The sequence below is a fragment of the Enterococcus gallinarum NBRC 100675 genome, assembly GCF_001544275.1.
In the GTDB taxonomy this organism is placed as follows: domain Bacteria; phylum Bacillota; class Bacilli; order Lactobacillales; family Enterococcaceae; genus Enterococcus_D; species Enterococcus_D gallinarum.
The window spans coordinates 1-57,671 of sequence record NZ_BCQE01000020.1 but is presented as its reverse complement, the minus strand read 5'-3'; the positions used below and the strand labels follow the sequence as shown (position 1 = coordinate 57,671).

Genomic DNA, 57,671 nt, shown 5'->3' with positions numbered 1-57,671 from the left:
CTGTCCTATTGGAGAATGAAGGTAATTGGTAATTGCTAAGATCTTTGCACCATTTTTTTTTGCAATTTCTACAGAATCAAAGGTATCTTTTGTTTTTCCGGATAATGAAAAAGCAATAATCACATCGTCTTCTTCCATCAAAGAAGCTACTTGAGCTTGAAAATGAGGATCCAGAACAGCTTTTGCTTGAACTCCTACTCGTAAGAACATACTTTCTAAATCAAGGCTTGTATTTCCACTAGAACCCACCCCAAATATATAAAGATTTTTTGCTTGACTGATGAGTTGGATTGCCTTATCTAGTTTTTTTTCATCTAGTAAATGTGCTGTAGAATAGAGCGCCTCAGTTAGATGAGTAGCAATTATATCGTAATATTTCTCGCTTGACGGATATTCTTTTTTTTTACTGAAATCTTCTTTTGCAATTTCGATCTTCAAATCAGAGAAACCAGAAAATCCTAATTTTTGGCAAAAACGAATAATCGTTGCATCCCCAACTGTGGTTTTTTCTTTGATATCGCTCATTGTACTATAAATAATTGCTTTCCCAGAATCTAAGATTAAATCAGCTACTTTTTTTTCAGATTTAGTCAATAAAGGATAATGCTCTTTAATTAAATAGATGTAATTCATATGAACTCCTTTACAGTAAAAAATTTTACTCCATTATACTCCAAAAAGATAAAAAAATCTCCAAATTTATCCATTTTTATACTTTACATCAATGAAAGCGCGTGCTATATTTTATTTGGAGTTATTATCCGAAAATTAATTTAAAGTGGAGTGTTTAGGAGAATGAAGAAACAAATATTTTTAGATGCAATTTCAGGTGGACTGATTGTTTCTTGTCAGGCATTACCTGGTGAACCATTTTATAAAGAAGAAGGAGGTCTTATGTCCTATTTTGCTCTAGCTGCTGAAAGAGCTGGTGCAGTTGGTATCCGAGCAAATTCTGTTCGAGATATTTTAGAGATTAAAGAAAAAGTTTCTCTACCTATGATTGGGATAATTAAGCGAGATTATCCTCCTGAAGAACCATTTATTACCGCAACGATGCGTGAGGTCGATGAATTAGTTGCTACTGGTGTAGAAGTTATTGCGCTAGATTGTACGCTGCGCAAACGCCATGATAATTTGTCTATCAACACTTTCATTACTCAGATCAAAGAAAAGTATCCTGAACAATTATTAATGGCAGACATCTCTACCTTTGAAGAAGGTAAAAATGCCTATGAAGCTGGCGTTGATTTTGTCGGAACCACGTTATGCGGATATACTAATGAAAGTAGAAAGCAAGAAGGGCCAGCGATTGACTTGATGAAACAGCTCGTTCAAGCAGAAATTTGTGTTATTGCAGAAGGAAAAATCCATACCCCAGAGCAGGCAAAAAAAATTAGGGAATTAGGTGTTTCTGGAATCGTAGTTGGTGGCGCGATCACTCGTCCACAAGAAATTGCAGAACGTTTCGTCAATGCATTGAAGGAGGAAGAGAAAAATGTTTAAAAAATTTTCACAACTAGGTCGGGCATTTATGTTGCCGATCGCTATTTTACCTGTTGCTGGTTTACTTTTAGGTCTTGGCGGTGCACTGACAAATGAAAGCGCCATAAATGCTTATCCCATATTAGCTCAACCGTGGCTTCATACGATTTTGAGTATCATGAGTTATGCTGGTAACGCCGTTTTTGCTAATTTAGCATTGATATTTGCGATTGGTATCGCAGTGGGGCTTGCAAATGGTGACAAAGGAACTGCTGGTTTAGCTGGTGGTGTTTCTTACTTAGTTTATACAGCAACAATTAGTGGTTTTCTTGAATTATTTTCTGTCAAAGATGCAACTCTTGATACTGGAGTTGTAGGTTCAATTGCCATTGGCGGAATTGTCGCATTTTTACACAATCGCTATAGAAAAATAGAATTACCGCAATTTTTAGGATTCTTTGGTGGTTCACGTTTTATTCCAATTATTTCTAGTTTGGCTGCAATTATTATTGGTTCCTTCTTTTATCTAATTTGGCCACCGATTCAGAATGGATTAGTTGTTGCTGGAGAGCATATTGCTCAAATGGGGAGTCTAGGAACATTTCTTTATGGATTTTTACTTCGTTTAACTGGTGCTGTTGGTCTTCATCATACAATTTATCCACTTTTCTGGTACACTTCGTTAGGGGGAACTGAGAGTGTAGCGGGAATTACAGTTTCTGGGGCACAAAATATTTTCTTTGCTCAATTAGCTGATCCGAATCACACAGGCTTATTTACTTATGGGACTCGTTTTTTTGCTGGAAGATTTGCCACGATGATGTTTGGCCTTCCTGCTGCTTGTTATGCGATGTATCGTGCAATTCCTAAAAAAAACCGTAAGAAAAATGGCGGTCTTTATTTCAGCGGTGCATTAACTTCGTTTTTAACAGGAATCACTGAGCCTGTAGAATATATGTTTCTGTTTGTGGCTCCATGGCTTTATGTCATCCATGCATTTTTAGACGGCCTATCTTTTTATTTTGCGGATATCCTGAATATTCGAGTAGGAAATTCTTTTTCAGGTGGACTAATTGATTTTCTATTATTTGGTGTACTTCAAGGAAATGACAAAACTAACTGGCTTAAATTGATTCCTTTTGGACTTGCTTGGGCTATTATTTACTTTATCGTTTTTACTTTCTTTTTAAAAAAATTCAAAGTAGCGATCCCTGGTATGATAGAAGAAAAAGAGGTAGTCTCTGAAATTACCTTGAATAAAAATACTTCTTTGCATGAAGAATCTTTAATGATTATAAAAGCACTTGGCTGTGAAGAGAATATTGAATCTGTTGAAGCCTGTGCAACTCGCTTGCGTGTTGCTGTGAAGAATGGACAAAATGTTGACAAACAAGCTATAAAACAATTAGGTGCTACTGCAGTTTTTGAGGTAAAAGGTGGGATTCAAGCAGTTTTTGGAGGAAAAGCTGATTTACTTAGTCAAGAAATCAATCAAATTTTGAAAAGAGATAATTAGGAGGAATTTATATGATTAAGTTTTTAAGAAAGAAAAAACAAGTGGAACTATTTTCTCCATGTTCGGGAAAAGTTATTCCTATATCAGAAGTAAATGATCCAGTTTTTTCACAAAAATTATTAGGGGAAGGTTTTGCTGTTATTCCAGAAGAGCAGACAATTTATGCTCCTTTAGCTGGTCAGGTCACAACTATCTTTCCAACAAAACATGCTATTAGTATAAAGAGTAATTCAGGAATTGATTATTTGATTCATATTGGGATAGATACAGTAGAATTAGAAGGAAAACCTTTTTCAATTCTTGTTGATGAAAATGAATATATAACACCTGAAAATCCACTAGTTAAGGTTGATTTTAAACAGCTTGAATTGGCTAAAAAAGACTCATCAGTAATCATTTGTTTTACTGAATCTAGTCAAATTGATAATCTCGATTTATATACAGGAAGAGTTTTACATGGTGTTCTTTGTGGGTATTTAAATTTATCATAATGATTAATAGTTAGATTAATAAGATCTAATTATTAGAAACTCATTGGTGAAGTTTTAGGGTTTAAAGAAGTAGTATATAAGTTGTAACTTTCTCAATGTATAATAATTTTGATTGACAAGAGATTAATGTGATAGTTTTGAAAAATGAAATATGATTGGAGTGAACCTCGTTTTATTAAGTTTTTGATTATATGATTTTAGTCAGCTCGCCCACGTGTAGAAACAAAAAGATATACGTTTCTATACGTGGGCGAAGCTGTTTTTACTTTTAATAGCGATAAAAGTTTAGTATATAATTTAGATGAAATTGTAAAATTTTACCCTAAAGTATAGGCCAAATGGATAATATGCAAGCATGCTTTGATTAAACAAAAAGACAATTGAAAAAAATTGAGAATATTTGATAGATTATTGAGTTAGAAATAGTTTAAGTAATAAGCATTGTATTAATTTTTTTATCTCTTGAAAAAGAGGTAGAGCGGTGAGAAATTCATAACTATATAAAAAGCTCTTTTTAAGGAGAGAGTACTGGTGAGCCGTCTAGTATGTTAAAATTTCTCCATTTCACATACTAGTTTCCACTAAATTAAATTAATTTTTTGCATAAGAGCTGAGTTTCAACTTTTCAATATTTAAAAATTTTTGAATTGAAAACGAAATTGCTCCACTAAGAACAGGATTCCACTCTATAGGACTGTTAATGATATGAATTTCTTTTGTATATTGATTATTCAAAAAATTTTTGATTATATTAATTATGTTCGGAATTTTTTTTGTTAAAGGACTGTTAAAAATCACTAACTCAGGAGCATAGAGCATAACTATATTGTTAATTCCTATCGATAAATAGTATGCATATAGTTCAATCATCTCTACAACCTTTTGATCCTTGTTGCTATAAAGATATTCCACTATATCCGAATTAATTTTATCTAGTTTTTTTTCTTTGGAAATCTCTTGGTAAATTACTTGAGTAGAGCAATATTTTTCTAAACAACCATAATTACCACATTCACATTTTCTGCCATTTGGAAATAGAATTGTATGTCCCAACTGACCAGCATATCCTTTATTACCAATGTCAAGTTTACCATTTTTTACTACTCCAACGCCTATTCCACTATGAAGACTAATTGATACTAAATTCTCGATATCAGAAGAAAAAGTATATTCACCTAATGCAGATAAGTTTGCCTCATTTTGTAAAAAAACAGGAAAGCTATACTCTTGATTTAATAATTTTACTAAATCAATTTCCTCAAGACCGTTATAAGTTGTACTAAGTACTTTATTATTTAGAACTTGTCCTTGAACAGCAATTGTCATACCGATTATTCCATGTCGCGTATAAGGAAGATTATCGGTGAGTTTTTTTATAATTTTACGAATTAACATTTGTATGTTGTCTTTACTAACATAAGTATCAGTAAGCTGTATTCTTGCAATTTCTTTTCCATCTAATGAAGCTACCATTCCATCAATGTAATTATATCCTAGATCAATTGCAATTGCTAAGCCCGAAGATACTCCATTAAAAGTTAACATAATGGGTTTTCGGCCACGATTTGTTGCTTCTCCAATTCTATTTTCAATTACAAGCGAGTCATCGATCAATTTATTGATAATAGAAGATACAGATGCTTTGTTTAAAGAGGTTATTTTACTCAATTCAGCTCTAGATATTTCTTTATGTCTAATTATTTGATTAAGTATTTTTGCCTCGTTTTGTTCTCTAATTGTATATTTACTTGAAATCATTAATTTCTCCTCAATTTAAAAATAAAATAGCCTATGCAAAAAAAATATAGCGTTTACAGTTGACATTTTAAATAGCTTATTTTATATTTTATTTATTAATTAGTTTAACGTACAAACAATTTTAGTTCAAGTAATTAAGTGTTTTTTGTTATTAGTTTTTTTTTTGATAATTAGTTTATCGAGAAAACAAATTAAAAAGCAGAATTCTAGTCAAAATACTTAAATTAAATTGATATGTATATGTATGCGATTACAATTGCTAGTGTTGTAATAAGAGTTAACTAATTAAGAAGAAAAGGAAAGTGGGATGAAAGAAGTGATAAACATTGAATCAAATTATTTTTCAAGAAAATTTGATGATGAATTACTGATTATTGAAGCATGGGGGGAAAATGCTATTAGAATACGTTCATTTGTAGACATGAACTATGAAGACCGACAAAACTCCTTAATTGATAAGCCTAATTCCCTAAATAAAGTGATAATAAATCAATATGAAAATAAAACAGAATTAATTAACGGGAAAATAAGAGCGGTACTAGATCATCGTGATCGTTTAACTTTTTATAATGAAAAAAACGATGTCTTACTAAAAGAATATATTAGATTAAGAGCTGTTAAACATGATGATGGTGGTGAAGATGCTGGTTCAGTTGAAGTTACAAAGGATTTTAATTCTACATTGAAATTAAAGTCAAGAGAATATCGGTCCAATATGGATGGTAAATTTCAAGTAACTACTAGATTTGAATCAGATCCAAAAGAAAAAATATTCGGAATGGGTCAATATCAACATTCTTATCTTGATTTGAAGAACACTGTTTTAGAATTAGCGCAAAGAAACTCACAGGTGTCAATTCCATTCTATATATCTAGTCTTGGATACGGTTTTTTATGGAATAATCCTGGTATTGGAGAAGTTTCTTTTGCTAAAAATATAACTCGATGGAAAATGTATTCTTCTGATTATATCGATTATGTAATAATTTCAGGAAATGAACCAAAGGAAATACTTAGAAACTATAGTAATCTAACTGGAAAAGTCCCTAAAATGCCAGATAGTTTATTAGGATTATGGCAGAGCAAATTACGATATAGATCACCAGAGGAAGTGATGGATGTAGTAGAAAAGTATCATAAACGTGGAATAAAGCTTTCAACTATCGCTATTGATTATTTTCACTGGCCAAAGCAAGGAGAATATTGTTTTGATGAGGAATACTGGCCTAATCCAGAAAAATTTTTAAAGACTTTGAAAACTGATTACGGAGTGGAACCAATAATCTCAATTTGGCCTACAGTACAAACTGATGCAGAAAATTATGAAAAATATTTAGAAAATGGTTATCTAGTAAAAGTTAATCGTGGAGTTCGATTAACCATGCAAATTCAAGGAAACACTATTTTTATTGATATGACAAATAGTGAAGCTCGGAAATATGTTTGGAGTCTAATTAAAAAGAATTATGTTGATAAAGGGATTAATTATTTCTGGTTAGATGTAGCTGAGCCGGGATATTCCGTTTATGACTTTGATAATTATCGTTATAAAAAGGGGACTGATTTATATAGTGGTAATTTATATCCAATCGATTATCTTTCAATGATTTATGAAGAATTAAGTAATGAACAGCCTGTAATTACTCTTGTTAGAGGAGGATGGGCTGGAGCACAAAGATTCGGTGCATTATTGTGGTCTGGAGATATTGATTCTAGTTTTGAAGCATTTAGAAATCAAGTTAATACTGGACTAAATGTAGGTTTAGCAGGGATTCCCTGGTGGACAACTGACATAGGTGGGTTTCATGGCGGAAATCCAGAAGATCCGGAGTTTAGAGAATTGCTAATTCGTTGGTTTCAATATGCTACTTTTTCACCAATTTTAAGAATGCACGGTGACCGATTACCCCATAGTAAACCCTTATCGGATCATGGTGGAGGTTCGATGGTTACTGGTGCACCAAATGAAATATGGTCATACGGTATAGAAGTTGAGCAGATATTAACTAAGTATATAAAAATACGTGAAGCGTTGAAACCGTATATCAGTACTTTGATGGATAAAGCTCATAGATTCGGAGATCCGATCATGAGGACGCTATTTTATGAATATCCTTCAGATAATAATACTTGGGCTGTAGAAGATACTTACTTATTTGGAGATACGTTCCTAATTGCACCGATTGTAAATTATAAGGAAACAGTAAGAGAAGTTTACTTACCAATAAATGAAAACTGGACCAATATATGGACAGGTGAAGAATATGATGGTGGACAAACGTTGGATGTTGAAGCAGATATTAGTATGATACCTGTTTTTATAAAGACAAATCAAAAAGATAAATTTTCAAAACTATTAAGTATAATTAAGGAGGAGATCTAATGGAGATAAGTGTTATTCAACTTGGTTTAATTGTGTTATATGGTTTTTTTATTAATTTTGAGAAGAATTCAACAATGTTCGGAACCTACCAACCTGTAACAGCGGGATTTGTAACTGGTTTAATACTTGGAGATATAAAAACTGGGCTTTTTATTGGGGGAACCTTACAATTATTGTCTTTAGGAATTAGTAATTTTGGAGGAGCTTCTATACCAGACTATCAAACTGCAAGTATTGTCGCAACTTTTATCACCATAACAACTGGTCAGGAATCTTCGGTAGGGATTTCTATTGGTATACCAGTAGCACTATTAATGGTTCAATTAGATATTATTAGAAATACAATTGGTATTTGGATGGTTCATAAAGCAGAAGCAGGTGTAAAGCGAGGAGATTATAGTATGATCTCCAAGATGCAAATGTTTGGAGTATTCTTAACGGCGGCAACAACGGGCATACCGGTTGCGTTGGCAGTAATTTTTGGACCATCTTTAATTAATACTATTCTTGCTCATACTCCTGAATGGTTAACAAATGGGTTAACAGTTGCTGGGGGATTATTACCAGCTGTTGGTATTGGTTTATTGCTTCGATACTTACCTGCAAAAGAATATTTCAGTTATCTTGTTATAGGTTTTGTAATGTCTGTTTACTTAAAAATGCCATTATTAGGAGTAGCATTAATAGGCGCTGCTATAGCTTTAATTATTTATAAAAAAAATAGTCAGAATGTAATTAATAATACCGTTGTTAATACAATAGGAGGTATGGATGAGGATGAATAGCTTGGAGACGACAAAACTTGGTGTTAATTCCAAAATTAAAAAGAGTGTATTATGGAGATGGTTTTTTACAAGCTCAGTTTCTTCAAATTATGAAAAGATGCAAGCTCTAGCATATTGTTACGCTGTATTACCATTCTTAAAAGTTACTTATAAAAATAAACCAGAAGCGTTACAAAAAGCAGTACTAAATCATTTACAATTTTTCAATACAAATCCTTGGGTTGCACCGTATATTTTAGGTATTAATATAGCTATGGAAGAAAATTCAGATGAAAATACTGAAGAAGCAGTGACATCGATTAAGACAGGACTTATGGGGCCAGTAGCTGGATTAGGTGATAGTCTATTTGTAGTTATTCCATGGACTATATTTGGGGCTATTGCAGCAAATATGGCAATTGATGGTAGTCCAGTAGGAATTATTTTATGGATTGCTGTAAGTGTAGCTTTAAAGATGATAAGTATACCATTATTTCGCATAGGCTATACTTCAGGTACGAAATTAATTACTACTATTGAAAAAAGTTTAAAACTTTTAACTGAATCGACTTCAATTTTAGGATTAATGGTTGTTGGAGCATTAATACCATCTGTTGTTAAAACAAATGTAGTCTTAGATTTTAAACAAGGTGATTTTTCTATGAGAGGGCAAGAAATACTAGATCAAATAATGCCAGGATTATTACCTGCACTCTTAGTTGGTTTAGTTTACTGGTCTTTGAAAAAAAATGTAAAACCTATTTATTTAATTCTTGGTGTGATGGTTCTGTCTATTGTTTTAGCTACTCTAGGCATTTTAAAATAAATGATAGGAGGAAATTTTTGTGGAAATGAAGGGTATAAAAAATATTAGAATTGACGATCGATTAATTCATGGTCAAGTAGCTACAATGTGGAGTAATAAATTAGGTGTGACTCGTTTGATGGTTGTAAATGATACTGTTGCAAATAATGATATACAAAAACAGGTGCTAAGGATGGCAGTCCCTGCAGGAATCAGTTCTTCAATTATAACTGAAGAGAAAGCGATTACCAATATCAAAAATGGAAAATATGAAGGGCAAAATGTGCTTTTAATAGTCAAATCCCCAGTAGACTTATTATCGTTTATCGAAAATGATTTACAGATAGATAGGATTAACGTTGGCAACATGTCTAATCGAAAAGGAACAACGGTTTTACGTCCTAATATTAGCGTTACTAATGAAGAAAGAAATGCCTTCGAGAAGCTATTAAATCTTGGTGTTGAAATTACTACAATTATGACACCAGACGATAAAAAAACTTACTTAAAAGATATTTTATAAGGGGAATAAGTGCGATGACTAATGAAATAATTTTAATGAGTCATGGTTTAATGGCTGAGGAAATATTAAATTCAGCTAAAATGATACTTGGAAACCAGATTAATTATCCGGTAGTTTCTATGGCACAAAATGACGGTATTGAAGGAACAATAAATAAATTGAATAAAATACTGGAAGAAACAAGTGACATACGAAATATTATTATATTAGTAGACCTAATGGGAGGAACACCTGCAAATGTAGCTATGATGAAAGCAAGTATGGATAAAAGAATTCAAGTAGTAACTGGAATGAATCTAGGGATGGTATTAGAATCATACTTTAAAATTAATGAAGAAAAACTTGCTGAGCATTTAATAGAAATAGGTAAAAGTAGTATTAAAATACCTGAGATACAGATGGATGGTGGAGAAGAGTAATTATAATGAAGGAAGAATAGTTCTGTTAATCTCAATTGAAAAAGTTTAAATCAAAACAAAAGGAAAGCTATTTTCGATATTAATATGATTCGTTTTCTACATAATATCAAAATTAGATACGAAGCCATAGTAAGAAATATGTTTTTTTCATTATAATCTTAAATAATTAATACTAGCGAAATAGAGGAATGTTAAAAGGGCTCTTTTTGGAATAGCACGGTATAGCTAGTGCTTGAACTGCTATAAAAACCAAATAGTTAAATAGTAAAGCAATAATGGTTCGAGTGTACTATTTGGAGGACAATCTAAGATTGAAGATGCTTTCAAGTATAAGTGGTATTTTCAATGAGACGGTTAGGAAATTAGTGCCAGAGTAGGTACTAATTCTAGATGTAACAATCTTAACAGCGGTGGGATATGATCTATATGCAAATATTATATAGTTGTGTTAAAGTTTTTTTGATATATATATGAATGTTGTCCAATCAAATTCTAGAAATGCTTTAGACTATAAAATTTATTATACGGGGAAAATGCAACTTTTTAGCTAATAAAGCTGAAGTTGCATTTTTAACTATCTGAAAAAAATCGAGTTGAATTTTATATTAATCTATTTTTGGCACTTCAATAAAAAATGAACCTTCATTTTTATTGACATTTTTTAAGTAAATTTGTAAAATCGTTTTTATAAAACGTAATAGTTACGTTTTATAAAAGCTAATTAGAGAGGAGATAGGGACATGTTTCTATTCAATAAAACAATGGTTTCCTTTTGTAGTATTAAGAATTTTAATAGCTAGAATATTAACATAAAAATTATTTTTTGAGCTTAATAAATAGAATTTAAGGAGAATGATATTATGAAATCAAAGATAATTCTTGGCGGTTTGCTACTATCTACAACAGCTTTCGTTTCACTACAATCCCCACAAATTACTAGTGCAGAAAGTTTAACAAATTCAGCAGAAATTATAGTACCGCTTAATTTAAAGGTGAAAGCACATTACACAAATGGATTACCACTTGAAGCGGGAAAAGAAGTACGGTTAAGAAATTTAACAGATGGATCAACGGAAGTACTTAAGAAACAGGTAGACGCTAACGGAGAGGTAACATTTACCGAACAAGATGGCATTAAAAAAGAAGTAAATTATGGCATCGAAACAGACGGAGTAAGAAATGGCTATACAGTAAGATACGATCTTGGTGGAGAAAAAGAGAAGGACATAACAGTGAATTTGCCAGGATCCGAGTTACCACTTAGTTTAAAGGTAAAAGCACATTATACAAATGGATTACCACTTGAAGCGGGAAAAGAAGTACGGTTAAGAAACTTAACAGATGGATCAACGGAAGTACTTAAGAAACAGGTAGACGCTAACGGAGAGGTAACATTTACCGAACAAGATGGCATCAAAAAAGAAGTAAATTATGGCATCGAAACAGATGGAGTAAGAAATGGCTATACAGTAAGATATGATCTTGGTGGAGAAAAAGAGAAAGACATAGCAGTCAAATTACCCGGAGTAACGAAAAATACAAATTCTAAACAAAGTTCGGATAGTAAAGCTAGCTTTAATCATCCTTCTACTTTTTTTAACAACAACAAAAGATCATCTAATCTAAATTATAATAATAGCAATAAAAAAAGGGAACTAATGAATCAAGAAAAAAATAAAGAAGGCAATCGAAATAAAAATACTATGGAGTTACCGAAAACTGGAGAAAAATATAATGGTCTTCCTGTGTATGTAGGGTTATTCACGGCGATTGCAAGTATTATAGGGCTGAAAAAAAATAAATTTTAATGTGGGAAGTATTATTATTTCTCTAATTCTATTTGAGCAATTTAAAATATGAAAATCAATAAAGAGAAAGTTTTAAGTTGTTAAGTAAATTAAATTTCGATTGGAAGCATAGTTGAATAAGCCTAACATGTTACGAAAGATAAATAACCTACTTTTCATTTCTAGAAGAGAATGTCTTGATGCTTATAAACAGATTTAGCTCCCTATCCACTTCAAGTCTAATTCTTTTGTATGCAAATAAAGTATTTTTAGGAGAGTGTTCTCATTAGAGAACACTCTTTTTTTGTTTTGAAAACTACTTACTATACGGGTAGTTTCAAATAGTTTTGTCATCCTAATCTTCAGCAACAGAAAAAAATCCAAATTTTAAAATTTAGGCTTGACTAAAATATATTTTCTGTATACCATATAATCGTGATAATCATTATCATTTAGAAGGAGAAAGTTATGTTAGAAGTGAAAAAGCTTAATGTTTGTTATAACGATTTTTTAGCATTGAACGAGATTTCTTTAAAAATACAAGAAGGTGCTCTAACAGGTATTATTGGTCCAAATGGTGCTGGAAAATCTACATTACTTAAAGCAATGTTAAATATTATCCCTCATCAGGGAGAGGTCTCCATTAATAATGAAGATATCAATAAAAAACTGGTAAAGATTGCATATGTAGAGCAAAAAGCTGATATTGATTTTACTTTTCCAATAAAAGTAAAAGAATGTGTATCTATGGGAACGTATGCCGGAATGAAAGTTTTTCAAAGAATTAAAAATGCAGAATGGCAAAGAGTTTCAAAGGCTTTGGAAAAGGTCGATATGGGAAAATATTCTAATCATCAAATAGGAGAATTATCTGGAGGACAATTTCAACGTGTACTTTTAGCAAGATGTCTTGCTCAAAATGCGGATTTCATATTTTTAGATGAACCATTTGTAGGGATAGACTTAATTAGTGAACGAATAATTATGGATACGTTAAAAGAATTGAAAAATCAGGGAAAAACAGTGCTAATTGTGCATCATGATTTAAGCAAGGTAAAGAAGTATTTTGATAATATTATTCTTTTGAATCGAAATGTAATTGCTCACGGAAGTGTAGAATCTGTATTTAATGAAGAGAATTTAAAAAAAGCCTATGGAGATACTATATTTATTGGAGAGAGGGAATAACATGCTTCAAAATTTTATTAATGGTCTGTATGACTTTCACTTTTTACAGAATGCTCTAATTACATCTGTAGTTATAGGGATTGTTTCTGGAACAGTAGGTTGTTTTATTATTTTAAGAGGAATGTCTCTTATGGGCGATGCTATTTCTCATGCTGTTTTGCCAGGAGTAGCAATTTCTTATATTTTAGGTATTAATTTTTTTATTGGTGCTATTGTATTTGGTCTATTAGCTTCTATCATTATTACTTTTATAAAAAGCAATAGTGTAATAAAAGGAGATACAGCAATTGGTATTACTTTCAGTTCTTTTTTAGCGCTAGGAGTTATCCTTATAGGAGTTGCAAATAGCTCAACGGATTTATTTCATATCTTATTTGGAAACATTTTAGCTGTACAAGATATTGATAAGTGGATTACGATTGGCGTTTCTGTTTTAGTGTTGGTTATAGATAGTAGTTCTATTTTTTAAAGAATTATTAATTACTTCTTTTGATCCATTAATGGCAAAAGCAATGGGGATGAACGTCAATTTTTATCATTATCTACTGATGGTTCTATTAACTTTAGTAGCAGTAACAGCTATGCAAAGTGTGGGGACTATATTAATTGTTGCAATGTTAATCACGCCAGCAGCTACAGCATATTTATATGCAAATAGCTTGAAAACTATGATATTTATTTCTGCAGCAGTCGGGGCAAGCTCATCATTGCTTGGATTGTTTATTGGTTATAATTTTAACATAGCCGCAGGATCAAGTATTGTTTTAACAGCGGCATCCTTATTTGTAATTAGTTTTCTAATCTCACCAAAACAAAAATTTTTAAGAAAGAAGGAGAGATCGTTATGATGAGAAAATGGAAAGTAGTAGTGGGAAGTCTGGGGATTTTGATTGCTCTTTTTATATTAGGAGCGTGTTCAACAAATAGTAAAGATAAAGTGGCTTCGAACGAAAAATTAAAAGTAGTAGTTACTAATTCGATTTTAGCAGATATTACTGAAAATATAGCAAAGGATAAAATTGATTTACACAGTATTGTACCTATTGGGAAAGATCCCCATGAATATGAGCCTTTGCCTGAAGATGTTCAAAAAACTTCAAAAGCAGACTTGATTTTTTATAATGGTGTTAACTTGGAAACTGGAGGAAATGCTTGGTTTACAAAATTAGTTAAAAATGCGAACAAAGAGGAAAACAAAGACTATTTTGCAGCAAGTGATGGCATAGATGTTATTTACTTAGAGGGTCAGAGTGAGAAAGGGAAGGAAGATCCTCATGCTTGGTTAAATTTAGAAAACGGTATTATTTACGCTAAAAACATTGAAAAACATTTAGCGGAAAAAGATCCTGATAATAAAAAAATCTATAAAGAAAATCTAGATAAGTATATTGAAAAATTGAATACACTAGACAAAGAAGCAAAATCTAAATTTGCTTCAATTCCGAATGATAAAAAAATGATTGTTACAAGTGAAGGATGCTTTAAGTATTTCTCGAAAGCGTATAATGTGCCTTCTGCTTACATTTGGGAAATCAACACTGAAGAAGAAGGAACGCCAGATCAAATTAAACACTTAGTTGAAAGACTACGCACAACAAAAGTTCCTTCCTTATTTGTAGAAAGCAGTGTGGACGATAGACCGATGAAAACAGTATCGAAAGATACCAATATTCCTATCTATTCAACGATTTTTACTGATTCAATTGCAGAGAAAGGACAAGATGGTGATAGTTACTACGCGATGATGAAATGGAACCTGGATAAAATTGCTGAAGGTCTTTCAAAATAAATTGGAGGAAAAAGAGTATGGTAAAAATTAAACCAACTACTATACTGATTTATTTATTAGCAATTCAGGAATTGACGAAAAGAAAAAAAAGTTAAAAAATAAAGATTTAGCAAAAATTCTAAGCATTACTCCAGCATCTGTTAGTGAGATGTTGGCTAAACTTAGATATGAAGGTTATTTAAACATAGGGTGTCAATTGACAAATAAAGGGAAAGACTTTATTGACAATTACAAAAAGAGCTTTATATAAAAGACTTTTTATTTAGAAAGGATAAGAAAATGACTATTGGAGTAATTATGATAGGACTTATCCTAATAGCTGGATATAATTTTTTTAAATCTTTCTTGGATTATTTTAGAAAAGGCGAATGATTTAGATGAGTATATTACTTCTTATAGGATTACTTTTTTTATCAGCTATTCTGTTGCTGCTCATTAGTTTAGGTTTAAGCAATGAGTTTAATAATAGACATTAATGTTTAAAAATTTATAGAATTAAAAATATCATATAAGGCGAATTTTCTCATATAGACTAGGTACTACGTGCCACTTACTGAAAGATAATAGAAAATGAACTAAGTTATTTTCAAAAGGATGTACTTCATCAAATTAAGATAGCTTTGTTTGTCTAAACAATCTATCTAAAAAAGATAAGTTCTATCGAGATGATAGGATAGGCTTATAATTAGCCTATAAATTTTTGGAATACAGCTACAATTCTTTTTCAAATTAGTTACTTAATGTTTATTTCTTATAATATAAGAATTGGTCACAATCTTACAAAATCATTAATAAACGAGTTAAACATAAAAGATTGAATAAAACTATAGTTTCTTTCATAATGCCGTTTTAAGTAGAGAAAAGCTACTTAAAACGGTATTTATGTTTTAATGGACTAATAAAAATGAACCATTATTTTTTGCACTTAAACTACAAGTTCTTTTAATTAATCTGATTATCTCTATGTATCGATAAAATCATTTTCAAATGGATATCTATTCATATGAGTTTTATTTCATGTTATTTATTGTTGACAAGAGAAATTTTTGTTGGTAAAGTGTCAATGTCAAAACGTAACGTTTACGATTTGTGACGTCTAAATCAAAACAGAAGGAGTATAAATGTATATGGCAAAAAAGTCTAAAATTGCTAAAGCAAAGAAACAAATGGCAATGATTGAAAAATATGCAGACAAACGTCAAGAATTAAAAGCCGTAGGAGATCACACCGCCCTTGCTAAATTGCCAAGAGATTCAAATCCAAATCGTCTGAGGCTTCGTGATCAGACGGATGGCCGTCCAAGAGGGTATATGCGGAAGTTTGGTATGTCCCGTATTAAGTTTAGAGAGCTTGCCCATCAAGGTTTGATTCCTGGAGTAAAAAAAGCAAGTTGGTAAGAGGAGGAAATATCATGGCAGTACCAGCAAGAAAAACATCTAAGGCGAAGAAACGGTTAAGAAGAACTCATCAAACTGTAGTAAAACCAGAAATTTCATTTGACGAAGCGAATGGTGATTATAGACGTAGCCATCATGTATCTTTAAAAGGGTACTATAATGGAAAGAAAGTAATTAAAGGAGCTTCAAAATAGTTTAATATATAACTTTTAGGAGGGAACCAAAATGGAAATTATTTACCCACCTTTAGTTGAAGAAGGATTAAAGTATTATCTTGAAACGACCCAGCAATCGCTAGATAAATGCACTTTTTATCGTTCGATGGTAGAGAGAGGAATTATTACTGAAACGGGTTTACCGACCCAACAGGCAATTGAAAATGGATTAGTCAAAGATTACTATGAGGACCAAGGCTTATCATTTGATGATTTTTTAAGAATCTATCCAATTTTTGAAGAGTATGACGAGGAGTTATTTCAATGTATCGATGGTTATTGGGAGATACCTGTTGATATGAAAGAAAATTTAGTTTCACAATTGGAATCTGGCGAGTTAACTTTTGAAGATACACAACAAATTCAAGCATATCTTGAAGATCGATAAGTATTGAAGGAGGAAGATTTATGCGTCAAAATATTATTTTGGAATGTGTCGAAACTGGAGAACGTCTGTATCTCACCAGCAAAAATAAACGGAATAACCCTGAACGGTTAGAATTAAAAAAGTATTCGCCAAAATTGCGCAGACGGGCAATTTTCAAAGAAGTGAAATAGCTAAGTGGTAAAAAGGTGACAAAATGGGCATACCAGTTACAATCGTTTCTGGGTTTTTAGGGGCTGGAAAAACAACGCTAATCAATCAAGCCTTGCAAGTCTCACCCTACCCCAGGGAAGAAATTATTATAATTGAAAATGAGTTTGGTGAAGTTGGGATTGATCACAAATTATTAGTTCATAGCGAGGAACGGGTGTTACAACTAAATAATGGATGTATGTGTTGCAGTCTTCGCAGTGATTTATTAGCAATATTGATTTCTTTACTGGAAACAATAGAAGAACATCAACAACCAATTTCACAAATCATCATTGAAACTACAGGTATAGCAGATCCCCAACCAATCATTCAAACACTTTTAACAGCGCCTCAACTAAGAGGAAGAGTATATATCGATAGTTTATTGACTGTTATTGATAGTGACAGTTTTGAATTTATTGAAAGAGAACCACAAGCCCTTAAGCAACTTGTCATGGCAGATCGCATTTTTGTGTCTAGAAAACAAAACTTGAATTTATCTGCACTAAAAAAATTACAGAGAGAAATCAAAAGTATTAACCCTTTATCCGATATTCGAATGTTCACACATAGTGAAACGATTCAAAAAAAGGATTTTTATAATTTGAAAAAATTTAATCATCCCTTAGTTTTTGAAAGTGATTCATCAGAAAATCACTATAATGGCAAACACTATCATCAACACCATCAAGTACATGAGTTTAAATCAATTCTCTTAACTTCAGATCAAGACATAAAAAAAGATTTTTTACTCCAATGGATTGACTGGTTGATTTTAACCAACCAAGGGAGCCTGTATCGTTTTAAAGGATTGATTGCTTTACAAGAGCAGGATTTTATAGTTGCCATGCAAGGGGTAAACGAACAGGTTAATTTTCAATACACCACTCGACAAAAAGACCAAACCACTATTATTCTAATCGGAAAAATGTTGGATGAAGAAAGGATCAAACAGAGTTTTGATAAATTACTGGCGGAAAGCAAATAATGATAAGTATTGATTGGGGGTAATTTCTAATGGAGAAAACGGATATATCTAGTGCATATCGACGACTTAAAAGCCCGAATATTAAAACTAGAAAAAGGGCATTAAAAATTATCAAAGAACATAAACGAAATAAAATGAAGAAATTAGCATAATTAAGGAAGGAAAAAGAATGAAGAAAATCAGTGTAGGACTTGTTGGGATAGCAGCTCTAGGATTATTGGGAGCTTGCTCCAGCACTAATGATGCAAAAGTATCGAATGATAAAGATGGAAAATTAGAAATTGTAACAACATTCTATCCAATGTATGATTTCACCAAAAACATCGTCGGCGATGAAGCGAACGTGGATTTAATGGTTCCAGCGGGATCAGAACCTCATGACTATGAGCCCTCAGCTAAGGATATGGCAAAAGCTCATGATGCTGATGTTTTTGTATATCATAACGAAAACATGGAATCATGGGTACCAAAAGCTAAAGAAAGTTGGAAGAAAGCTGGGCCTAATGTAGTAGAAGGAACAAAAGACATGATTTTATTGCCAGGTAGTGAAGAAGAAGATCATGATCACGGAGAAGAAGATCACCATCATGAACTAGATCCTCATACGTGGGTTTCACCCAAAATGGCAATTAAGGAAGTTTCAAATATCAAGGATCAGTTAGTTAAATTGTATCCGAAAAAAGCAAAAGTATTTGAGACAAATGCTGAAAAGTATTTGACTAAACTGAAACGGTTGGATGCTGACTATACCACTAGTCTTAAAGAAGCGAAACAAAAAAGTTTTGTGACACAACATGCAGCCTTTGGATATTTAGCTTTGGATTATGGATTGATACAAGTTCCTATTGCTGGACTAAGTCCTGAAGAAGAGCCATCTTCTGGTCGATTAGCTGAATTAAAAGAGTATGTTAAAAAAAATAAGATCAATTATATTTATTTTGAAAAGAATGCTAATGATAAAATCGCAAAAACTTTGGCCAATGAAGCTGGGATAAAATTGGAAGTATTGAATCCTCTTGAAAGTCTTACAAAAGAACAAATGGATAATGGTGAAGATTATGTTTCAGTAATGGAAGACAATCTAAAAGCGTTAGAGAAAACAACTATGGTTGCTGGTGAAGAGGTAGTTCCAGAAAAAGAAGCGAAGGATGAAAAGACAGTTGCTAATGGGTACTTTAAAGATGCCGATGTGAAGGATCGCGAATTGAGTGATTATACAGGCGAATGGCAATCTGTTTATCCGTTGTTAAAAGATGGAATTTTGGATGAAGTTTTCGATTACAAAGCAAAACTCAATAAAGACATGACAGCTGCCGAGTACAAAGATTATTATACTACTGGCTATAAGACAGATATTGATACTATCAACATTAAAGACAACACCATTGATTTTGTAGTCAACGGTGAACATCATCAATACACATACAAATATGTTGGATACAAAATTTTGAATTATGAAAAAGGAAACCGTGGTGTTCGTTTTAATTTTGAAACTGATGATGCAGGTGCTGGTCGCTTTAAATATATTCAATTTAGTGATCATGGAATTGCACCAAGTAAGGCAGAGCATTTCCATATTTTCTTTGGTGGAGAAAGTCAAGAAAAACTTTATAATGAAATGCATAATTGGCCTACTTTCTATCCAGCTTCATTATCTGAGCATGAGATTGCTCAAGAAATGATGGCCCATTAAAATCCAATCTTTGGAGAAAATACATGGTAAGAAAAGTATTATTGTCTATGGATTCCAAGAATATTGATGCTTATCGGCGTTATCGATTTGCAAAGCAAATGAGATTAAATGGGAGTACATTAGCTGATATTGCTGCAACTTTACATGTTAGTGTTGATACAGTTCGTAGAGTGTTAAAACAAGACCGGGATTGTTGTTTTATCAAGGTCAATACTGGAAGAAGTAGACGTTTAGCAAAACGATATAATAGTTTGATTAATTAGTTGTAACAGTAGAGCAGATTAATTTTCTTTTATTAGGATTTGATCTGCTCTTTATTATGTATAGGAATTAACATATTCGAAAAAATATTACAAAATTGTAATGCTATTATTTATAATTAATTATTTTACAATGCTAAAATTGATGATAATATTTTATTGTATCTGTTAATAAAAGTTTTTGTACTATTAATTGTGATTTTTAAATGATTGAAAAATAGAGAGGAGGAAGCAATACGTAGAAAAAATATTTTAAATTGGTGTAAGTACAAATATGTTATTTACAGTATTTTAGTTTCTCGTATTAAGTGTTACTACTATGGTGAATTCTTTAGAGACTTAATAAATAGTCTTCTTTGATAGATTGTTAAAGGGAACTTAACAAAGTAATAAGATGCATAATCAAATGCACAAAAAACAAAAAAAGAAGTTTCTTCGAATAGAAATTCTGAAATAACATCCTTTCGCCTAATAGTGAATAATTTAAATAAAGAGAAACTGGCTACACTATCAAAGCAAGTGATTCTGTTTAGCTAATTACTAATAATTAAAGTATTAAAATAGTATGTTTAATCAAATAGAACAAGATTGGATAATAGTTTATATTTTTAATCCTAGACCATTATTGGTATTTCAAAGACTACAACCATACTAATTAATCTATCGAATGGTACAATTTCAAAAACTAAAATCAAAACTAGTGATTCTAATGTTATCAAAACTGAGTTGAAAATTAAGTAGCCACAATATCTAAAGTGGTGAGGAATTAGCGATAATTACTACGCCGAAAGTAAAAGAATAATAGAAAAAACTTTCCTTAAAAATTATCTATGAATTCGTTTTCATTATAATTGCGCTGTTTTATTTTACTTTATGATGATAAATGGAGGGATAAAGTCATATGTCTGACAAAAATACCTATGCACGTCGTAGCCAACGTCACAAACAAGAACCTGATACCTGTGAAAATACAAATCAATTGAATGAAGCTGTAAAGCCCAAAACCGGAAACGAAAACAAACAACCAAAAATACCGAAGAAAAAATCTAATTATAGCAAGTATATATTCGCATTGTTTACCGCACTTATTCTAGTAATTGTCGCTACTGGCGGCTATATTGTTTATACATTAAAACAGCAAGAAGCAGAAGCTCAAGCCAAATATGAAACTGCTGCAAAAAATCTCATGGCTTCAATCCAAGAAGAGCAAGACCAAAGTGGAATTTCAACGAAAATAGATACTATAAATGACGGAGAAAATAAGTGCCTTGTTTACCGTCCAGTTGATGAAAATACTGTTCCTTTCAAAAATGCAAACCAGCTCTTAGACGAGCTTGCTCAAAAGCAACAAAAAAAGCATCGTGAAAAAGAAGTGCTCACAGTTGCCAGAATAAAAGCAACAGCAATATCTTCTAAAGTTAATCAATATAGAATTGAAGCAGATAGTTTTATCTGGGATCGCAGTAAGGAAAATTTCAAAAAGCCAGATAGTATTTCTGAGAAAGATATCTATATTTTCAAAAAAACTGGCAAAGAAATCACAAATAAGGATTTGATTCCAGATGAAGGAAGTCTCTTAGGTATTCAACAGGTGATTCAGCAATCCATACTTGATCAAGCCAAAGAACCTGAAAAAATCATTGATGCTGTATTAACAATGGATAGAATTTCTTATGATAGTAAAATGACTTATACACCTGATGAATTGACTATCGTCTTACCAAAAAATTCAACTGGAACTTCTAAAGTCACTCTAAAATACAAAGATATTGCTCCATTCATTGATACAGATCTGGTTTCGCAAGAAAGTATAAAAGATACATTACCTGCATTAGATGAAAATAAAAAGTACGTCGCTCTTACTTTTGACGATGGTCCAAATAATAGCTCAACACTTGATTTGTTGAATATACTAAAAACAGATAACGTGAAAGCTACTTTTTTCATGTTAGGACAGATGGTGGATCAAAATCCAGATGTTGCAAAACAAGTCCACGACGAGGGTCATGAGGTAGCATGTCACTCGTATTCTCATCCACAATTGAATACACTTTCGACAGATGAATTACAAAGTGAAATAAATAAAGCTAATAAAGCAATTTTCAAGGCTACAGGCGTCTTGCCTCGCAATATCCGTCCCCCTTATGGCGCTATTGACAAAAAAAGTGCTGAAACAATTGGCATGCCAATTATTCAATGGGATATTGACTCACAGGATTGGAAATCAAAAAATCCTAGAGCAATCAATAATGTTGTCAAACAGAATGTTTATAATGGTGCAATCATCTTAATCCACGATATCCATCCTGAATCAGTTAAAGCCATACCAAATATGATCTCCATGTTAAAAAATAAAGGGTACGAATTTGTGACGATCGATCAACTATTGTCAGGAAAACAAAAACCATTGCATCAATATTTTGGTATGAATGATGAGCGACTAGTAGACTAACTGTAATTAGATTGAGTGGTATTTGAAGAAATTATATTTGTAGTTTCCTTATTTGATGAAAAGTCATGTAAAACAAATTAATAAAGAGTATTAAGTATACTAACTGTTGTAAGTATACTTAATACTCTTTTAGTTATTAACTTTAGTCAGTCTCGTTCGCGTAGCGTACGAAACAAAAAAACACGCATTTCTGTGCGTGGACGAAATAGCTTTAGCGATAAAAAACTCCTTTCGATATACTAATAATGGCTACTAACCGCATATCAGATCGAAAGGAGTTTCTAATGTTTACCGACGATAAAAGTGTAGCACATACGAGATGGAATTGTAAGTATCATATTTTCTTTATCCAAAGTATCGACGAAAAGTGATTTATGGAAAGTTAAGAGTAGGTATTGGTCAGATATTAAGAAAATTGTGTGAGATGAAAGATATTGAAATCATTAAAGCTCATGTTATATTCATTTGTTAGTAAGAATAACGTCAAAAAATAGTATTTCCAGTTTTATGGGTTACTAAAAAGACGTCACTGATCAATTTAGAAAGGTAAATATATTCTGGTAATAAAGATAGACTGAACCCCGTAAAAACCTCATTGCAACGAATCAAGGAAAGACGCTTTTGCTTCTCCCTTGATTGGGCACATTCTTTGATTTTGATTTTTGATATTGATTATATCTTTTAATTCGCCATAGTTATTTATGCAATAAAGAACTAAATTTTCTAAGAATAGACTTTCTAGATTCTTTATTTTCAGCTTTTACTAAAATGAAGTCATCCTATCCATTTTATTCAAAACAAATTTTTTAATAAGAAAGATCTGTTCTTTTTCTTTGAAGGAAAAGAAAAAGAAAACGTGAAAAGAAACTTATGCAATCTATACTGCTAATAACCTCTATAAGATCGTTGTATATTGATATTATTATCATGTTTATTTTAGGAAGAATACTATGAGTTAAGTTTTTAATAAGAAATGTCGAGTTTATGAACCTTTTTTCAAAGTTGAAAAATTTCTTTATTTGATAATGGCGATCAGCATCTTTTAGAATGGATGCAATGGTTAAACTGATTGTTGAGTATATAATCACTTGTTTGTTTTTATTTATCTTTTCCCCACTATATGGTTAGTAGTCAGCCACTTTAGAAAGAGTTTTAGCTGTTTTTTACTTGAGGAACATCATTTTATTGGCAGTCTTATTTGACTTATTAAGTGAATTTATATTAAAAAAATTCGTTTTTACTCATAATAATCTCTACTAAGATTCCTCCTTTATTTGAGTATCATTCTCATTTGATTATAAATTAAATCCTTCCCTTTATTATTATCAACGAGAAAAAAGGTTAAATGAATACAAAAGAAATAGATCTTTTGTGACTAATAAAAAGTGAACGTTCATATTGAAAATATTATAAATTTAATTTAACATATAAATTGAGAAAGGGAATCTATTCTAACCTTTCTTATAAAATGAACGTTCGTTTTTAGGTTTTCTTTTTGATAACTTTTTATGTTAGGAGGATAAAGTATGTTTTATCAAAGAAGCGAGAAGAAGTTTAAGTACGCAATTAAAAAGAAAAAAGGAGGAGGTGGAGCGGCTTCTTTCATTATCGGTGCAATGTTTTTAGGAATAGGATTAATTTCTTGTCCTACAGTTTCTTTTGCTAGTGAAACAACGGAGATAAATCAATCAACTGAAATCCAATCTACTTTGAATAATTCTATTCTAAAAGAAAGTAATTCAGAAGAAAAACAAAATATTGATGTGTCGGAAGATAGTGCTATAAATAAAGATCTAGAACTAGCTTCGAAAGCAACCATTTCTGAATCAGAAAATTCATTTGGTGAAACTACTAACAATCAAGAAAATACAAATTTATCTGAAGATAGTATTGAAGTTCAGTCAGAGAGTATTATTCAAAAGGAAGTCTTGACTGATAATGATGCTATTCAACAATTAGAAGTACATCCTCATGAAGATAGCGATGATGCTGCTTTAGTTGAGAATCAGATGACAAGAGTTACAGAAGAAAGTATAAAAAGCAATACTTCACAAGTAGATAAAGATACGACAGTTTTATCTAATACAACAAGGGACTTAGTTAATTTAGAAGATACTGCTATAGAAAATGTTACTCCACAAAAAACGATCAAAAAAGATAGTATTTCTTTATTAGAGGAAAATAATTCATCATCAGCATCAAGAACTTTACGTAGAAGTGTTAGGAGTCTTGATGTTCAAACTGGAGAAAACTTTTTAGAAGATTGGGCACTACCAGACAATTCTAACATTTCTGGAAGTTTGATTACTCAGACTGGAATTACTTATGTGGGTGTAAAAACTGATGATCCCACTCAATTACATTTGAAAATGGCTTACAGAGCTGCAGCAACGCCTGCTTCAATTGATTGGATTTATCTTCGTGTGGATCCAGAGCTTACGAAATATATTGAAGAAATTAACATAAAAAATACCGTAAACATCGGTGCACAAGTTGGGTACCAACGATATTTTGAAAAAGTAGATACTAATACATTGAGCAATGTAAATACTTTTGGAACTCCGACAGGTGTAAGTGATGCTTATGCACAAGTAGATCAAAAAACTGGCGGAATCTATCGTGTGTTATTAGATAAATTTTTCATACGTATTCCGGGCACGAATCCTAAGAGTCGAGGCGCGCTATCTGGAAACTGGGGGGTATTTCCATCTGTTCCTCTCGAGGCTGAAAGATATGAAGCGAATATCTATATAAAATTATCGAAAGATGTCGCAGAGTTACAGCAAGAGCTTGGAAGGGATAAGTTTGGTGTTCAACTTCGTTTACAAGGTCAATCAAGTTCTGGTGTTGCAACTATTGCTAAAGAAAGTTTAAATAAGAATACTATTGTTGATCTTTCACAAGAGGAGCCAGATGAAAATAATTCAAATTGGTTAAACTCACCATCTGTCCATACAATTACTACCACTTATGAAGGAAAGCAAATGGGAAGCGATGGTCAGTTCAGTAGTATTCTCGAAGGAACTGATAAAAGTCTGATTAGAGTTCAGAATACGATCATGAATAACCTTTTATATGGAACGGCACTTGATTTAGGTCGACCTGTTTCATTTAATATTGAGATTGATCCACAAATATTAAATTTAGTTTCAGATGATGATTATATTACGATTTGGCAAGTATACAGAGAAAATAGTATCAACCATCATGACGGTGGATCAAATGCACCTGTCATGTTGAAAAAGAATATGTTTGTAGATAATAAAATAAAAATTGAAGTCAACAAGGATAAAGCTGGTCAGTATGAAAACGGAGTTTACTACGTTAATGCTGTTGAGAGCTTTATGAATACTTTGAGTTCTTCACCATTTGTTGGTGCAAACTTTATTGATATTCCTGTTATGCCTAAACCTCTAATTGAAGATGAAGATCAATTGATATCAGCAGAAATTAAAACATGGTTTACAGATAAAAAAAATGATCAAGAGAGAATAGTAAGAAACTCACTTGCTTCAAGTTACATTAATTTATTCCCTACTACCATTAATTTCTATGATTATTCAACCAAGGATACAGAACAATTATTGAAGTTACGTGAATCAACCTACTTAGTTTCTACGTTTGGTCAAGAAATTAATGGAATGGATATGGGGGAAACATACGAAATTAGTAATTATGAGTTTGTGACTGCCGATCCTGAAAGTTTAATAATCACACAAAAAGATGGAAATATCATTAATTTGTATTATAAGAAACTTTCTAGTGATGCTGAATTTTATGAACCAGAAGTAGAAAAAGAAGAAGTCAACTATGGAGAAACGATTGATCTGACGGATAATGTAACTAATCTGGAAGAGTTGCCGGAAGGCACGAAAGTGAACGATGCTACACCAGAAGGTGTCATTGATACAACCCAGCCAGGTGAGTATGAAGGAACGATAGAAGTTACGTATCCAGATGGAACAAAAGATACAGTGAAAGTTCCAGTGGAAGTAGTGGACAATCGAAATGATGCTGAAAAATATACTCCAGAAGTAGAAAAAGAAGAAGTCAACTACGGAGGAACGATTGATCTGACGGATAATGTAACTAACTTGGAAGAGTTGCCGGAAGGCACGAAAGTGAACGATGCTACACCAGAAGGTGTCATTGATACAACCCAGCCAGGTGAGTATGAAGGAACGATAGAAGTTACGTATCCAGATGGATCAAGTACAACGGTTAAGGTACCAGTAACAGTCAAAGATAAAGTAGATTGGGTAGAAATCAAACCAATTCCAACAATTGAACCAGAACAAATCATGCCAGAAGAAGTTCATAAAGGAGAAGGAGTTGACCTAACGGACAACATTCTCAATCTTCCAGAAGGAAGTAAAGTGGAAGTCGTTACCCCAGTGGACACTACACAAGTAGGTGAACATAAAGGAGAAGTGAAAGTCACCTTCCCAGATGGATCAAGTACAACGGTTAAGGTACCAGTAACAGTCAAAGATAAAGTAGATTGGGTAGAAATCAAACCAATTCCAACAATTGAACCAGAACAAATCATGCCAGAAGAAGTTCATAAAGGAGAAGGAGTTGACCTAACGGACAACATTCTCAATCTTCCAGAAGGAAGTAAAGTGGAAGTCGTCACCCCAGTGGACACTACACAAGTAGGGAAACAAGCTAAAAAAGCGAAAATGTTACCCAAAACAGGTGAAGAGGATACAAATATGATTACTATCTTTGGTGGTCTTCTATTGTTGGGAAGTTTAGGCCTAATTGATTATAAAAAGAGAGAGTCTAAAAAATCATCAAGTAGAATAGAAAGATCAAAATGATTACCCACTACCGAAAGAAGGATGATTATCAATATCAAATTTTAACTATAAAAGTAATTTGGCTTTTGCAAGGAATACTCAAAAACGATTAGTGATACTAATCGTTTTTTTTTTTTTTTTATGAGAATGAAATTCCACCTAAAAAGTATGATTATTTTTTTAGTTTTTTCGAAAAAAAGGCACTCTCTGATTGTTGTATTAGTGGAAAGGGGAAAAGGAGCATATTTATCGTGCAACAAAACTACAATGAGAAATCTATACAACACCAATTTGATGCCTACTGCAAAAAAGTATTACGAAACGAAGCTAAGTCTATTCGAAAACGAAACACTAGAATAAAAGATAATGAGGAACCACTGAATGATGTAAATGAAGGGAAGTATCCACAAACTAATTTTGATGAACAAGATGTCTATTTCTTATTTGGAATGGAGATATTAATTTCAGATCAGAAGTTATCAGCAGCAATTGATCAGTTATCGGATATAAGAAGGAAGATTATTCTACTTTATTATTTTGCCGATTTTAATGATGCTGAAATCGGTAGAATTCTCAATATGAGTACAAGTGGTATCTGGTATCAACGAACGAAGGCAGTTGAACAATTGAAAATGGGGTATGACCTATGGTAGATAAACCCAAAAAATGGCAGTATCCATTAGTTCCACTATCTATTATCCTATCTGCTCTAGAAGAAGATCCAATTTCGATCAAGATGATACTCAAACATTATCATAATTATATAGCTAAGTTATGTTTAACAAATGGATTTAATGAGGTGGGGCAATTTATTACCTATGTGGATGAATATATGCTAAGGCAATTAGAAGTTAAATTAATAGAAGCTATATTGAAATTTAAAGTTAACTAGCTAAAAACTCCCCTTTCTACTTTTTCTACCAAAAAGAGTCTTCTAATACTTTAGATTAGCGGATTCTTTTAGGTAGAAAACCTATTGTTCATTGAAAAATAAATATATTCTATCAGTACGTTAACACTTCAAGGAGCATATTTTAGTTACGCCATGATCTCTTATTATAAAGAAGGAGCGATAAATATTCTAAAATAATTTTTATAGTCAATAAAAAGCGATGATTTGAGGTTGGGATAATGATACTTCCGTAAGGCTCGCCGTAAACTTGGGGAGAGGTGAAATTCCTATGTGCTTTTGACAAAGGCAGCTGATAGATTAATCCTTAATAATAGAAGGGAAGAGATAATCATGTCAAAGAATAACAATAAAAATAATTCATCAGAGTTAGAAAATTGTTTATTTAATCCCAAAAAGCTAGAGGATTCTATCAATAAAGTAAAGAGAATAAATGACCTACCGTTAGTTTTAACAAATAAAGATCTAAAAGAACAATTTCAAATAAGTGATAGTACTTTAAATCGTCTTATAAAACTAGATAATTTTCCAAGATGCTGGTTTGGCATCAAAGGGCATTACCTTAGAGATGATATTTTGGAGTGGATAAAAAAAGGAAAGGAAGAATACTTTTGTGATCAGTTTCGTTTATTACGAGAATTGTAGAATTTATTTTTTCGTCTGTATATTGTATAATTATTTTATAAATAGAAAGATTTTCAAGAGTTTCCGATTGTTGGGTTCCTTCATAATTGGGGGTAAAAACAAATGGAAAATATGAGTCGTTTTAAAAAACATATTACTGCAACAGGAAAAATTACTTGGTACTTTCAGGCTTTTCGAACTACGAGACGAGGTTTTAATTCTAAGCGTGAGGCTCAGCTAGCTTATCTTGAAATGGAAAAACAACACAGAAATAAGCAAAAAAGAATTGCTAGTAATGATAAATTCAATGTGGTTAGTCAAAAGTGGTTTGAATATTATCGATCACTAAACGAACAAAAGAGGGCAACATATGATAAGCGAGAAGAACAGGTAAAAATACTTAATCGATGGATTGGTGATAAAAAATTAAGCAGTTTATCTTCAGAAGAACTACAAAAATTCCTTTTTATTTTAAAAGAAAAAGGAATTGACGGCATTGATGTTGGTTATGCTAAAAATAGTTTACAATCTCTTGTTCAAGTTCTAAATATGATTTTTAAATATTGTAAGAAAAAGAATTTGATAAATGAAAATCCAATGGAGTTTGTAAAAATGCCTAAGTATCAGTTAACAGTTGAAGATTTAAAAGAGTCTGTTAATAGTTTAGAAGATAAGTTTTTAACAGTAGATGAATTGCGAACTTTTTTAAATTATGGGATCATTTATGAAGAATTACCCATGTCTGTTCTTTTTCATGTTTTGTTTTATACTGGGTGTCGTGTGAGTGAAGCACTTGCTTTACAACCTCAAGATATAGATTTTGAACGAAATGAAATCTTATTTTATAAGCAGACGGCAGTAAAAGGAAAAAGCAAAGATTTTCGAATTGAAACTACAAAATCTGTTAGTTCTGCTAGAAGAGTACCTGTCACACCGTTAGTAATGGAGAAATTGCACGAATTAATTGATGTATTAAATAAAACAAAAAGAAATAGCAATTTTGTTGTAGACGAGACTTATTTATTTGTTTATCTTGATCCTGGTAAGCGTGGAGTTCCTTATCGTCGTGAATATGTAAATGACCACGTTAAGCGCTGTGTAGAGAGATGTGGAATCAACAAAAATTTCCATACTCATCTGGCTCGTCATACGATGGCTAGTTTAGTAGCTGAGTATTGCAGTTGGGATGTTTTAAAGGATCGTTTAGGTCATACAGATAGTACAACTTCAAAAATATATCGGCATTTAACATCAAACGAAAGAATAAAGCCTTTGCTTGCTTTTGATTCATTAGAAAATTAGATTTTGGCAGAAGTGCAGGTATTTTAGAATCTAAAATAGGTGTTGTGACTATGCTTTAGTCAAAGTGTAGTCAGAAAAAGAGAAAAACTTTTATATCAATACTTTAATGACTTTTCACAAGTATCAAAGAAATTCGTCGTTAATCATTTATTATCAGATGAAGCAAAAGCCCTTGATTTCAAGGGCTTTTTTCTTTTGGTCAGGAGGGATCCTATCATTTGCTTTAATACCTCATGCGCAAGTAAATAAGGCTGATCATGTAGCTGCATATTTTTTAACAGTATCTCGAAAATTGTCTTTTGTTCTGACTGAGGATTTGATTGAATCCGAAGAAAAGTTTGATTAGAATCTCGAAAAAGTCATGAAAGTCGATAAAAATTATGCTATACCTAAACAAAGATAAAAATTGAAATGAGGGATGAGGATGAAAGTCACTTATTTGGGTACTGCTGCGGCAGAACGTGTCCCAGCCATATTTTGTAATTGTAGGATCTGCCGTCATGCGATGGAGAAAAAAGGACGGGAGATTCGGACCCAAACGCAAACGTTGTTGGATGATGGCAAGCTTTTGATCGATTTTCCTGGGGACAGTTACCTGCACCGATTGAGTGGTCGAGTGGATTATAATCGCGTCGAAGCGTTATTGCTGACCCACTGGCACTCAGATCATTTTTACGGAGAAGATTTAGCTTATCGAATGTCCGGCTATGCCAATGGGATCACGACCCAATTGGCTGTCTATGGCAATGCCTATGTGAAAGGTTTTTATGACCGAGCGTTTCAATTGGAAGGACGTTACGATGAACAACGTCTGACGTATCATCTTTTGGAAGCGTATCAAAAAACATGGATCAATGGCTATGAGGTGTATTCTTTGCCGGCACAACATGGTCATTTTGCCGAAGATTGTTTTATCTATGTCATCAAAGATCCAACAGGCAAAACACTTCTCTATGGACACGATACAGGCTACTTGACGGAAGAGATGTTTGCTTTTTTAGAAGCAAATAAGTTTAATTTTGATTGTGTATCAATGGATTGCACGGGACAGAACAATGCTGACCAAATGGCCAATCATATGAATTGGTTGCAAAATATTCAAATGAAACAGGAACTGATGGATCGCAAGTTAGCGACTGAAAAGACGATCTTTGTCGCCAATCATTTCTCTCACAATGGAGGGAGAACCTATCAAGAAATGGCAGATCTCTCAGCTTCAGAAATGATCATTACCGCATATGACGGGTTGGAGATCCATCTTTGAGCCACTTGGAAATCGTATAGCACGTATACGCTATCGTTAGTTTAATAAGCGAGTTGAGGACCTATATTTGATCTCCTCGATTCGCTTTTTTTGATAGTCTGAGATAAACCGCTTGCTGATGAAGGAGAGTAGCTAATAAAAAAAGATACCAGTTGAATTGCGAAAAAGGAAAAAATAGAAGTTGTTCTTGAATGAAAATAGTTAGAAAATCATTTTTCATTTTCTTCTATGCCTGTTAAAGTCAATGATACCAATCATATTAACAAGACCAAAAATGAAAATATAAAAAACACTGTTCATAGTATTGACTCATAAAAAATACCACTACTATACTTGTATTGTGGTTATAACCAGTTAGGAGAGACATCGATGCAAAATACATTTCAATCAAAATCACTTTATTATCAGCTGGTAGAAATATTGAAACAACGAATCGAAAACAGTATGGTCGCTCATGATAAGCTGCCATCAGAAAGAGAGTTGACCAGTTTTTATGGCGTTAGTCGCACGACGGTGCGACTAGCATTGCAAGAACTGGAAAAAATGGGCTACATTTATCGACAACATGGAAAAGGAACCTTTGTTTCGGAATTAAGGACAAATGCGACTGATCTAGCTGGTGCATATAGTTTTACCGAACAAATGCGGGCAATGGGCAAACATCCTGAAACTAAGATATTGGCCTTCAAGAAGATTGAAGCAACCAAGTATTTAGCGGGGCATATGAATGTTCAATTAGGTGAACCTTTGTTTCAGTTAGACCGTTTGCGCTTAGCCGACGATTTGCCAATGATGATCGAGAAATCCTATTTGCCAGTGAAGCTATTTATGACACTATCTCGGGAACTTCTATCTATAAAACCGTTATACGATTTGTTTTCTGAAGATTTCAATCAAATGGTACGATCGGCTGACGAAGAATTTTATGCCAGTATTGCCCAGAAAGAAGATAGTGAGCTGCTAAATATTCCAGAAGGATCACCAGTGCTCCATTTAGTTCGCTCAACCTATAATCTCGAGAACGAAGTGATTGAATTTACATTAAGTGTGGCACGGGCCGATAAGTTTCATTATAAGATCAGGCATCTGCGTTCCACTAACTGAATTGGAGGAAAGAAAATGTTTATGTTGTCAAAAGAAGAACTGCAAAAGCTAGGAGCAGAAAATACTACCCGAGAAATTCGACAACAACCGGAACTGTGGCATGAGACGTTTGACCGTTATCAAGAAACAGTCGCAGATCTAGATCGTTTGTTTACGGATGCGAAACAACATGCTGGAGAGCGACCAATCCGCGTCATTTTTACAGGGGCCGGAACCTCTCAATATGTGGGGGATACGCTAATTCCATTTCTTACTAGTCAAGGAAATACGAACCAGTTTATTTTTCAAAGTATTGGTTCGACCGATATCGTTGCTACACCAAAAGAGTACCTGATTCCTGATGAGACAACGATCTTGGTCTCATTTGCCCGCAGTGGGAATAGTCCAGAAAGTCTAGCCGCAGTTGAGATGGCCAATCAGCTGGTCAACAAGATCTATCATATCGTGATCACTTGTGCACCAGACGGATTATTGGCTACACAAATGCCTGCAAAAAAAGAAAATTTGGTTTTACTAATGCCAAACAAAGCCAATGACGCTGGTTTTGCTATGACAAGCAGTTTCAGCTGTATGACGCTGACTGCGCTACTTATTTTTGATCAAGCAAGCAATCAGCAAAAAGAAAGATATGTTCATCAATTAAGCCGACTAGGAGAAGAAGTCATCCAACGAGAATCAGAGATCCAAGGGTATCTGGCATCAGACTTTCATCGCATCATTTACTTAGGTTCGGGAAGTTTAGGCGGTTTGACTAGAGAAGCGCAATTAAAAGTTCTCGAGTTGACTGCTGGAAAAATCGCAACCGTTTTTGATACATCTTTAGGATTCAGACATGGCCCCAAATCTTTTGTCGATGAGCAAACATTGGTTTTCCTGTTTGTCAGCAATGACTCTTATACGCAGAAATACGATGTAGATATGCTGGAAGAAATCAAAAATGACGGTATTGCCCAACGCGTTGTTGGAATTGGTCAAAAGGGTTCATTGTTTAGTGGTGATTCCTTTGAATTAGCTGCAGATTCGTTACTGCCGGATGGCTATCTTGCTTTAGCAGATATAATGGTAGCCCAAACGATCGCATTACTTTGTTCGGTGAAGGTTGGTAATACACCAGATACACCATCGCCAAGTGGAACAGTCAATCGTGTGGTCAAAGGTGTAACGATTTATCCATATGAAAAATAGGAAAGAGTGTGAAGCATGTTAGAATGGTCGGAAAATAAAAGACAAGCAATGGAACGTTTATCGACGCCGGAGGGCATTATTACCGCCTTGGCGATTGATCAGCGTGGCGCACTAAAGAAAATGATGTCAGCTTTAGGGATGGAAGCGACGAAAGAAACGATTGAGCGGTTTAAAACACTGATTTCACAAGAATTGACGCCCTATGCCTCAGCCATTTTATTGGATCCAGAATATGGGCTGCCTGCTGCACAAAAACGTGCAGCAGAGAGCGGTCTTTTGCTGGCATATGAAAAAACCGGTTACGATCAAACCGTTCCGGGTCGCTTTCCTGATTTGCTTCCGGATTGTTCAGTTATTCGGTTTAAAGAATCAGGTGCTGATGCGGTGAAATTTTTGCTGTACTACGATTGCGATGAAGAAGAGGGAATCAATTTTCACAAGCAAGTTTTTGTTGAACGAATTGGAAGCGAATGCATGGCTGAAGGACTGCCATTTTATTTAGAGTTATTGTCATATGATGCTAAAAATGCAGATACAAAATCGCTCTCCTATGCTAAAACAAAACCGCGCAAAGTGATTGAAATGATGAAAGAATTCTCGAAACCCCAGTATAAAGTAGATGTCTTAAAGGTTGAAGTACCAGTAAACATGTCATTTGTTGAAGGAAATGCAACAGGGGAGATCGCCTATACACGTCAAGAAGCTGCCGCTTATTTTAAAGAACAAAGCGATGCAACAGATTTGCCGTATATCTTCCTAAGTGCTGGGGTATCAGCGGCATTATTCATGGAGACATTGCGTTTCGCCAAAGATGCTGGGGCACGATTCAACGGTGTACTCTGTGGCAGAGCAACTTGGAAAGAGGCAGTCGCTCCTTTTGTTGAAAAAGGAGAAGCGGCAACTTTAGAATGGCTGACAGAACAAGGGACGCAAAACATTCGACAATTGAATGAAGTGATAAGAGAAACTGCCGTTTCGTGGCATGAGAAAGTAGTACAGCCAGTCCAATAGAGCAATTTACCTTGCAAAGCTGACTACTAATGAATGGGAGCAGAACATGGCTACGTTTGAAATAAAAGAAGAGTTTTTAATGAATGGTTCTCCTTTTAAACTACTATCTGGTGCGATTCATTATTTTCGGGTCCATCCGGATGATTGGGAGCACTCTCTTTATAATTTGAAAGCGCTAGGATTTAATACTGTTGAAACCTATGTGCCTTGGAATTTGCACGAACCGCATAAAGGGTTATTTCAGTTTGAAGGCATTCTTGATTTAGAGCGTTTTTTGTCCTTGGCACAAGAGCTTGGTCTATATGTCATCTTGCGACCTTCTCCATATATATGCGGCGAATGGGAATTCGGCGGGTTACCTGCTTGGCTATTGAAGGAGTCTGGACGATTGAGAGCATGTGATCCGAACTATTTAGCGCATGTAGCGGAATATTACGATGTGTTACTTCCAAAAATCACTCCTCACCAGTTGAGTCATGGAGGGAACATTCTAATGATTCAAGTGGAAAACGAATATGGGTCATATGGTGAAGAAAAAGCTTATTTGAGAGCTATCAAAGAAATGCTGACAAACTGTGGCATTGATATGCCTTTATTTACTTCGGATGGTCCTTGGCAAGCCGCCTTACGAGCTGGCAGCTTGATTGAGGACGATGTGTTGGTAACAGGAAATTTTGGTTCCCGAGCAAAAGAAAACTTTGCAGCGATGCAGGATTTTTTTGATCAGCACAACAAAAAATGGCCTTTGATGTGTATGGAATTCTGGGATGGCTGGTTCAATCGCTGGAATGAACCAATCATTCGGAGAGACCCAGATGATCTCGCTGAATCAGTCAAAGAAGCTTTGGAAATCGGCAGTGTCAATTTATATATGTTTCACGGCGGTACCAATTTTGGATTTATGAATGGTTGTTCGGCTAGAGGCGCAGTCGATTTACCGCAGGTCACTTCCTATGACTACGATGCACCATTGGATGAGCAAGGGAATCCGACAGCAAAGTATTATGCATTGCAGAAAATGCTAAAAGAACATTTTCCAGAATTTGAACAGCACGAACCGCGCATCAAAACATCTCTATCAATGGAACTTCAACTACAAGATAAAGTCAGTTTGTTTTCTGTTATCGATCAAATCAGTCAACCAGTAACGACGGTTTATCCGCAAACAATGGAACAATTGGAACATCCCTATGGCTATCTCTTGTACCGTACGAAGAAACAACGGGACACGGAAATAGAAAAGCTCCGGATCATTGATGGAAATGATCGAGCCCAGGTTTTCTTGAATGAAACGTTGCTTGCTACTCAATATCAAGGAGAAATTGGTGAAGACTTGTTTATTAAGCAAGCGGCAGAAGAAAATCAATTGGATATTCTAGTAGAAAATATGGGACGAGTTAACTATGGACATAAGCTGACAGCAGAGACCCAGCGAAAAGGGATTCGTAGAGGCGTGATGGCTGATCTGCACTTTGTGACCAACTGGACCCATTACGGAATAGACTTCAGTAAGTCACCAGCAATTGATTTTACGCGGGACTGGCATTCTGAACAACCTGGATTTTATCGCTATTCCTTTATGTTGGAGGAGAAAAGAGATACCTTTATTGATTTGACCGGGTTCGGCAAAGGGGTCGTTCTGGTCAACAATGTCAATATTGGACGCTTTTGGGAAGTTGGTCCCATTTTATCATTGTACCTACCAAGCGGATTTTTGAATCACGGGGAAAATACAATCATTATTTTTGAAACGGAGGGCTGCTTTGCAAAAGAAGTACATTTGAGAAAAGAACCGGTCTATAAAACGATGGAGGCGAAAAAAGTATGAGTATTATTGGTGTACGTATTGATGGACGATTGATTCATGGACAAGTGGCAAACTTATGGACGACCAAGCTGAATATTAGCCGAATTATGGTTGTGGACGATGATGTAGCAGAAAATCCAATCGAAAAGAGTGGCTTGAAATTAGCAACACCTGCAGGGGTCAAGTTGAGTATCTTGCCGATTGAGAAAGCAGCTGCCAATATTTTGGCTGGAAGATATGATTCTCAACAGTTGTTGATTGTTGCTAAAAAACCTGACCGTTTGCTCAAGCTAGTGGAATTAGGTGTACCGATCACTGAAATAAATGTTGGAAACATGTCCCAAACAGCTGAAACAAAGTCTATTACCAAGTCAATCAATGTTGTTCCCGCAGATATTGCTGATTTCAAAGAACTTGCTAGCAAAGGTGTGAAACTTTTTGCACAAATGGTCCCTAGCGATAAAGCTGAAAACTTTATGAGCCTTTTAGAAAGATAGGAGAATCAATATGGAAATTCATTGGTGGCAAATTTTATTATTATCATTATATGCAGGTTATCAGATTCTAGATGAATTACAGATCTATTCTTCAATGAGTGCGCCTGTTTTTGCTGGTCTTTTTTCAGGGTTAGTGATGGGCGATATCACAACCGGTTTATTGATTGGTGGTAGTATGCAACTGACAGTCCTTGGTGTAGGGACTTTTGGCGGTGCTTCGCGGATCGACGCCAATTCTGGAACGGTTTTGGCCACGGCATTCTCTGTTGCATTAGGAATGGATCCAGAACAGGCAATTGCTGCAATTGCTGTACCGGTAGCTAGTTTGATGATTCAATTAGATATTTTAGCTCGTTTTGCGAATACGTATTTTGCTCATAGAATCGATACCCACGTGGAAAATATGAATTTCAAAGCCATCGAACGAAACTTTTTGTTGGGTGCAGCACCGTGGGCGCTATCACGACTTGTTCCTGTATTTCTCGCGTTAGCTTTCGGTGGCGGATTAGTCGAAAACGTTGTTGGTTATTTGAATGGTGATTTAAAGTGGTTAGGCGATGGATTATCCGTTGCCGGAGCAGTCTTACCAGCTGTAGGTTTTGCAATTTTACTTCGTTATTTACCAGTAAAAAAACATTTTCCTTATCTTATTTTAGGCTTTGTTTTGACAGCGTTATTAACAACGGTATTTAGCAATATCCAGCTATTGGGCAGCAGTGTAGCAAGTGTTGTAAAAGATTTCAGCGGTACCTTCAACGCATTACCAATGTTGGCAATCGCACTAATTGGTTTTGCATTTGCCGCTATCAGCTACAAAAATGGACAAGCACGTCCAGCAAATAATACCGCACAAAACGAGCAGCATTCGGAAGGAGAGATTGAAGACGATGAAATCTAATGTTAAATTAACGAAAAAAGACTTCCAACAAATCAATCGGCGCAGCCTATTTGGTTTCCAACTAGGATGGAACTATGAACGGATGCAAGGATCAGGTTACTTGTACACCATTTTGCCACAACTACGTAAAATCTATGGGGACAATACCCCTGAATTAAAAGAAATGATGAAAACGCATACGCAGTTTTTTAATACATCAAATTTCTTCAATACCATTATCACGGGGATTGATCTAGCGATCGAAGAAAAGGAAGGGTTTCAGGCAAAAGATACCATTTCAGGGTTGAAAGCCGGGTTGATGGGACCTTTCGCAGCGATCGGTGATTCGATTTTCGCAGCCTTAGTGCCAACGATTTTTGGTGCATTGGCTGCAAATATGGCCATCAATGGAAATCCGATCGGCATCTTTATCTGGATCGCTGCACAAATCGTAGTCATGATCTTTCGTTGGAAACAACTGGAATTTGCTTACAAAGAAGGTATTTCCCTTGTGACAACCATGCAAAGCCGCTTAACAGCATTAACAGATGCTGCGACATTACTGGGTGTCTTTATGGTAGGGGCATTAGTGGCAACAATGGTCAATGTTAAATTTGCCTGGGCACCAAGCATTGGTGATGTCACATTGAATATGCAAAACAATATCGATATGATCTTGCCACGGCTTTTACCAGCCGCTATTGTCGGTGTTGTGTATTGGATGTTAGGAAAGAAAAACATGACATCAACCAAAGCGATTTTCGTCGTATTGATCGTTAGTGTTGCCCTGTCAGCGTTAGGAATTATTTCAAAGTAGGTGGAAAGTAGGTAGGAAGTTGATGGAAAAGCAATTAGTCTTGATTAGTCATGGCCGGTTTTGTGAAGAATTGAAAAAAAGTACAGAAATGATTATGGGGCCTCAGTCAGAGATCCAGACAGTCCCATTATTACCAGAAGAAGGTGCTGATGATTTTCGCCAAAAACTAGCAGCTGTCATCGCTGACAGTCAAAACCCTGTGGTCTTTGCTGATCTGCTAGGAGGAACCCCATGCAATGCGGCTTCTCGGTTAATCATGGAAGGCGCGACATTTGAGCTGTATGCAGGAATGAATATGCCGATGGTGATTGGCTTCCTCAACGGCACATTGACCGGAGATCCATTGGATTATGAACAATTTGGTAAAGAGAATATCCAACATGTCAACACGCTTCTCACTGCAGTAGCAGATTTTGAAGAAGATTAAGCAGAGGCAAGGACATTAGAAGTTGATCAGCAAAGGAAAAACGGCAGTAGCTGTATTTCTCAGCTATCACCTATTTGCCTTAACCAAACGACAAAAAGCGCTGAAAAGCCCCAACTCTTTGAACAATTCCCTAAAAAAAGGTATGATAGCTAAAAGTATATTTTTGAAGGGACATCAAAGGGATGAAGTACTCAACGAAATACAGCGATGCCATTCATATTCTGGCTTATATTGAAATGTTGAAGGGAACCGATCTATCCAGTGATCGAATTGCACAAAGTGTCGAGACCAATCCAGCCTATGTCCGCCGAATCATGAGTGATTTGCGAACAGCTGGCTTGATTGAGAGCCAACGGGGAAAAGCTGAACCTAAATTACTAAAAAAACCCGAAGAGATCACTTTGCTAGACATTTATTCAAGTGTTGAAAAGGACCAACGATTGTTGCATATTGACAAAAAAACCAATCCTAATTGTTTGATTGGCGGTAGCATTCAGGAAGTTCTAGATGAGACCTATGATCGTCTGCAAAAAAAAATTGAGTTAGAGATGCAGCAGATCACATTAGCAGATATTATAGATAAACTCAATGTGGCTGCTGAAAAATGAAGAGAGACAGCTCCGTTTCAAAAGCAAATGCTTGACGAAAAGGAGCTTTCTTTTTATAATCAACATGTAATCTTAAAAGTTACATGTGTTTTTCTACATGTACAAGTTGAAAGATGAAAGGAAGAGAGCAATGAAAATTGGAATTATTGGTGCAACAGGAAATGCTGGTTCAGCGATTTATCGGGAAGCAAATGCACGAGGACATGAAGTCGTAGCTATCGTACGCAATGAAGAAAAAGCAAAGGAAATGTTTGGGACTTCTGTCAAAACAATAACCAAAGACGCGTTTGAATTGAAAAGAGGCGAGTTGGAAGGTTTTGATGCTATCATTGATGCGTTTGCTACTAGCCCTGATCAAGCCTATCTACATGTCGACTTAGCAGCCCGTTTGATCCATCTTTTCCGTGGAAAGAAAACTAGATTGTTCTTCATTTTAGGGGCGGGTAGTTTACTGAATGATGCTGGCGACTTGAATGTCAATGACTTGAAAAAAGCACCTGATAGTGAAAGCTGGATCGCGATTCCAGAAAATCAATTAGACGAGTACAATTTCTTATTAACTGTTAAAAATGTTGACTGGGTAGGAATTTCTCCAGGAAATCTTTTCCAAGCTGGGGAAGCTAAACCGGCTATATTAGGAAAAGATCACTTGCTTCAAAATGATGCCGGACAATCTGTCACATCTAGCGGAACATTGGCGAAAGCTATCTTGGATGAGTTAGAAGTCCCTCAATATCAACAAACAAGATTTACAGTTATTGATGCCTGATTTTTTTGACGATCGGGATGGTTTTGAGGAGCAAAGGAGCGGAAAGAACAGTAATGCTTTCATAATGTTTCTTCCAAGAAAACAGGAAAGAAACCATTTTAGAAGAAAGAGTTTTCGAAATTCAAGAATTCTACCAAGACAAAACTCTGCGAGTTGCTTATAATCAATAGCAGAGGTGATGGATATGGAGAAAAAAGAAGCATACGAGCTGATGCTCCTTCAGTTAAAAGGATTGTTAGAAGCGGAGAGTAACTGGTTAGCGAATCTGGCTAATTCTTCCGCATTGCTGAATGAAACGTTACCAGATACGGTCTTTGCCGGCTATTATCTGTTTCAAGAAGGTGAATTGATTCTAGGTCCTTTCCAAGGCCGTGTGTCTTGTACCCGCATCCAGTTAGGAAAAGGGGTCTGCGGGGAGTCCGCTGCTAAGAAAAAGACTATGATCATCGATAATGTCAAAGAACATGAGAACTACATATCTTGTGACTCGGCAGCAATGTCAGAAATCGTTGTGCCAATGCTGGACAATGACCAACTGATTGGAGTATTAGATATCGATAGTTCGAAAACAAGTAGTTATGACGAGATCGATCAACTTTTCTTAGAAAAATTTGCCGCTTCGCTAGTAGCTGCACGGACGTAATTGATAAAACGAGCAGCGAATCGTGTTCGCTGGTACAAAAGAAATATCCAAACGATAGATAGCGCAACTTTCATTCTTGAAGTTGCTGAATTGCCGGCTTGTTTCTGCGGCAACTTCTATTCGTTTGGTTTTTTTGTCTGTACTGGTTTTTTGTGCGGATCAATGCGTATTACTTTTAATTATTAAAAAACGATGATATTATGATAACATAATTAGAAAAATTAAATTTGAAGGTGAAAATTATGAATTGTGATAACATTGTTTTAGGAAAAGCGTATGAATGTAAACCGGTAGGTATGCAAAGGAGGATCATCGGTGAGGTAATCCGCAAAATGGAAAACTGTGTGGTGATGAGTGTTGTAAGATATGATGGCATTGATCATGATGAAATCGAGGAACGCTGTGGAAGAGTCGTTGCTCGGTATAACGAAATCTATGGACCAGCTTTAGTCGAATGTTTTTTTAGTTGAAAAAAGTTGAAAAAAGACAAAAGCTTATTGTTTAAAAACAGGAAAATAATGAGCTAAACAATTAAAAATAACAATTTAATCTATAATATTTACGATGTTAGCCAAATTTTTTTCAGTAAAGAATTTCCTTTGCTGTCTGGGACAGTAACTTTCAAGGGCAGAATACTTGCCTAATAGTTACGGCTCCATTTTTCTGCTATCATCGTTTTTTGTATGCTGCGATAGACTGCCAGGCGGCCAATAAATTTCAATAAAGACTTAATGATGGTACAATAAATTAAAATCGTACGCCTGGAGGAGAATGTTATGAGAGCTGAATTAGTGATCTTAGAAGAAGAGGAGTTGCTGTTTAAGCTTCCCAATGAACAAGGTTTATTACAAATTGCAGATCATGATCGTGTGACACAGCTTGATAATACTGTGTTTTTTCTTGTTAAGAATCATGCGGTAACAGCTATTACAACTGATACATTGCTGGACTTGACTCAGCCCCATGATCGAATCATTAGTATTACTCCTAGCTGGGAAATTCAGGCACCTTACCTTGCACATTATTATCAGGAGAAGTATGGTTTGTTGAAGAAAAAAAGTGAAGCGATCCCAGGTGAGCAAAGTGAGCTCATTGCAACTTGCGCAAAAAATTTTGACTTATTGTTAGATAAACTTGGCTATTACCAAAATACTACTTCCATTGACCCAGTGAAAAAAACAAAGGCAAGGCATCAATGGAAAAAAGAATTGCAGGATCGCCCTTTCTATATTGACTGTCAAGGAAGTCAGGCAACTGTTTATTGGCAAAAGCGCAATGAAATGCGAATTGAAAAAGGGGCAAAATTAGCCGAAGAAATTCCTTATAATAAAGACGGTTCCTTGGGATTTTCTGCTCGCTTAGGAGAAAAAATCCGCCAAGATCATCAAGCAGCGATTAAGGATCATTGCACGATAGAAGAAGTTATTTTAAAAAGTGTCAATGAGGTTGGTCTGTTTCTTTACTACGGAGGGACCAATGGTTGGTTGCAGTTAAAAGACCCATCCGGACAGACACTCCACGAACTAACCGTGGTGGGCTGACACGACAAATACGCGATATGCACTTGAAGGACAACGCTTGCCTGATGAAATGGATTCCCATCGGCAAGCGCTGTCCTTCTTTTTTAGCTGAACTTTCTTGAAATAAGTTTCAACTCAGTTCTTGCTGGAAGATACAAGTGAGTCGTCAAATAAGGAATAATCTTGTCCACTCTTGTTTATTACTACGGAAGGTTTTCCGTTTCCTTCTTTTTCTGCACGATAAGCTTCACGGTGTTTTTGCAAGTGTTCGGGCCGCTTTAGCCAGGCTTGGAAATGTTTCTTTTCTTGCCATTTTGATACGAGTTGAAAATCGACTGATGCCTTTTTTTCGTTGATCCAACATTCAGATTGGAGACAGCCTTCAAACGTTTTCATCGAGGCGATATCTTTGCGAATCTTTTCTGAAAATGTTTCTTTTGCTTCTGCTAAAACTTCAAATGTCACAGTTTTGATATACATGAACAACACTCCTTTTTGTGGTAAATGCACGATTTGACTTTGCATCATCATTTTCCAATTAGTATGGCTGTAATTGAGAATGATTGTCAATTAGGTCGGTATTTTTCTTGGGAAATACTTGCCTAGTGAAAAAAAAATGTTTATTTCCTACCTAAGAACAGCTAAGGAAGAACTCTTCATAGGAACTCTTCATAGGAACTCTCCATAGGACCTTTCTCTAGGTATCTTTGATGATTCTTTCAAGTAAGGGAATTTGACAGAAAGATTCGAATCACGGTAAACTTCACTTAACAAAACGGAATTTTTGGAATTATCTGAAAAAATAGGAGGCGTCAAGAATGGCAACCAAAGCAAGAGTCATCGGATCACTCATCGTTTGTAGTTTTTTTCTAGCAGCCTGTCAACAGCCGTCATCGAAAACCACAGATTCAACCAAGTCAGCAAATGCCAATCAGCAAATGCTAAATGTTCAGTTTTCTGCTGAAATGGGGAGCGCTGATTTGTCGTTAGCAACCGATTCTTACAGTTTTATTACCTTGAACAATGCTTATGAAGGACTTTATCGCCTCGATGAAAACAATGAACCCGTGATTGCCGGTGCGAGTGAAGACGCAATGGTCAGTGAAGATGGGGTGATATACACAATCAAATTACGAGAAGATGCCAAATGGTCCAATGGGGAACCTGTCACAGCAGAGGATTATGTCTTTAGCTGGCAACGAACGGTTGATCCTGCTACCGCCTCCAACTATGCCTACATGTTAGCACCAGTCAAAAATGCTGTAGCTATTTCCGATGGGACGAAGGATAAAAGTGAACTAGGGATCGAAGCCGTCACGAGTCATGAATTGAAGATTACATTGGAAAAAGCAACGCCTTATTTTAAATCTTTACTCGCTTTTCCTACTTTTTTCCCGCAGAGTGAAGCGGTTGTTCAAGAACATGGGGATCAATATGCCTTAACAAGTGCGAATGCAGTCTACAATGGTCCTTTCACATTGGAGGATTATGACGGTCCAGGTACAGATATTCAATGGACACTCAAGAAAAATCCTGAGTACTGGGATGCAGACTCAGTGAAATTATCCGGTGTTCAGTTTGATGTCGTCAAAGAATCTTCAACTAGCTACAATTTGTACGAGAATGGTCAAGCAGATGACATCACGTTGAGTGGGGAACTGGCGATGCAAAATGTGAACCACAAGGATTATGTTGTTCAACCGAGCGCGACGACCCAGTATCTAGAAATGAATCAAGCAGCAGAGGATTCACCATTTCGGAATGAAAAGTTGCGGCAAGCGATTTCTTATAGCCTTGACCGTCAGCAAATCGTTGATCAGATTTTAGGTAACGGCTCGCTTCCAGCTGTAGGATTTGTTCCTTCTGACCTAGCTTATAATCCTGATACGAAAACAGATTTTGTCAAAGATGCAGGGACTTCGCTTCCTTATGATGAAGAACAAGCCAAGAAATTTTGGGAGCAAGCGAAATCCGAGCTAGGAAAAGATACACTCTCTTTTGAATTACTGACCTCAGATACAGATCAATCAAAGAAATTAGCCGAATACATTCAAGGAACGCTCCAGCAGACCCTTGAAGGATTGACTGTAGAAGTGACTAATGTCCCTTTTTCTGTACGATTGGATCGTTCAAATAGCGGAGACTTCGAAATGGTCATGAACAATTGGATCGGGGATTATGCTGATCCAATCAATTTCTTGGAGCTTTTCAAAAAAGATAGTTCATACAATCGCGGAAAATGGTTGGATGATACTTATGATGACTTGATCTCAGAAGCATCCGATGCGTATGCCAACGATCCTCAAGCACGTTGGCAAAACATGGTAGAAGCTGAGCAGATTTTGAATAAGAAATTGGGCGTGATTCCATTGTTTCAAAGCGCAGAGGCTCATTTACGTTCCCCAAAAATCAATGGTTTAGTCATTCATAGTGTTGGCGCAGCGTATGATTACAAGAATGTTTCCCTAGAGTAGGCTATCAGTGGGCTAGACATGATGGTTGTTTCATTTTTCATCAGATTGCAAAAGCAAGAAGAATTAGTAAAAGATCAGCAAAGGAGAACCTAGTGAAAAAAGCAGTCCAAGCAGCTATGACTTTTTTATGGAAACAGCCGCAGCAAAATGCAGTTTTAACAAAAATCAATGCGCAACCTTTAGAAGCAGTCCATTCGTTTTTATCAGCAGCAGATGCGATGACTCTCTATGAAGAGGACTTGGTTGATTCAGAGATTCTTTATGGGACCGTTGTCGAAGTCGTTCAAGAAAAAGCAGAATGGGCAGAGATATTTGTCTTAGACCAAGCAAGTAATAAAAATCCCCGAGGCTACCCAGGGTATGTTCCTAGTAACGTATTGACTGTCATAGACGAGAAATATGGATTGGGGAAAGGCAATCAGAAGGTAGCGGTAATCAAACCAACAGCTGTCCTGCAATTCAAAGATTATCAAAGAATCCTTTCTTTCGGAACACTGCTGGATTGGCTTTCTGAGGACGCTGAGTGGTATCATGTGATGACACCTGAAGGACCAGCTGAAATTTCTAAAACACAAGCCCAACGAATCGATCAAGGAAACTCAACAACTCCCCGACAGTTGATCGAGATGGCAGAACAATTTCTGGATTTGCCTTATGTATGGGGAGGAATCAGCAGCAGTGGCTTTGATTGCTCAGGGTTTATGTATAGTTTGCATCGGGTCAATGGTATATTGATTCCTCGAGATACCATTGAACAAGCGCAAGCGGGTGTGCAGCGATCCTATGAACAGGCGCAGTCAGGTGATTTATTGTTGTTCGCATATGAAGAGGGAAAAGGAAAAGTCCATCACGTCGGTCTTTATTTAGGTGCAGACGAGATGATCCACTCACAGACTCCAGGCTCCAAAGTCATGAAAACAAAGATCACTGGTTCTGCTTATGAGCCGGAATTGGCAGTTGTTACTCGGTATATTGACTAGAAACAGCCGCAATAAGAAAGAATCAGGTAGAAATCGCAAGTGATAGAAACAAAAAAATAGCAGTAACCGAGGGAAGCCCACCATTTTTGCAGAATGCAGCAAGAAATGGCGGGCTTTTTGACCGATCAAAAGAAGGATCAGTTATTAGCAACAATAAAGTCACCCATATCGTATCGATGCCGGGATTGTGAAAATTCGAAAGGTGTCCCATTTTCTAAGTAAACCGTTTGCTCGACTTCTAAAATGGGGTCATTGGGGGAACAAATCAAATGCTGCTGGTCATAGATATCTGGACGGTCGGCTTTGATCCTTCGAATCGATGTTCCAATCGGTAACTGCAATGTATTGGAAATATATTCATAGACGGAACCCTTGAGAACCTCTTCGGTGATGCCGGGAATCACTGCGACTGGCATAATGGTATATTCCAGTGCGACAGGGACATCATCCAATAATCGCAAACGAACAATATCATAGATTCGATCTTCTTTACCAAGTTTCAATTTTGATTGTTCTTGCTCATCAGCCAAAAGCGTATCAAAAGAAATGATTCTGCTTGTGAGTTTGCCCGTCTTTCCTAAGCGTTTGGTTAATCCGCGGTTCACTCGGGCGTTATAATCGAAGGTAGAATAGGCTTCACTGACAAAAGTGCCAGTGCCTTTTTTGGCATAGATGATCCCCTCTACTTGCAACAAATTCAACGCCTTTTGAATGGTTACTCGACTAGTTTTATACGTAATGGCTAATTCAGTTTGTTTAGGCAGCTTCTGATTCTTCTCATACTTTCCATGACTAATTTGTGTACGAATAGCTGCTGCAATATCATGATAGTAGGCCAAATCATTTCCTCCTTTTTTGAAGCATAATCGATTTTGCTGAGTATGTAAACCTCGACGTTTACATACTCAGCTTTTTGCTTCTTTCGACGATTTACAGAATGAAAAAAATCCAGTAAATTGAAATTGTAATCGGTTGCATTTGGTTTGTTGATTTTGGTTAATCATAGAGGAGCTAGGAGGAGTAAAAATGGAAGGGTTTATGGATCGATTGGCAAATGGATTAGGTAAAGTTGCTACGAGAATCAATAGTTGGCGGTACATCATGGTAATTAAGAACGCTTTTGCCGCTTTGATACCAGTCATTATCACAGGTGCCTTTGGGACCTTATTTTCAGCAATGGTTTTTGATTCGGAGAACGGCTTAGCAAAAATTGATGCGCTCAGCTTTTTAGAAAATCTAAAGCCGATCTCTTCAGCAGTCAGTTATGTAACACTTAGTTTTCTAACGATTTATGCTGTTTTTTTAATTGGGATCGAACTGGCAAAACTGAACAAAATCGATGGTGTTTTCCCTGGGATCATTGCAGTGATGTCTTACTTATCGGTCAATCCGATGGTTTTTGAATTCTTACATGAAGATGCTACTGTTATTGCCGAGAATGTTTTAGCGAAACAATATACAGATACGAAAGGTTTATTCTTGGGCATGTTCGTGGCAATCCTATCAATTGAACTTTATGCCTGGCTTTGCCGCCAAAAAAAATTGCAAATCAAGATGCCGGAAAGTGTTCCTGCCAATGTCTCAGCAAGTTTCTCGGCACTTTTCCCTACAATATTAACAGTAACGATCATCGCAACAGTTGGCTTTGCTATCAAAGCCATCACAGGAATGTATGCTTACGATATCATTTACAATATTGTGCAAAAACCATTAGAAGGGATAGTACAAGGTCTGCCTGGTATCTTGTTGTTGATGTTTATTGCACAAGTTTTCTGGGTCATTGGTATCCACGGCAATCAGATGGTCAAACCAATTCGTGAACCATTACTACTGGCGGCTATCGCCGTGAATACAGAAGCCTTTGAGGCAGGAAAAGAAGTGCCTAACATCATTACGATGCCATTCTGGGATATGTATATGAGTATGGGAGGATCAGGTGTCACCATTGGCTTACTGATTGCGATCCTAATTGCAGGCAAGCGTGAAGATATGCGTCAAATCACGAAGTTATCTTTAGCACCAGGCATTTTCAATATCAATGAACCTGTTATTTTCGGGATGCCGATCATGCTGAACCCGATTTTGGCGATTCCATTTATTCTGACCCCAATTATTACCGGCACGGTGGGTTATATTGCTACATCCATCGGTTTTGCAGCAAAAGCGGTTGTGATGGTACCGTGGCCAATGCCGCCAATCGTCAATGCCTACTTAGCTACAGCAGGAGACATCGGTGCAGTGGTCACACAAATCATCTGTATTTTATTATCGATCATTATTTATTTGCCATTCGTTATCGTAATGAATCGTTCAACAAACGAAGTGGCATAAAAAGGAGAGGCTTATGTTAATTGAAATACCAGAAACATTTATCTTAGGGGCCGCTTCTTCTGCTTGGCAGACAGAAGGTTGGCAAGGAAAAAAAGCGGGTCAGGATTCTTTCTTGGATCAATGGTATCAACAAGAGCGTTTTGTCTGGCATGAAGGCTATGGACCGGCCGTTGCAACGAACTTCATGGAACAGTATGGTGAAGACATTGAGCTGATGAAAGAGATTCATCTGACACATTATCGCACATCCATCAATTGGGCACGCTTTTTTACCGACTATGAGAAGTTGATCGTCGATGAAGAATATGCAGCCCATATCGATGCGGTAATCAATGCATTGATTGCTGCAGGAGTAGAACCCATGTTGTGTTTGGAACACTATGAATTGCCTGCCTACTTATTAGACACGTATGATGGCTGGAGTTCTCGGTATGTTGTCGAATTGTATAGCAAGTATGCAGCAATCGCCTTTGAACGTTATGGCGATCGGGTCAAGCACTGGTTCACTTTCAATGAACCTATCGTGATTCAGACCCGTTGCTATCTTGATGCGATTCGCTGGCCCCATGAACAAAATACGAAGAAATGGATGCAATGGAATTATCATAAAACATTAGCTTCTGCATTAGCGATAAAAACGTATCATGAAAAAGGCTATCAAGGCAGAATCGGTTGCGTATTGAATCCTGAAATGGTGTATGCTCGTTCTTCTTCGAAAGAAGATCAGCAAGCGCAAAAAATGTACGATCTTTTCTTCAACCGAGTCTTTTTTGATCCGATGATTAAAGGCATTTATCCCGAAGAACTGATTGCACTATGCAAAGAGCATGATATTTATTTTGATCCTGCAAAAGAAGACTTAGAAGTGATCCAACAACATACGGTTGATTTTTTAGGAATCAATCAATACTATCCAAAGCGTGTGCGGGCACCTCGTTATCAATGGAATGCTGAAGCACCGTTTCATCCGGAGCGATTCTATGAGAACTTTGATCTTCCCGGCAAACAAATGAATCGTTCTAGAGGGTGGGAAATCTATCCGAAAGTCATGTATGACATGGCAAACTACCTCAAAGAAAATTACGGCAACATTCCTTGGCTGATCACAGAAAATGGCATGGGTCGGGAGAATGAAGAGGCGTTCATGGATGAGAATGGTCAGGTAGTAGATGACTATCGGATCCAATTCATTTCCCAACATCTTTATTGGCTTTTAAAAGCAGTGGAAGAAGGGGCGAATTGCGAGGGTTACATGCTCTGGGCTTTTACCGACTGTATCTCACCGATGAATGCCTTCAAAAACCGCTATGGGCTGGTGCGGATCGAAAGAAATGCTGCCCGTACCCGTTCTTTGAAAAAATCAGCCTATTGGTATCGAGAATTAATTGATGAACGTCGCTTGTCCTATGAGGAATTGCCGCTTATTCTTTAAATAAGTCCATTAAGATTAGAGAAGCTGTGACAAATCTTTTGTCACAGCTCCTTGTGTATATTGCTTAAAAATCTAATTGATGAGGGGCTAATTTGTCCCAGTCAAAGGTCACACCAATTCCCGGTTCTTCTGGCGCGATAGCCATTCCGTCCTCTGGATCAATCATCAGAGGGCGAATGGTGTATTGATCGATCGGGAAACTATGCATCTCTAGGTATCCGGCATTAGGCATGGCAGCCAGCAGACTGACATGAAGCTCTTGCATGCCGTGAGTCGAGATACTGACATTATGCAACTGTGTCAATGCGGCAATTTTCAACCAGCCAGTGATTCCTCCACAATTCGAGGCATCCGGTTGAGGAAAATCAACTTGACCATAAGACAACATATGAGCAAATTCAATTGGTGTTCGTAAATTTTCTCCGCCAGCAACTGCTATTTGACCTTCTTTAGCGATTCGAGCATATCCTTCGTAGTCTTCGGGAATCGTTGGCTCTTCCAAAAAGAGAATATCAAAAGGCGCCATCAATTTAGCGGCTTTGATGGCTTGTTCAACGGACCAGCTCATATTGGCATCCACCATAAAGGTAATATCGGGACCGATCAATTCACGAACGGCTTTGATGCGGGCGATATCTTCCGCCAGTGTTGCTTGCCCTAACTTGATTTTGACAGCCCGTAATCCCATATCCAAATATTTTTGATTGTTGGCTAATAATTTTTCTAGTGGAAAATTCAAGTCAATGGCACCGCCATAGCAGTTTACTTTATTGCTGTGTCCTCCCAATAGTTTATATAATGGTTCTCGTGCTTTTTTTGCGCGCAGATCCCAAAGGGCAATATCACAGGCGGCAATGGCAAAGCTTGCTAGACCACCTCGGGCAACGTAATGGATGCCCCAATTCATCTGTTCCCAAAGAGCTTCCACACAAGCAGGATCTTTTCCTAGCAGGATATGTTTCAGTTCTTTGTCGATCAATTTAGCGATCGACTCTCCTCCGAAACCACCCGTATACGTATAACCGATACCTTCTCTACCATCATCCGTGCGAACTTTGACGATTGGGACCTCAAAGTGAGTGTGTAATCCGTGTTTGGCATCTTCCATTAATTCTGGTAAGGGAATCCGATAGTAGGCCGTTTGGATTTCTGTGATCGTGGACATAAAATTCCTCCTTTTCCAATAATGTTAACGTGTGCATTATTATCTTAACATCCACTTGGTAAGAATTCAAGCGGTTTCATTTATAGCTTGAGTTGTCAATCTCTTTCTATCATTGTAATAATCCTGTTTTTCCAGGGACCTTTAACCAAGTGATTCCGATCTGAAAAGGAGTCAAATTTCTTGGTGGGCACACGCTGAAATAGTTGAACTTCTGCGCAACCCAAGCTATGATGAACAAAAAGGAGATCACGCATATGTGTACTAGTTTCACGCTGACTGCTCATGGACAGACTTTTTTTGCTCGGACGATGGACTTTGCATTTTTGCTAGACGGCGCACCAATCGTCATGCCACGGGAGTATCAATGGTCTTTACAACTAGGGGGACAGGTCACCAATACCTATGGCTTTGTTGGAACGGGCAAACAGTTAGAAGAATTTCTGTTTATTGATGGGGTCAATGAGAAGGGACTAGCGATTGCTGAACTCTACTTTTCGAATGAAGCTGTTTATTGCGAATACACAGCGGAGAAAATAAACCTTGCACCCCATGAATTGTTACACTGGGTATTAGGAAATGTAGCAGACATTTCTGATTTGTACCAAAAAATCAGTAGGATCAATCTAGTACAGGTAGAAACGGCGCTACTAGGGATCACAGTCCCATTGCATTTTATTGTAACGGATACTACCGGAAGATGTGTTGTCATTGAAACCAATCGCGGTTTTATCGAAATAAAAGAAAATCCAATCGGCGTGATGACTAACAGTCCAGAATTGGAGTGGCATGTAAAAAATATTGGTAACTATTTAGCTGCGAGACCTGCTAATTTTCCTCCCGCAACAGTCAATGGAGTAGAGGTGCTCCCCTTTGGTCTTGGAAATGGAACATCTATTTTACCGGGTGGATTGACTTCCCCTGAACGATTTGTTCGAACCGTTTATAACAAACAGTTTGTGAATGTAGGAGAGACTGCTGAAGAAACAGTCAATGCTATGTTCCATCTCTTAAATAATGCCACGATCCCCAAAGGACTGATGGTCGAAGATAATGGTCAATCTGAGTATACTCAGTATCGAGTGGTCTATAATGTGACAAATGGTACTTACTATTTCAATCCTTATGAAACCCAAGAAGTTTTTTCATTGGAATTGAAGAAAGAGTGGTTACAATTGAAACAGCCCCGGATTTTTGCGGTTGCCAAGAGTTTCACAACAAAAACAATGGTGTAATAATCGGCCACACAACGGTCGATGCAAAGATAGATAAGTAGAAAATAACTTAGTTTAACGAAGAGTCATCTCTCCAATTAAAAGATCTACGGTGTGTCACTACCGCAGATCTTTTTTCGTGTGATTTGCCGTCTAAATTTTTGTATTAGGTAGCTGGGTAGTTTATCTATTCTGATGCTGAAAAAACGGTTCAAAGGAAAAGCGTATTCTTATGATAATCTTTCATTGAAATTACGAGAAGAAAACAAGAAATATTTTTTTTACTTTCAGATATTAAAAAAAATCTTTGAAATACAATAAGTCCAGTAATTTTTTTTTTTTTGAAAATAGTAAGGCGTCATTGATAACAACACTGGGAACTTTTGTTTCAGAAATTGGCTGATTCGTGATGATTAAATCAAAGGATTCCAAGTCATAGTTACCTAATTGCTCACCATTGATGGGCAAGATATCTGAACGAATTTTATGCAGATCAAGAATATCTTGAACATAGTAACTGATGTATTGACTGTGATTGATCCCCATATCGCTGATCACTAAGATTTTTTTTGACACCAAAGTCTGATTGATCTCCGGAAAAGAAGTCAACAACCAGAATACATAAGAAGACAAATAACTGATGAGATTCGTTTCCAACAATTCAGAAAAAAAATGCAGTTCTGCTTTGAGTCGTGCATACAATTGGCGCTGTGTAAATTTGATATGTCTTGTAAAAAAAGTGGCACGCTGTGTCAGCTCTGTCGTATCAAAGGGCAGTAATTGCGCATAGGAATAAAGACAAGTCAGTAAGTGTACAACGAAGTCGCCAACCTCGTCTGTGATTTGTTCCAACTGCAGAAAAGTATTGAAAGTCAAATTGTCACGTATCTTCTCACTGATCACAGATCTATTCTCTGAATAAAATTGCTGGAAAGCCCCTTTTTGAAAGTAGTCAATGACTGTTTGGCAAGACTCCGAACTAATCCCACTCAAATGGCGTTTAATCAATGAATAGTCTTCATTACTGATTTTTGCTTTCACGGCTATCTTGGTGATCGGGCGTTGCCGAAATCCTTGACTCTCTCTTAACAAATCAACGATAAAATACATAATGAAAAAGTCATGTTCATAGCTGTTGTCTAAGCTGATACTATTCAAAATACAGTGATTGCGCCGCATCACTTGTTTTAGTTCTTGTTTATCAAAGTGATAAGGCAAATCACAATGGCCATAATACATCAAAAAAAAGTAGGTCGTAAATATACGCAGAGACAGCTCATCGTCCTGACTCGTTAACTGATACCCTCGATCCACAATGACCCGGAGTGAATAGGCAGCCAACACTTTATTGCAATGTTTTAATTTTCGTGCAAAAGATGATCGACTGATATTGATTGCCTCACAATAATAATCGATCGTTTTGCCTGGCTGTTGAATAAATTCATGAAGGAGTTGTGTCGTTGTTGAAGTTCTCGCCATATCTGTGAGTATTTGAAGATACAACGTAGCATTGAAATTCTCTAGACGATACCCTAATTTATGCGATGTTTTGATGGTTAAAACATCTCCCCAGCGTTGCTTGATCTCTTCAATATATCGGATAAACGTTGATTCGCTGCTACCAATGTGTCTTGCAAGTTCTTTTTTAGTCATCCACTTATCAGAAATGGATAACACACGAATGATTTCTTCCATCTTCCGATAATTTTTCTCCAAAAACCTAATCATTTCATTTCCTCCCAAGTCCTTTACTTTAATAAAACAATCAACGAAACAATAACGCAATCTCAATAATGAAACCGCTTGGTATGAAAGCTGGTGTGATTTGATTCTTCCCTTCTATGTATACTTAGGTATCTGATTAGAATAACAAATTTTCAGCATGCAGGCTATTGTGATTTGCTATTGGTTCGCAAATGAAAGGGGAGAATGAAAATTAATTTACTGAGGAAGTTGTGGGTTTTAGGGGCAGTATTCATGCTGGTTAGCTCCTATTTCACATCCATAATCGTTAGAGCAGAAACTATTAATGGGGCAGCTATTCTATCTGCCAAAATCATAACAGATGATTCTGAGCAGCCACAGCTATTACTAGATGTTGCACTCACGAATCAAACAAATGAGCCCTTAAAAAAAGAAATACGAATGGATCATGCCAAGCTAAAAGAAGTAGAAGAAAAACAAGAGGGATACGGTTATCAAATTAAACACAATACCCTCTATCTGACAATAGAGCCTCAACTAAATCAGACCGTTCAACTGACGCTGCCCGTTGAGAAAAATTCTTTTTTGACCGAGCAAGCACCAGAATTAGTTTACGAAGGTCAGATCCAAAAGGTCTCTGTTGTCATGCCGCAGGCAACAAAGGAAAAACCAACTGACACCCAGGACAATACTTCTAGAACAGAAACGGATGCTGCAAAGGAAACAGCTGCTACAGATACACATTCAGTAGAATCTGAAGAGTCAAAATCAACAAATCCATCAAATACCAACGAAACGCTGGCAGAAAACAGAGAAACAGAAGGACCTGAAGCATCTGAAGTATCTGAAAGATCAACAGCTGCTGATGAAGTGATAAAACCTTTTTCACTCCCTAGCGTTGCTCCTGATCCAGTGTTAAGTCGCAGTCATAAGGCAATCCTGCCTCAGTATACGACAGATGCGTCAGGAACCTATCCGACAGCAAGTTGGCAACCGACTGGGAATCAGAATGTGCGCAACCATCAAGGAAACAAAGACGGAGCTGCACAATGGGATGGGCAAACGGAATGGAATGGGGAACCAACGAACAAAACCAATTCCTATATTGAATATGGTGGAACTGGTTCCCAAGCAGACTATGCCATTCGTAAGTATGCCAAAGAGACCACGACACCTGGATTATTTGATGTATATCTGAATATTCGCGGAAATGTCCAAAAGGAGATCGCACCGTTGGATTTGGTTTTAGTAGTTGACTGGTCAGGTAGTATGAATGACAACAATCGAATTGGCGAGGTCCAAAAAGGGGTGGATCGATTTGTAGATACGCTAGCAGAAAGTGGAATCACAGACAACATTCATATGGGCTATGTTGGGTATTCAAGTGATGGATACAAGAATGATTCGGTCGCGATGGGCCTCTTTGATTCGGTCAAAAATGCCATTAAGACGATTACTCCAAGCAGTACTACTGGCGGAACTTTCACGCAAAAAGCCCTGCGAGATGCTGGAAACATGTTGGCGACACCAAATGGACACAAAAAAGTGATTGTTCTACTGACAGATGGTGTTCCCACTTTTTCCTACCAAGTCAGCAAAGTTCAAACAGAAACGAATGGCAGCTATTACGGCACCCAATTTACCAATAGACAAGACCAACCGGGCAGTACTTCTCGTATTTCTAACAGCTACTATGCTCCAGACCAAAGAAATACCAATAAATTGATCAACAGTACGTTTATCGCAACAATTGGTGAAGCAATGGCATTAAAGCAGCGAGGGATTGAAATTCATGGATTAGGCATTCAACTGCAAAGTGATACCAATGCGGGATTATCCAAACAAGAAGTAGAAAACAAGATGCGGCAAATGGTGTCTGCGGATGAGAATGGTGATCTTTACTATGAATCAGCCGATCATGCACCAGATATTTCTGATTATCTCGCGAGAAAAGCGGTTCAGATATCAGGAACTGTGGCAAACGGCAAAGTAACCGATCCGATTGCTGAACCGTTTAGTTACGAACCAAATACATTAACCGTCAAAAGTGTCAGTTCCCTTCAAGTACAAGCCATGCCCACACTCTCATTTGAAGGAAACACCGTTCATAGTGATGAAATTTATTTAGGGAAAGATCAAGAAATTCAGATCCATTATCAAGTCAGGATCCAGACAGAATCAGCAACATTCAAACCTGATTTCTGGTACCCGATGAATGGCAGAACAACCTTCCAACCAGTAGCAACAGCAGACGAAGTGGTAGATTTTGGAGTGCCATCGGGGAAAGCACCAGGAGTCAAGCTTGATTTCAAAAAAATCTGGGAAGAATATGATCATGATCCGAGCAGCCGCCCAGAACATGTTATCTATGAAGTGACCAGAAAACAAGTTTCAGAACCGACAAATTGGCAAACAGGCTATATCAAGATTTCGCAACCGTCAAATGATACAGGGAACCTGTGGGAACGCACCACTGTAACACAGCTTTCAAAGTCAGCAGAGGATGCCTATGCCGAAACCTTAGGACTACCCAAATACAATAATCGGGGGCAAGATTTCAGCTATCAAACGACTCGAGAGCTAGCTGTCCCCGGTTATGAGCAAGAAAAAGTAGATGAAACAACGTGGAAAAACACGAAACAGTTTCAGCCATTAGCGCTTAAAGTGATCAAAAACTCTTCTGCTGGCGAAAAAAATCTGGTAGGTGCTGTGTTTGAATTAACTGGCAAAAATGGCCGTACGACATTGATCGATAATCAAGATGGCAGCTATTCCTTGCCGCAAAATGTCCGACTGCAAAAAGGTGAAACCTATACTCTCACAGAAGTGCAAGCTCCTGCTGGACATGAACGTGGGAAAACAACTTGGCAAATCGAAATCACTTCAGAGGGAATTGTGACAATCGATGGGGATGAGGTTTCTACAGAAGAACAAGTGATCACACTGACCGTGGTTAATCAATTTTCAGAATTGCCAATCGGCATTCGCAAGTATACGCTGCAAGACGGCAATCAAGTCAATTTGTCTGGGGCAACCTTTTCTCTACAAAAGAAAAATACTTCAGAGGGCTATCAAACCATTGCTACGGAAAAAACTGACGATTCAGGATTAGCCCATTTTATAGTAGATCAGCCAGGTCAATACCGAATGGTCGAAGATTCAGGTCCATTGGGATATGACACGATCGCCGGCAACTATGAATTTACGGTGGATAAATATGGAAAGATTCGCTACGACGGCAAAAATGTGGATAAACAAAGTAAAGAATGGACGTTGAATCATCAAAACCAGTTAAAAGCCTTTGACTTGACCGTCCACAAAAAGGCCGACGATCAGACGCCATTAAAAGGGGCGGAATTCCGTTTGACAGGTCCAAATACAGACATTGAACGATCAGGAGAAGAGACGGACACGTTTGTCTTTGATCAGTTACAGCCGGGAAAATATGTCTTGTCGGAAACATATACGCCAGAAGGGTATCAAGGATTGAAAGAGCCAATCGAAATTGTGATCAATGAAGATGGCTCAGTACAGATTGATGGCGAAGAAGTCGCTGATGTGTTAGTTGCTGGAGAAAAAAACAACCAGATTACACTAGATGTGACTAATCAGGCGAAAGTTCCGCTGCCGGAAACAGGCGGAAGTGGTCGATTAGGGATTTATCTACTCGCCTTTAGTTCGATCGCCATCGCTGGTATCTACTTATACCTCCAGCGATTA

The 57,671-nt window shown here is 36.2% G+C and carries 51 protein-coding genes and 3 pseudogenes (1 of these 54 running past the window's edge); 48 read left to right on the top strand and 6 right to left on the bottom strand.

The window, feature by feature from the left end; all coding sequences use genetic code 11:
* Nucleotides 1–633 carry the 5' portion of a MurR/RpiR family transcriptional regulator gene (locus EG2_RS12345; protein ID WP_060814989.1) on the bottom strand. 186 nt of this gene lie to the left of the window's left edge, so only the first 633 of its 819 coding nucleotides appear in the window; it begins with the start codon at nt 631–633; its stop codon lies beyond the left edge, outside the window.
* Between the two features lie 162 nt (nt 634–795).
* Here EG2_RS12345 and EG2_RS12340 point away from each other — a divergent pair, with 162 nt between their 5' ends.
* From EG2_RS12340 to EG2_RS12330, 3 genes are read left to right on the top strand one after another with little or no spacing between them, the layout of a single operon-like run.
* Nucleotides 796–1,503 (top strand): N-acetylmannosamine-6-phosphate 2-epimerase, encoded by a 708-nt coding sequence (locus EG2_RS12340; protein ID WP_060814988.1) that lies wholly within the window; start codon nt 796–798, stop codon nt 1,501–1,503.
* Nucleotides 1,496–2,998 carry a PTS transporter subunit EIIC gene (locus tag EG2_RS12335; protein ID WP_060814987.1) on the top strand — a complete coding sequence of 501 codons (1,503 nt, stop codon included), beginning with the start codon at nt 1,496–1,498 and terminating at the stop codon, nt 2,996–2,998. Before EG2_RS12340 ends, EG2_RS12335 begins: the two co-directional genes overlap by 8 nt.
* An 11-nt stretch (nt 2,999–3,009) precedes the next feature.
* Entirely contained in the window at nt 3,010–3,489 is a 480-nt protein-coding gene (locus EG2_RS12330) for a PTS sugar transporter subunit IIA (protein ID WP_060814986.1), read from the top strand.
* Between the two features lie 591 nt (nt 3,490–4,080).
* On the opposite strand, the gene EG2_RS12325 is transcribed toward EG2_RS12330, so the two are convergent.
* On the bottom strand, nt 4,081–5,247 hold the full coding sequence (locus tag EG2_RS12325) for an ROK family transcriptional regulator (RefSeq protein ID WP_060814985.1): 1,167 nt from the start codon (nt 5,245–5,247) through the stop codon (nt 4,081–4,083).
* A 307-nt stretch (nt 5,248–5,554) separates the two neighbouring features.
* Here EG2_RS12325 and EG2_RS12320 point away from each other — a divergent pair, with 307 nt between their 5' ends.
* The 39 genes and pseudogenes from EG2_RS12320 (at nt 5,555) to EG2_RS12140 (ending at nt 42,675) form a co-directional block, all read left to right on the top strand.
* Complete coding sequence (locus EG2_RS12320; protein WP_060814984.1) at nt 5,555–7,630, top strand: glycoside hydrolase family 31 protein; 2,076 nt, start codon at nt 5,555–5,557, stop codon at nt 7,628–7,630.
* The gene (locus tag EG2_RS12315) at nt 7,630–8,415 is read left to right on the top strand and encodes a PTS mannose/fructose/sorbose/N-acetylgalactosamine transporter subunit IIC (RefSeq protein ID WP_060814983.1); all 786 of its coding nucleotides are present in this window, start codon (nt 7,630–7,632) and stop codon (nt 8,413–8,415) included. The genes EG2_RS12320 and EG2_RS12315 overlap by 1 nt, the downstream gene beginning before the upstream one ends.
* Nucleotides 8,408–9,220: a PTS system mannose/fructose/sorbose family transporter subunit IID gene (locus EG2_RS12310; RefSeq protein WP_060815002.1), complete on the top strand. Its 813-nt coding sequence runs from the start codon at nt 8,408–8,410 to the stop codon at nt 9,218–9,220. Before EG2_RS12315 ends, EG2_RS12310 begins: the two co-directional genes overlap by 8 nt.
* Before the next feature lie 19 nt (nt 9,221–9,239).
* Complete coding sequence (locus EG2_RS12305; protein WP_082709565.1) at nt 9,240–9,722, top strand: PTS system mannose/fructose/N-acetylgalactosamine-transporter subunit IIB; 483 nt, start codon at nt 9,240–9,242, stop codon at nt 9,720–9,722.
* A gap of 14 nt (nt 9,723–9,736) precedes the next feature.
* Nucleotides 9,737–10,141 (top strand): PTS sugar transporter subunit IIA, encoded by a 405-nt coding sequence (locus EG2_RS12300; protein WP_060814982.1) that lies wholly within the window; start codon nt 9,737–9,739, stop codon nt 10,139–10,141.
* 860 nt (nt 10,142–11,001) lie between these two features.
* Nucleotides 11,002–11,949 carry an LPXTG cell wall anchor domain-containing protein gene (locus EG2_RS12295; RefSeq protein ID WP_255210086.1) on the top strand — a complete coding sequence of 316 codons (948 nt, stop codon included), beginning with the start codon at nt 11,002–11,004 and terminating at the stop codon, nt 11,947–11,949.
* A gap of 447 nt (nt 11,950–12,396) precedes the next feature.
* On the top strand, nt 12,397–13,116 hold the full coding sequence (locus EG2_RS12290; protein WP_002406972.1) for a metal ABC transporter ATP-binding protein: 720 nt from the start codon (nt 12,397–12,399) through the stop codon (nt 13,114–13,116).
* Between the two features lies 1 nt (nt 13,117).
* Nucleotides 13,118–13,964, top strand: a pseudogene (locus EG2_RS12285) (metal ABC transporter permease subunit).
* Entirely contained in the window at nt 13,961–14,905 is a 945-nt protein-coding gene (locus EG2_RS12280) for a metal ABC transporter substrate-binding protein (RefSeq protein WP_060814981.1), read from the top strand. Before EG2_RS12285 ends, EG2_RS12280 begins: the two are co-directional and overlap by 4 nt.
* Before the next feature lie 17 nt (nt 14,906–14,922).
* Nucleotides 14,923–15,155, top strand: a pseudogene (locus EG2_RS18490) (metal-dependent transcriptional regulator).
* Nucleotides 15,156–16,032: 877 nt separating this feature from the next.
* Nucleotides 16,033–16,302, top strand: coding sequence for a 30S ribosomal protein S14 (rpsN, locus tag EG2_RS12275; RefSeq protein WP_060815000.1), 270 nt, complete (start codon nt 16,033–16,035; stop codon nt 16,300–16,302).
* A gap of 14 nt (nt 16,303–16,316) precedes the next feature.
* Nucleotides 16,317–16,496: a 50S ribosomal protein L32 gene (gene rpmF, locus EG2_RS12270; protein ID WP_002297318.1), complete on the top strand. Its 180-nt coding sequence runs from the start codon at nt 16,317–16,319 to the stop codon at nt 16,494–16,496.
* A 31-nt stretch (nt 16,497–16,527) separates the two neighbouring features.
* Nucleotides 16,528–16,905, top strand: a complete 378-nt coding sequence (locus tag EG2_RS12265; protein ID WP_060814980.1) for a hypothetical protein — start codon at nt 16,528–16,530, stop codon at nt 16,903–16,905.
* A gap of 20 nt (nt 16,906–16,925) precedes the next feature.
* Complete coding sequence (gene rpmG / locus EG2_RS12260; RefSeq protein WP_002297320.1) at nt 16,926–17,075, top strand: 50S ribosomal protein L33; 150 nt, start codon at nt 16,926–16,928, stop codon at nt 17,073–17,075.
* Between the two features lie 23 nt (nt 17,076–17,098).
* Nucleotides 17,099–18,082, top strand: a complete 984-nt coding sequence (locus EG2_RS12255) for a CobW family GTP-binding protein (RefSeq protein WP_060814979.1) — start codon at nt 17,099–17,101, stop codon at nt 18,080–18,082.
* Between the two features lie 29 nt (nt 18,083–18,111).
* Nucleotides 18,112–18,234, top strand: coding sequence for a putative metal homeostasis protein (locus tag EG2_RS18895; RefSeq protein WP_002322279.1), 123 nt, complete (start codon nt 18,112–18,114; stop codon nt 18,232–18,234).
* Between the two features lie 17 nt (nt 18,235–18,251).
* Nucleotides 18,252–19,775: a zinc ABC transporter substrate-binding protein AdcA gene (locus EG2_RS12250; RefSeq protein WP_060814978.1), complete on the top strand. Its 1,524-nt coding sequence runs from the start codon at nt 18,252–18,254 to the stop codon at nt 19,773–19,775.
* Between the two features lie 23 nt (nt 19,776–19,798).
* A complete protein-coding gene (locus tag EG2_RS12245) occupies nt 19,799–20,038 on the top strand; it encodes a helix-turn-helix domain-containing protein (protein ID WP_060814977.1) in 240 nt (79 codons plus the stop codon).
* A gap of 898 nt (nt 20,039–20,936) precedes the next feature.
* The gene (locus EG2_RS12240; protein ID WP_060814976.1) at nt 20,937–22,487 is read left to right on the top strand and encodes a polysaccharide deacetylase family protein; all 1,551 of its coding nucleotides are present in this window, start codon (nt 20,937–20,939) and stop codon (nt 22,485–22,487) included.
* A gap of 284 nt (nt 22,488–22,771) precedes the next feature.
* A pseudogene (gene tnpA / locus EG2_RS18485) lies at nt 22,772–23,003 on the top strand (IS200/IS605 family transposase); the annotation flags it as partial.
* A 1,010-nt stretch (nt 23,004–24,013) separates the two neighbouring features.
* Entirely contained in the window at nt 24,014–27,310 is a 3,297-nt protein-coding gene (locus EG2_RS19895) for a Rib/alpha-like domain-containing protein (RefSeq protein WP_060814975.1), read from the top strand.
* 230 nt (nt 27,311–27,540) lie between these two features.
* Entirely contained in the window at nt 27,541–27,942 is a 402-nt protein-coding gene (locus EG2_RS12230) for an RNA polymerase sigma factor (protein WP_060814974.1), read from the top strand.
* Nucleotides 27,936–28,181 carry a helix-turn-helix domain-containing protein gene (locus tag EG2_RS12225; protein ID WP_060814973.1) on the top strand — a complete coding sequence of 82 codons (246 nt, stop codon included), beginning with the start codon at nt 27,936–27,938 and terminating at the stop codon, nt 28,179–28,181. The genes EG2_RS12230 and EG2_RS12225 overlap by 7 nt, the downstream gene beginning before the upstream one ends.
* Nucleotides 28,182–28,532: 351 nt before the next feature.
* The gene (locus tag EG2_RS12220; protein ID WP_060814999.1) at nt 28,533–28,844 is read left to right on the top strand and encodes a helix-turn-helix transcriptional regulator; all 312 of its coding nucleotides are present in this window, start codon (nt 28,533–28,535) and stop codon (nt 28,842–28,844) included.
* A gap of 102 nt (nt 28,845–28,946) precedes the next feature.
* On the top strand, nt 28,947–30,125 hold the full coding sequence (locus EG2_RS12215; protein ID WP_060814972.1) for a tyrosine-type recombinase/integrase: 1,179 nt from the start codon (nt 28,947–28,949) through the stop codon (nt 30,123–30,125).
* Between the two features lie 424 nt (nt 30,126–30,549).
* Nucleotides 30,550–31,389 (top strand): MBL fold metallo-hydrolase, encoded by an 840-nt coding sequence (locus tag EG2_RS12205; RefSeq protein WP_060814970.1) that lies wholly within the window; start codon nt 30,550–30,552, stop codon nt 31,387–31,389.
* A 369-nt stretch (nt 31,390–31,758) separates the two neighbouring features.
* Complete coding sequence (locus tag EG2_RS12200; RefSeq protein WP_060814969.1) at nt 31,759–32,493, top strand: GntR family transcriptional regulator; 735 nt, start codon at nt 31,759–31,761, stop codon at nt 32,491–32,493.
* A 15-nt stretch (nt 32,494–32,508) separates the two neighbouring features.
* Nucleotides 32,509–33,678 carry an SIS domain-containing protein gene (locus tag EG2_RS12195; protein ID WP_060814968.1) on the top strand — a complete coding sequence of 390 codons (1,170 nt, stop codon included), beginning with the start codon at nt 32,509–32,511 and terminating at the stop codon, nt 33,676–33,678.
* A gap of 15 nt (nt 33,679–33,693) precedes the next feature.
* Nucleotides 33,694–34,689, top strand: a complete 996-nt coding sequence (lacD, locus tag EG2_RS12190; RefSeq protein WP_060814967.1) for a tagatose-bisphosphate aldolase — start codon at nt 33,694–33,696, stop codon at nt 34,687–34,689.
* A 46-nt stretch (nt 34,690–34,735) separates the two neighbouring features.
* A complete protein-coding gene (locus EG2_RS12185) occupies nt 34,736–36,517 on the top strand; it encodes a glycoside hydrolase family 35 protein (RefSeq protein WP_060814966.1) in 1,782 nt (593 codons plus the stop codon).
* On the top strand, nt 36,514–36,993 hold the full coding sequence (locus EG2_RS12180) for a PTS system mannose/fructose/N-acetylgalactosamine-transporter subunit IIB (RefSeq protein ID WP_060814965.1): 480 nt from the start codon (nt 36,514–36,516) through the stop codon (nt 36,991–36,993). The genes EG2_RS12185 and EG2_RS12180 overlap by 4 nt, the downstream gene beginning before the upstream one ends.
* 10 nt (nt 36,994–37,003) lie before the next feature.
* Nucleotides 37,004–37,891, top strand: a complete 888-nt coding sequence (locus tag EG2_RS12175) for a PTS mannose/fructose/sorbose/N-acetylgalactosamine transporter subunit IIC (RefSeq protein WP_060814964.1) — start codon at nt 37,004–37,006, stop codon at nt 37,889–37,891.
* Nucleotides 37,881–38,687, top strand: coding sequence for a PTS system mannose/fructose/sorbose family transporter subunit IID (locus tag EG2_RS12170; RefSeq protein WP_060814963.1), 807 nt, complete (start codon nt 37,881–37,883; stop codon nt 38,685–38,687). Before EG2_RS12175 ends, EG2_RS12170 begins: the two co-directional genes overlap by 11 nt.
* 22 nt (nt 38,688–38,709) lie before the next feature.
* A complete protein-coding gene (locus EG2_RS12165; RefSeq protein WP_060814962.1) occupies nt 38,710–39,114 on the top strand; it encodes a PTS sugar transporter subunit IIA in 405 nt (134 codons plus the stop codon).
* Nucleotides 39,115–39,296: 182 nt separating this feature from the next.
* On the top strand, nt 39,297–39,722 hold the full coding sequence (locus EG2_RS12160; RefSeq protein WP_060814961.1) for an Rrf2 family transcriptional regulator: 426 nt from the start codon (nt 39,297–39,299) through the stop codon (nt 39,720–39,722).
* 130 nt (nt 39,723–39,852) lie between these two features.
* Nucleotides 39,853–40,491, top strand: coding sequence for an NAD(P)H-binding protein (locus EG2_RS12155; protein ID WP_060814960.1), 639 nt, complete (start codon nt 39,853–39,855; stop codon nt 40,489–40,491).
* A 178-nt stretch (nt 40,492–40,669) separates the two neighbouring features.
* Nucleotides 40,670–41,134 (top strand): GAF domain-containing protein, encoded by a 465-nt coding sequence (locus EG2_RS12150; protein ID WP_060814959.1) that lies wholly within the window; start codon nt 40,670–40,672, stop codon nt 41,132–41,134.
* A gap of 242 nt (nt 41,135–41,376) precedes the next feature.
* Nucleotides 41,377–41,604: a hypothetical protein gene (locus tag EG2_RS12145; protein WP_021149510.1), complete on the top strand. Its 228-nt coding sequence runs from the start codon at nt 41,377–41,379 to the stop codon at nt 41,602–41,604.
* 306 nt (nt 41,605–41,910) lie between these two features.
* Nucleotides 41,911–42,675, top strand: a complete 765-nt coding sequence (locus tag EG2_RS12140) for a hypothetical protein (protein WP_060814958.1) — start codon at nt 41,911–41,913, stop codon at nt 42,673–42,675.
* A gap of 114 nt (nt 42,676–42,789) precedes the next feature.
* Here EG2_RS12140 and EG2_RS12135 read toward each other — a convergent pair whose 3' ends face one another.
* On the bottom strand, nt 42,790–43,134 hold the full coding sequence (locus EG2_RS12135) for an antibiotic biosynthesis monooxygenase family protein (RefSeq protein ID WP_060814957.1): 345 nt from the start codon (nt 43,132–43,134) through the stop codon (nt 42,790–42,792).
* Nucleotides 43,135–43,472: 338 nt separating this feature from the next.
* Between EG2_RS12135 and EG2_RS12130 the strand changes: the two genes are divergently transcribed.
* The gene (locus EG2_RS12130; RefSeq protein ID WP_060814956.1) at nt 43,473–45,128 is read left to right on the top strand and encodes a peptide ABC transporter substrate-binding protein; all 1,656 of its coding nucleotides are present in this window, start codon (nt 43,473–43,475) and stop codon (nt 45,126–45,128) included.
* Between the two features lie 92 nt (nt 45,129–45,220).
* Nucleotides 45,221–46,108 carry a C40 family peptidase gene (locus EG2_RS12125; RefSeq protein WP_060814955.1) on the top strand — a complete coding sequence of 296 codons (888 nt, stop codon included), beginning with the start codon at nt 45,221–45,223 and terminating at the stop codon, nt 46,106–46,108.
* Nucleotides 46,109–46,245: 137 nt separating this feature from the next.
* On the opposite strand, the gene EG2_RS12120 is transcribed toward EG2_RS12125, so the two are convergent.
* The gene (locus EG2_RS12120; RefSeq protein ID WP_060814954.1) at nt 46,246–46,947 is read right to left on the bottom strand and encodes a GntR family transcriptional regulator; all 702 of its coding nucleotides are present in this window, start codon (nt 46,945–46,947) and stop codon (nt 46,246–46,248) included.
* 187 nt (nt 46,948–47,134) lie between these two features.
* On the opposite strand from EG2_RS12120, the gene EG2_RS12115 reads away from it, so the two are divergent.
* Together EG2_RS12115 and EG2_RS12110 are read left to right on the top strand one after the other, a co-directional pair.
* Complete coding sequence (locus EG2_RS12115; protein ID WP_060814953.1) at nt 47,135–48,439, top strand: PTS sugar transporter subunit IIC; 1,305 nt, start codon at nt 47,135–47,137, stop codon at nt 48,437–48,439.
* 13 nt (nt 48,440–48,452) lie between these two features.
* Complete coding sequence (locus tag EG2_RS12110; protein ID WP_060814952.1) at nt 48,453–49,871, top strand: glycoside hydrolase family 1 protein; 1,419 nt, start codon at nt 48,453–48,455, stop codon at nt 49,869–49,871.
* Nucleotides 49,872–49,935: 64 nt separating this feature from the next.
* Here the strand turns inward: EG2_RS12110 and EG2_RS12105 are convergent, their stop codons facing one another.
* Nucleotides 49,936–51,036 carry a mandelate racemase/muconate lactonizing enzyme family protein gene (locus EG2_RS12105; protein WP_060814951.1) on the bottom strand — a complete coding sequence of 367 codons (1,101 nt, stop codon included), beginning with the start codon at nt 51,034–51,036 and terminating at the stop codon, nt 49,936–49,938.
* A gap of 254 nt (nt 51,037–51,290) precedes the next feature.
* On the opposite strand from EG2_RS12105, the gene EG2_RS12100 reads away from it, so the two are divergent.
* Nucleotides 51,291–52,268 carry a choloylglycine hydrolase family protein gene (locus tag EG2_RS12100; RefSeq protein ID WP_060814950.1) on the top strand — a complete coding sequence of 326 codons (978 nt, stop codon included), beginning with the start codon at nt 51,291–51,293 and terminating at the stop codon, nt 52,266–52,268.
* Nucleotides 52,269–52,541: 273 nt separating this feature from the next.
* Here the strand turns inward: EG2_RS12100 and EG2_RS12095 are convergent, their stop codons facing one another.
* Nucleotides 52,542–53,975 carry a helix-turn-helix domain-containing protein gene (locus tag EG2_RS12095; protein WP_060814949.1) on the bottom strand — a complete coding sequence of 478 codons (1,434 nt, stop codon included), beginning with the start codon at nt 53,973–53,975 and terminating at the stop codon, nt 52,542–52,544.
* 201 nt (nt 53,976–54,176) lie between these two features.
* On the opposite strand from EG2_RS12095, the gene EG2_RS12090 reads away from it, so the two are divergent.
* Nucleotides 54,177–57,671 (top strand): vWA domain-containing protein (locus EG2_RS12090; RefSeq protein WP_156424242.1); only part of this gene is annotated, 3,495 nt, incomplete at its 3' end.

What these genes read in the sequence shown, in the direction of transcription:
- EG2_RS12340 (WP_060814988.1), top strand. Translation starts at nt 796, where the DNA reads ATGAAGAAACAAATATTTTTAGATGCAATTTCAGGTGGACTGATTGTT.
- EG2_RS12335 (WP_060814987.1), top strand. Translation starts at nt 1,496, where the DNA reads ATGTTTAAAAAATTTTCACAACTAGGTCGGGCATTTATGTTGCCGATC.
- EG2_RS12330 (WP_060814986.1), top strand. Translation starts at nt 3,010, where the DNA reads ATGATTAAGTTTTTAAGAAAGAAAAAACAAGTGGAACTATTTTCTCCA.
- EG2_RS12325 (WP_060814985.1), bottom strand. Translation starts at nt 5,247, where the DNA reads ATGATTTCAAGTAAATATACAATTAGAGAACAAAACGAGGCAAAAATA.
- EG2_RS12320 (WP_060814984.1), top strand. Translation starts at nt 5,555, where the DNA reads ATGAAAGAAGTGATAAACATTGAATCAAATTATTTTTCAAGAAAATTT.
- EG2_RS12315 (WP_060814983.1), top strand. Translation starts at nt 7,630, where the DNA reads ATGGAGATAAGTGTTATTCAACTTGGTTTAATTGTGTTATATGGTTTT.
- EG2_RS12310 (WP_060815002.1), top strand. Translation starts at nt 8,408, where the DNA reads ATGAATAGCTTGGAGACGACAAAACTTGGTGTTAATTCCAAAATTAAA.
- EG2_RS12300 (WP_060814982.1), top strand. Translation starts at nt 9,737, where the DNA reads ATGACTAATGAAATAATTTTAATGAGTCATGGTTTAATGGCTGAGGAA.
- EG2_RS12295 (WP_255210086.1), top strand. Translation starts at nt 11,002, where the DNA reads ATGAAATCAAAGATAATTCTTGGCGGTTTGCTACTATCTACAACAGCT.
- EG2_RS12290 (WP_002406972.1), top strand. Translation starts at nt 12,397, where the DNA reads ATGTTAGAAGTGAAAAAGCTTAATGTTTGTTATAACGATTTTTTAGCA.
- EG2_RS12280 (WP_060814981.1), top strand. Translation starts at nt 13,961, where the DNA reads ATGATGAGAAAATGGAAAGTAGTAGTGGGAAGTCTGGGGATTTTGATT.
- rpsN (WP_060815000.1), top strand. Translation starts at nt 16,033, where the DNA reads ATGGCAAAAAAGTCTAAAATTGCTAAAGCAAAGAAACAAATGGCAATG.
- rpmF (WP_002297318.1), top strand. Translation starts at nt 16,317, where the DNA reads ATGGCAGTACCAGCAAGAAAAACATCTAAGGCGAAGAAACGGTTAAGA.
- EG2_RS12265 (WP_060814980.1), top strand. Translation starts at nt 16,528, where the DNA reads ATGGAAATTATTTACCCACCTTTAGTTGAAGAAGGATTAAAGTATTAT.
- rpmG (WP_002297320.1), top strand. Translation starts at nt 16,926, where the DNA reads ATGCGTCAAAATATTATTTTGGAATGTGTCGAAACTGGAGAACGTCTG.
- EG2_RS12255 (WP_060814979.1), top strand. Translation starts at nt 17,099, where the DNA reads ATGGGCATACCAGTTACAATCGTTTCTGGGTTTTTAGGGGCTGGAAAA.
- EG2_RS18895 (WP_002322279.1), top strand. Translation starts at nt 18,112, where the DNA reads ATGGAGAAAACGGATATATCTAGTGCATATCGACGACTTAAAAGCCCG.
- EG2_RS12250 (WP_060814978.1), top strand. Translation starts at nt 18,252, where the DNA reads ATGAAGAAAATCAGTGTAGGACTTGTTGGGATAGCAGCTCTAGGATTA.
- EG2_RS12245 (WP_060814977.1), top strand. Translation starts at nt 19,799, where the DNA reads ATGGTAAGAAAAGTATTATTGTCTATGGATTCCAAGAATATTGATGCT.
- EG2_RS12240 (WP_060814976.1), top strand. Translation starts at nt 20,937, where the DNA reads ATGTCTGACAAAAATACCTATGCACGTCGTAGCCAACGTCACAAACAA.
- EG2_RS19895 (WP_060814975.1), top strand. Translation starts at nt 24,014, where the DNA reads ATGTTTTATCAAAGAAGCGAGAAGAAGTTTAAGTACGCAATTAAAAAG.
- EG2_RS12225 (WP_060814973.1), top strand. Translation starts at nt 27,936, where the DNA reads ATGGTAGATAAACCCAAAAAATGGCAGTATCCATTAGTTCCACTATCT.
- EG2_RS12220 (WP_060814999.1), top strand. Translation starts at nt 28,533, where the DNA reads ATGTCAAAGAATAACAATAAAAATAATTCATCAGAGTTAGAAAATTGT.
- EG2_RS12215 (WP_060814972.1), top strand. Translation starts at nt 28,947, where the DNA reads ATGGAAAATATGAGTCGTTTTAAAAAACATATTACTGCAACAGGAAAA.
- EG2_RS12205 (WP_060814970.1), top strand. Translation starts at nt 30,550, where the DNA reads ATGAAAGTCACTTATTTGGGTACTGCTGCGGCAGAACGTGTCCCAGCC.
- EG2_RS12200 (WP_060814969.1), top strand. Translation starts at nt 31,759, where the DNA reads ATGCAAAATACATTTCAATCAAAATCACTTTATTATCAGCTGGTAGAA.
- EG2_RS12195 (WP_060814968.1), top strand. Translation starts at nt 32,509, where the DNA reads ATGTTTATGTTGTCAAAAGAAGAACTGCAAAAGCTAGGAGCAGAAAAT.
- lacD (WP_060814967.1), top strand. Translation starts at nt 33,694, where the DNA reads ATGTTAGAATGGTCGGAAAATAAAAGACAAGCAATGGAACGTTTATCG.
- EG2_RS12185 (WP_060814966.1), top strand. Translation starts at nt 34,736, where the DNA reads ATGGCTACGTTTGAAATAAAAGAAGAGTTTTTAATGAATGGTTCTCCT.
- EG2_RS12180 (WP_060814965.1), top strand. Translation starts at nt 36,514, where the DNA reads ATGAGTATTATTGGTGTACGTATTGATGGACGATTGATTCATGGACAA.
- EG2_RS12175 (WP_060814964.1), top strand. Translation starts at nt 37,004, where the DNA reads ATGGAAATTCATTGGTGGCAAATTTTATTATTATCATTATATGCAGGT.
- EG2_RS12170 (WP_060814963.1), top strand. Translation starts at nt 37,881, where the DNA reads ATGAAATCTAATGTTAAATTAACGAAAAAAGACTTCCAACAAATCAAT.
- EG2_RS12165 (WP_060814962.1), top strand. Translation starts at nt 38,710, where the DNA reads ATGGAAAAGCAATTAGTCTTGATTAGTCATGGCCGGTTTTGTGAAGAA.
- EG2_RS12160 (WP_060814961.1), top strand. Translation starts at nt 39,297, where the DNA reads ATGAAGTACTCAACGAAATACAGCGATGCCATTCATATTCTGGCTTAT.
- EG2_RS12155 (WP_060814960.1), top strand. Translation starts at nt 39,853, where the DNA reads ATGAAAATTGGAATTATTGGTGCAACAGGAAATGCTGGTTCAGCGATT.
- EG2_RS12150 (WP_060814959.1), top strand. Translation starts at nt 40,670, where the DNA reads ATGGATATGGAGAAAAAAGAAGCATACGAGCTGATGCTCCTTCAGTTA.
- EG2_RS12145 (WP_021149510.1), top strand. Translation starts at nt 41,377, where the DNA reads ATGAATTGTGATAACATTGTTTTAGGAAAAGCGTATGAATGTAAACCG.
- EG2_RS12140 (WP_060814958.1), top strand. Translation starts at nt 41,911, where the DNA reads ATGAGAGCTGAATTAGTGATCTTAGAAGAAGAGGAGTTGCTGTTTAAG.
- EG2_RS12135 (WP_060814957.1), bottom strand. Translation starts at nt 43,134, where the DNA reads ATGTATATCAAAACTGTGACATTTGAAGTTTTAGCAGAAGCAAAAGAA.
- EG2_RS12130 (WP_060814956.1), top strand. Translation starts at nt 43,473, where the DNA reads ATGGCAACCAAAGCAAGAGTCATCGGATCACTCATCGTTTGTAGTTTT.
- EG2_RS12115 (WP_060814953.1), top strand. Translation starts at nt 47,135, where the DNA reads ATGGAAGGGTTTATGGATCGATTGGCAAATGGATTAGGTAAAGTTGCT.
- EG2_RS12110 (WP_060814952.1), top strand. Translation starts at nt 48,453, where the DNA reads ATGTTAATTGAAATACCAGAAACATTTATCTTAGGGGCCGCTTCTTCT.
- EG2_RS12105 (WP_060814951.1), bottom strand. Translation starts at nt 51,036, where the DNA reads ATGTCCACGATCACAGAAATCCAAACGGCCTACTATCGGATTCCCTTA.
- EG2_RS12100 (WP_060814950.1), top strand. Translation starts at nt 51,291, where the DNA reads ATGTGTACTAGTTTCACGCTGACTGCTCATGGACAGACTTTTTTTGCT.
- EG2_RS12095 (WP_060814949.1), bottom strand. Translation starts at nt 53,975, where the DNA reads ATGATTAGGTTTTTGGAGAAAAATTATCGGAAGATGGAAGAAATCATT.